Annotated in this window: 58 protein-coding genes and 3 tRNA genes (2 of these 61 cut by a window edge); 18 read left to right on the forward strand and 43 right to left on the reverse strand. The window is 75.2% G+C overall.

The genetic code is table 11. The annotated features are described in order from the left end of the window. From BMY88_RS10925 to BMY88_RS10935, 3 genes are all read right to left on the reverse strand, one after another. Positions 1 to 579, reverse strand: partial view of a [protein-PII] uridylyltransferase gene (locus BMY88_RS10925; RefSeq protein ID WP_091943041.1) — the 5' portion only. It extends 1797 nt beyond the left edge of the window; the window shows 579 of its 2376 coding nt (coding positions 1-579); the start codon lies at positions 577 to 579; the stop codon falls past the left edge of the window. 125 nt (positions 580 to 704) lie between these two features. Continuing rightward, a complete protein-coding gene (locus BMY88_RS10930) occupies positions 705 to 1043 on the reverse strand; it encodes a P-II family nitrogen regulator (protein ID WP_029432903.1) in 339 nt (112 codons plus the stop codon). Next, entirely contained in the window at positions 1040 to 2380 is a 1341-nt protein-coding gene (locus tag BMY88_RS10935; protein ID WP_091943043.1) for an ammonium transporter, read from the reverse strand. Before BMY88_RS10935 ends, BMY88_RS10930 begins: the two co-directional genes overlap by 4 nt. 384 nt (positions 2381 to 2764) lie before the next feature. On the opposite strand from BMY88_RS10935, the gene BMY88_RS23830 reads away from it, so the two are divergent. The 4 genes from BMY88_RS23830 to BMY88_RS10950 are packed head-to-tail and all read left to right on the forward strand — an operon-like array spanning position 2765 to position 5394. Next, entirely contained in the window at positions 2765 to 3472 is a 708-nt protein-coding gene (locus BMY88_RS23830; protein WP_170861067.1) for an energy-coupling factor ABC transporter permease, read from the forward strand. Beyond that, on the forward strand, positions 3469 to 3855 hold the full coding sequence (locus BMY88_RS23835) for a PDGLE domain-containing protein (RefSeq protein WP_170861068.1): 387 nt from the start codon (positions 3469 to 3471) through the stop codon (positions 3853 to 3855). Before BMY88_RS23830 ends, BMY88_RS23835 begins: the two co-directional genes overlap by 4 nt. A 10-nt stretch (positions 3856 to 3865) precedes the next feature. Then, a complete protein-coding gene (gene cbiQ / locus BMY88_RS10945; RefSeq protein WP_091943393.1) occupies positions 3866 to 4648 on the forward strand; it encodes a cobalt ECF transporter T component CbiQ in 783 nt (260 codons plus the stop codon). Next, positions 4645 to 5394 (forward strand): energy-coupling factor ABC transporter ATP-binding protein, encoded by a 750-nt coding sequence (locus BMY88_RS10950; RefSeq protein ID WP_091943045.1) that lies wholly within the window; start codon positions 4645 to 4647, stop codon positions 5392 to 5394. The genes cbiQ and BMY88_RS10950 overlap by 4 nt, the downstream gene beginning before the upstream one ends. A 41-nt stretch (positions 5395 to 5435) precedes the next feature. On the opposite strand, the gene ftsY is transcribed toward BMY88_RS10950, so the two are convergent. Continuing rightward, entirely contained in the window at positions 5436 to 6650 is a 1215-nt protein-coding gene (gene ftsY, locus BMY88_RS10955) for a signal recognition particle-docking protein FtsY (protein WP_091943047.1), read from the reverse strand. A 73-nt stretch (positions 6651 to 6723) separates the two neighbouring features. Between ftsY and BMY88_RS10960 the strand changes: the two genes are divergently transcribed. Continuing rightward, entirely contained in the window at positions 6724 to 8403 is a 1680-nt protein-coding gene (locus BMY88_RS10960; protein WP_091943049.1) for an alkaline phosphatase D family protein, read from the forward strand. A gap of 4 nt (positions 8404 to 8407) precedes the next feature. Further along, positions 8408 to 9229, forward strand: coding sequence for an endonuclease/exonuclease/phosphatase family protein (locus BMY88_RS10965; RefSeq protein WP_091943051.1), 822 nt, complete (start codon positions 8408 to 8410; stop codon positions 9227 to 9229). 104 nt (positions 9230 to 9333) lie between these two features. Here BMY88_RS10965 and smc read toward each other — a convergent pair whose 3' ends face one another. Next, positions 9334 to 12900 (reverse strand): chromosome segregation protein SMC, encoded by a 3567-nt coding sequence (gene smc / locus BMY88_RS10970; protein ID WP_091943052.1) that lies wholly within the window; start codon positions 12898 to 12900, stop codon positions 9334 to 9336. Positions 12901 to 12953: 53 nt separating this feature from the next. Between smc and BMY88_RS10975 the strand changes: the two genes are divergently transcribed. Continuing rightward, the gene (locus BMY88_RS10975) at positions 12954 to 13163 is read left to right on the forward strand and encodes a ferredoxin (protein ID WP_211435598.1); all 210 of its coding nucleotides are present in this window, start codon (positions 12954 to 12956) and stop codon (positions 13161 to 13163) included. Positions 13164 to 13192: 29 nt separating this feature from the next. Here BMY88_RS10975 and BMY88_RS10980 read toward each other — a convergent pair whose 3' ends face one another. The 11 genes from BMY88_RS10980 to BMY88_RS11030 all read right to left on the reverse strand — a co-directional run bounded on the left by BMY88_RS10980 (position 13193) and on the right by BMY88_RS11030 (position 22116). After that, complete coding sequence (locus tag BMY88_RS10980) at positions 13193 to 13396, reverse strand: hypothetical protein (RefSeq protein WP_091943054.1); 204 nt, start codon at positions 13394 to 13396, stop codon at positions 13193 to 13195. A 148-nt stretch (positions 13397 to 13544) separates the two neighbouring features. Further along, on the reverse strand, positions 13545 to 13820 hold the full coding sequence (locus tag BMY88_RS10985) for an acylphosphatase (RefSeq protein WP_091943056.1): 276 nt from the start codon (positions 13818 to 13820) through the stop codon (positions 13545 to 13547). Then, positions 13817 to 14725, reverse strand: coding sequence for a bifunctional DNA-formamidopyrimidine glycosylase/DNA-(apurinic or apyrimidinic site) lyase (mutM, locus tag BMY88_RS10990; protein WP_091943058.1), 909 nt, complete (start codon positions 14723 to 14725; stop codon positions 13817 to 13819). The genes BMY88_RS10985 and mutM overlap by 4 nt, the downstream gene beginning before the upstream one ends. Positions 14726 to 14732: 7 nt before the next feature. Then, positions 14733 to 15503, reverse strand: coding sequence for a ribonuclease III (gene rnc, locus BMY88_RS10995; protein ID WP_211435599.1), 771 nt, complete (start codon positions 15501 to 15503; stop codon positions 14733 to 14735). Positions 15504 to 15514: 11 nt separating this feature from the next. Next, positions 15515 to 15694: a 50S ribosomal protein L32 gene (gene rpmF / locus BMY88_RS11000; RefSeq protein WP_091943059.1), complete on the reverse strand. Its 180-nt coding sequence runs from the start codon at positions 15692 to 15694 to the stop codon at positions 15515 to 15517. A 1-nt stretch (position 15695) separates the two neighbouring features. Next, positions 15696 to 16319: a YceD family protein gene (locus tag BMY88_RS11005; RefSeq protein ID WP_091943061.1), complete on the reverse strand. Its 624-nt coding sequence runs from the start codon at positions 16317 to 16319 to the stop codon at positions 15696 to 15698. A gap of 157 nt (positions 16320 to 16476) precedes the next feature. Further along, complete coding sequence (locus tag BMY88_RS11010) at positions 16477 to 17163, reverse strand: hypothetical protein (protein WP_091943063.1); 687 nt, start codon at positions 17161 to 17163, stop codon at positions 16477 to 16479. Beyond that, positions 17160 to 17642, reverse strand: coding sequence for a pantetheine-phosphate adenylyltransferase (gene coaD / locus BMY88_RS11015; RefSeq protein WP_091943065.1), 483 nt, complete (start codon positions 17640 to 17642; stop codon positions 17160 to 17162). Before coaD ends, BMY88_RS11010 begins: the two co-directional genes overlap by 4 nt. Next, positions 17639 to 18193, reverse strand: coding sequence for a 16S rRNA (guanine(966)-N(2))-methyltransferase RsmD (gene rsmD, locus BMY88_RS11020; protein ID WP_091943066.1), 555 nt, complete (start codon positions 18191 to 18193; stop codon positions 17639 to 17641). The genes coaD and rsmD overlap by 4 nt, the downstream gene beginning before the upstream one ends. 76 nt (positions 18194 to 18269) lie before the next feature. After that, the gene (gene recG, locus BMY88_RS11025) at positions 18270 to 20462 is read right to left on the reverse strand and encodes an ATP-dependent DNA helicase RecG (RefSeq protein WP_091943068.1); all 2193 of its coding nucleotides are present in this window, start codon (positions 20460 to 20462) and stop codon (positions 18270 to 18272) included. 16 nt (positions 20463 to 20478) lie between these two features. Next, the gene (locus BMY88_RS11030; RefSeq protein ID WP_091943070.1) at positions 20479 to 22116 is read right to left on the reverse strand and encodes a DAK2 domain-containing protein; all 1638 of its coding nucleotides are present in this window, start codon (positions 22114 to 22116) and stop codon (positions 20479 to 20481) included. Between the two features lie 150 nt (positions 22117 to 22266). On the opposite strand from BMY88_RS11030, the gene rpmB reads away from it, so the two are divergent. After that, on the forward strand, positions 22267 to 22452 hold the full coding sequence (rpmB, locus tag BMY88_RS11035; protein ID WP_428978315.1) for a 50S ribosomal protein L28: 186 nt from the start codon (positions 22267 to 22269) through the stop codon (positions 22450 to 22452). 64 nt (positions 22453 to 22516) lie between these two features. Here the strand turns inward: rpmB and BMY88_RS11040 are convergent, their stop codons facing one another. Genes BMY88_RS11040 through BMY88_RS11050 form a run of 3 tightly spaced genes read right to left on the reverse strand, consistent with a single transcriptional unit; the run spans position 22517 to position 24715 of the window. Then, complete coding sequence (locus tag BMY88_RS11040; protein ID WP_091943074.1) at positions 22517 to 23146, reverse strand: cytidylate kinase-like family protein; 630 nt, start codon at positions 23144 to 23146, stop codon at positions 22517 to 22519. Further along, positions 23134 to 23682, reverse strand: a complete 549-nt coding sequence (locus tag BMY88_RS11045) for a GNAT family N-acetyltransferase (RefSeq protein ID WP_091943076.1) — start codon at positions 23680 to 23682, stop codon at positions 23134 to 23136. The genes BMY88_RS11040 and BMY88_RS11045 overlap by 13 nt, the downstream gene beginning before the upstream one ends. Continuing rightward, positions 23666 to 24715 carry a thiamine-phosphate kinase gene (locus BMY88_RS11050; RefSeq protein ID WP_091943078.1) on the reverse strand — a complete coding sequence of 350 codons (1050 nt, stop codon included), beginning with the start codon at positions 24713 to 24715 and terminating at the stop codon, positions 23666 to 23668. Before BMY88_RS11050 ends, BMY88_RS11045 begins: the two co-directional genes overlap by 17 nt. Before the next feature lie 92 nt (positions 24716 to 24807). Between BMY88_RS11050 and BMY88_RS11055 the strand changes: the two genes are divergently transcribed. Together BMY88_RS11055 and BMY88_RS11060 are read left to right on the forward strand one after the other, a co-directional pair. Then, positions 24808 to 25041, forward strand: coding sequence for an Lrp/AsnC ligand binding domain-containing protein (locus BMY88_RS11055; RefSeq protein ID WP_091943080.1), 234 nt, complete (start codon positions 24808 to 24810; stop codon positions 25039 to 25041). A 145-nt stretch (positions 25042 to 25186) separates the two neighbouring features. Continuing rightward, positions 25187 to 25711, forward strand: a complete 525-nt coding sequence (locus BMY88_RS11060; RefSeq protein WP_244524600.1) for a DUF3515 domain-containing protein — start codon at positions 25187 to 25189, stop codon at positions 25709 to 25711. Here BMY88_RS11060 and BMY88_RS11065 read toward each other — a convergent pair whose 3' ends face one another. After that, a complete protein-coding gene (locus tag BMY88_RS11065; protein WP_091943082.1) occupies positions 25712 to 26371 on the reverse strand; it encodes a hypothetical protein in 660 nt (219 codons plus the stop codon). Then, on the reverse strand, positions 26368 to 27522 hold the full coding sequence (locus tag BMY88_RS11070) for a D-alanine--D-alanine ligase family protein (protein WP_091943084.1): 1155 nt from the start codon (positions 27520 to 27522) through the stop codon (positions 26368 to 26370). The genes BMY88_RS11065 and BMY88_RS11070 overlap by 4 nt, the downstream gene beginning before the upstream one ends. 76 nt (positions 27523 to 27598) lie before the next feature. Between BMY88_RS11070 and BMY88_RS11075 the strand changes: the two genes are divergently transcribed. After that, a complete protein-coding gene (locus BMY88_RS11075) occupies positions 27599 to 28429 on the forward strand; it encodes a CDP-alcohol phosphatidyltransferase family protein (protein ID WP_244524601.1) in 831 nt (276 codons plus the stop codon). Here the strand turns inward: BMY88_RS11075 and BMY88_RS11080 are convergent. The 5 genes from BMY88_RS11080 to BMY88_RS11100 are packed head-to-tail and all read right to left on the reverse strand — an operon-like array spanning position 28417 to position 34315. Then, positions 28417 to 29580 carry an amidohydrolase family protein gene (locus BMY88_RS11080; protein ID WP_091943086.1) on the reverse strand — a complete coding sequence of 388 codons (1164 nt, stop codon included), beginning with the start codon at positions 29578 to 29580 and terminating at the stop codon, positions 28417 to 28419. The genes BMY88_RS11075 and BMY88_RS11080 overlap by 13 nt on opposite strands. Positions 29581 to 29632: 52 nt before the next feature. Then, positions 29633 to 31288, reverse strand: coding sequence for a TIGR03767 family metallophosphoesterase (locus tag BMY88_RS11085; protein ID WP_170861069.1), 1656 nt, complete (start codon positions 31286 to 31288; stop codon positions 29633 to 29635). Between the two features lie 20 nt (positions 31289 to 31308). After that, on the reverse strand, positions 31309 to 32490 hold the full coding sequence (locus BMY88_RS11090) for a cystathionine gamma-lyase (RefSeq protein ID WP_091943090.1): 1182 nt from the start codon (positions 32488 to 32490) through the stop codon (positions 31309 to 31311). Next, the gene (locus BMY88_RS11095) at positions 32487 to 33491 is read right to left on the reverse strand and encodes an NAD(P)H-dependent glycerol-3-phosphate dehydrogenase (RefSeq protein WP_091943092.1); all 1005 of its coding nucleotides are present in this window, start codon (positions 33489 to 33491) and stop codon (positions 32487 to 32489) included. The genes BMY88_RS11090 and BMY88_RS11095 overlap by 4 nt, the downstream gene beginning before the upstream one ends. Continuing rightward, entirely contained in the window at positions 33488 to 34315 is an 828-nt protein-coding gene (locus tag BMY88_RS11100; RefSeq protein WP_244524602.1) for a lysophospholipid acyltransferase family protein, read from the reverse strand. The genes BMY88_RS11095 and BMY88_RS11100 overlap by 4 nt, the downstream gene beginning before the upstream one ends. 117 nt (positions 34316 to 34432) lie before the next feature. Between BMY88_RS11100 and cofC the strand changes: the two genes are divergently transcribed. From cofC to BMY88_RS11115, 3 genes are read left to right on the forward strand one after another with little or no spacing between them, the layout of a single operon-like run. Beyond that, positions 34433 to 35077 (forward strand): 2-phospho-L-lactate guanylyltransferase, encoded by a 645-nt coding sequence (gene cofC, locus BMY88_RS11105; protein ID WP_244524603.1) that lies wholly within the window; start codon positions 34433 to 34435, stop codon positions 35075 to 35077. Between the two features lie 57 nt (positions 35078 to 35134). Then, positions 35135 to 37219: an RNA degradosome polyphosphate kinase gene (locus tag BMY88_RS11110; RefSeq protein WP_244524604.1), complete on the forward strand. Its 2085-nt coding sequence runs from the start codon at positions 35135 to 35137 to the stop codon at positions 37217 to 37219. Positions 37220 to 37241: 22 nt separating this feature from the next. Then, positions 37242 to 38150 carry an NUDIX hydrolase gene (locus tag BMY88_RS11115; RefSeq protein ID WP_091943407.1) on the forward strand — a complete coding sequence of 303 codons (909 nt, stop codon included), beginning with the start codon at positions 37242 to 37244 and terminating at the stop codon, positions 38148 to 38150. A gap of 73 nt (positions 38151 to 38223) precedes the next feature. On the opposite strand, the gene leuD is transcribed toward BMY88_RS11115, so the two are convergent. After that, positions 38224 to 38844 (reverse strand): 3-isopropylmalate dehydratase small subunit, encoded by a 621-nt coding sequence (gene leuD, locus BMY88_RS11120; RefSeq protein ID WP_091943096.1) that lies wholly within the window; start codon positions 38842 to 38844, stop codon positions 38224 to 38226. Positions 38845 to 38862: 18 nt separating this feature from the next. After that, the gene (gene leuC, locus BMY88_RS11125) at positions 38863 to 40275 is read right to left on the reverse strand and encodes a 3-isopropylmalate dehydratase large subunit (protein ID WP_091943098.1); all 1413 of its coding nucleotides are present in this window, start codon (positions 40273 to 40275) and stop codon (positions 38863 to 38865) included. Positions 40276 to 40364: 89 nt separating this feature from the next. On the opposite strand from leuC, the gene BMY88_RS11130 reads away from it, so the two are divergent. Together BMY88_RS11130 and BMY88_RS11135 are read left to right on the forward strand one after the other, a co-directional pair. Further along, positions 40365 to 41042 carry an IclR family transcriptional regulator gene (locus tag BMY88_RS11130; protein ID WP_487410553.1) on the forward strand — a complete coding sequence of 226 codons (678 nt, stop codon included), beginning with the start codon at positions 40365 to 40367 and terminating at the stop codon, positions 41040 to 41042. A gap of 54 nt (positions 41043 to 41096) precedes the next feature. Beyond that, a complete protein-coding gene (locus BMY88_RS11135; protein WP_091943101.1) occupies positions 41097 to 42200 on the forward strand; it encodes a sulfite oxidase in 1104 nt (367 codons plus the stop codon). Here BMY88_RS11135 and BMY88_RS11140 read toward each other — a convergent pair. From BMY88_RS11140 to BMY88_RS11185, 10 genes are all read right to left on the reverse strand, one after another. Continuing rightward, positions 42197 to 42532, reverse strand: coding sequence for a hypothetical protein (locus BMY88_RS11140; RefSeq protein ID WP_091943103.1), 336 nt, complete (start codon positions 42530 to 42532; stop codon positions 42197 to 42199). The genes BMY88_RS11135 and BMY88_RS11140 overlap by 4 nt on opposite strands. 17 nt (positions 42533 to 42549) lie before the next feature. Beyond that, positions 42550 to 44229 (reverse strand): sodium:solute symporter family protein, encoded by a 1680-nt coding sequence (locus BMY88_RS11145; RefSeq protein ID WP_244524606.1) that lies wholly within the window; start codon positions 44227 to 44229, stop codon positions 42550 to 42552. A 31-nt stretch (positions 44230 to 44260) separates the two neighbouring features. Continuing rightward, the gene (galK, locus tag BMY88_RS11150) at positions 44261 to 45430 is read right to left on the reverse strand and encodes a galactokinase (RefSeq protein WP_211435600.1); all 1170 of its coding nucleotides are present in this window, start codon (positions 45428 to 45430) and stop codon (positions 44261 to 44263) included. Beyond that, the gene (gene galT, locus BMY88_RS11155) at positions 45427 to 46521 is read right to left on the reverse strand and encodes a galactose-1-phosphate uridylyltransferase (protein WP_091943106.1); all 1095 of its coding nucleotides are present in this window, start codon (positions 46519 to 46521) and stop codon (positions 45427 to 45429) included. The genes galK and galT overlap by 4 nt, the downstream gene beginning before the upstream one ends. 108 nt (positions 46522 to 46629) lie before the next feature. Further along, positions 46630 to 46702, reverse strand: a tRNA-Glu gene (locus BMY88_RS11160). Between the two features lie 102 nt (positions 46703 to 46804). Further along, a tRNA-Glu gene (locus BMY88_RS11165) sits at positions 46805 to 46877 on the reverse strand. A gap of 45 nt (positions 46878 to 46922) precedes the next feature. Continuing rightward, positions 46923 to 46994 (reverse strand) — tRNA-Gln (locus BMY88_RS11170). 74 nt (positions 46995 to 47068) lie between these two features. Continuing rightward, positions 47069 to 48301 (reverse strand): CPBP family intramembrane glutamic endopeptidase, encoded by a 1233-nt coding sequence (locus BMY88_RS11175; protein ID WP_139220458.1) that lies wholly within the window; start codon positions 48299 to 48301, stop codon positions 47069 to 47071. Beyond that, positions 48298 to 49767 (reverse strand): glutamate--tRNA ligase, encoded by a 1470-nt coding sequence (gltX, locus tag BMY88_RS11180; RefSeq protein ID WP_091943111.1) that lies wholly within the window; start codon positions 49765 to 49767, stop codon positions 48298 to 48300. The genes BMY88_RS11175 and gltX overlap by 4 nt, the downstream gene beginning before the upstream one ends. Continuing rightward, positions 49764 to 50576: a fumarylacetoacetate hydrolase family protein gene (locus tag BMY88_RS11185; RefSeq protein WP_091943113.1), complete on the reverse strand. Its 813-nt coding sequence runs from the start codon at positions 50574 to 50576 to the stop codon at positions 49764 to 49766. Before BMY88_RS11185 ends, gltX begins: the two co-directional genes overlap by 4 nt. A gap of 65 nt (positions 50577 to 50641) precedes the next feature. Between BMY88_RS11185 and BMY88_RS11190 the strand changes: the two genes are divergently transcribed. Both BMY88_RS11190 and BMY88_RS11195 read left to right on the forward strand, forming a co-directional pair. Next, complete coding sequence (locus BMY88_RS11190) at positions 50642 to 51022, forward strand: VOC family protein (RefSeq protein WP_091943115.1); 381 nt, start codon at positions 50642 to 50644, stop codon at positions 51020 to 51022. After that, entirely contained in the window at positions 51023 to 51352 is a 330-nt protein-coding gene (locus BMY88_RS11195) for a putative quinol monooxygenase (protein ID WP_091943117.1), read from the forward strand. A gap of 12 nt (positions 51353 to 51364) precedes the next feature. Here the strand turns inward: BMY88_RS11195 and BMY88_RS11200 are convergent, their stop codons facing one another. The 5 genes from BMY88_RS11200 to serA form a co-directional block, all read right to left on the reverse strand. Beyond that, the gene (locus tag BMY88_RS11200) at positions 51365 to 52648 is read right to left on the reverse strand and encodes a DUF427 domain-containing protein (RefSeq protein WP_091943119.1); all 1284 of its coding nucleotides are present in this window, start codon (positions 52646 to 52648) and stop codon (positions 51365 to 51367) included. 56 nt (positions 52649 to 52704) lie between these two features. After that, positions 52705 to 52980, reverse strand: a complete 276-nt coding sequence (locus tag BMY88_RS11205) for a NifU family protein (protein WP_091943121.1) — start codon at positions 52978 to 52980, stop codon at positions 52705 to 52707. Between the two features lie 11 nt (positions 52981 to 52991). Then, on the reverse strand, positions 52992 to 54581 hold the full coding sequence (gene cimA, locus BMY88_RS11210; RefSeq protein ID WP_091943123.1) for a citramalate synthase: 1590 nt from the start codon (positions 54579 to 54581) through the stop codon (positions 52992 to 52994). 197 nt (positions 54582 to 54778) lie between these two features. Next, a complete protein-coding gene (locus BMY88_RS11215; RefSeq protein ID WP_091943126.1) occupies positions 54779 to 55801 on the reverse strand; it encodes a 3-isopropylmalate dehydrogenase in 1023 nt (340 codons plus the stop codon). Between the two features lie 52 nt (positions 55802 to 55853). After that, positions 55854 to 56276 carry the 3' portion of a phosphoglycerate dehydrogenase gene (gene serA / locus BMY88_RS11220; RefSeq protein WP_244524607.1) on the reverse strand. It continues 1179 nt past the right edge of the window, so 423 of the gene's 1602 nt are visible here — the last part of the coding sequence; the start codon falls outside the window, past its right edge — the gene reads right to left on this strand; it ends in the stop codon at positions 55854 to 55856.

Here is a 56276-nt window from a genome sequence, read left to right on the forward strand (position 1 = left end):
CCCCTCGCGCAGGCCGCCGTAGGCCTCCTTGAGATCCGGCTCGAGGAGGAAGGCCAGCTCGCCGACTTTGCGGGCCCGCTCCCGGCGCAGGTCGCGCAGCTGGGGCAGCAACCGGGAGGCCGACTGCCGCCAGCTGCCGAGGCTGGCGGTCCGCAGCCGGGCGGCCAGGTCGGCGTCGCCGGCCACGAGCCGGACGTCGAGCAGCCCGAGCCCGGCCTTGACGTCGATCGACGCCACCGCGACGGCCTCGGCGATCGAGCGCACCGAGTGGTCCAGGCGCAGCCCGGCGTCCCACACCGGGTACCAGACGGCGTCGGCGAGGGCGGCGATCTCCGGCCGGCCGTCGTGCACCAGCACCAGGTCCAGGTCGCCGTGCGGCGGCGGTTCCCGCCGGCCGAGGCTGCCGACCGCGACCAGTGCCAGCCCCTCGGTGCCGCTGCGGGGCGGGGCGGCACCGCGCCGCGTGGCCGGCGGCGGCGTGCCGGCGACCGCGGCGTCGAGCAGCCCGGCGAGCCAGGCGTCGAGGGTCTGCACCCGCTGGGCCCGCGACAGTGCGGGAAGCGAGTCGATGTCCAGCACGTCTCCCCCATGGATGACGTCGGCGCCCGCGAGGGGCGGCGTGGAGCGCCGGGAGGCGCCGGGAACGCGTCGGCCGGGGTGGGGGGTCGCCCCCTCCACCCCGGCCGACGTCCGTGCGGAGTGCCTCAGAGGGCGTCGGCGCCGCGCTCTCCGGTGCGGACCCGCACGATCTCGTCGATCGTGGTGACCCACACCTTGCCGTCGCCGATCTGGCCGGTGGAGGCCGACTCGACGATGGCGTCGACCACGCGGGCGGCGTCGATCTCGCCGACCACGATCTCGATGCGGACCTTGGGCACGAAGTCCACCTGGTACTCCGCACCGCGGTAGACCTCGGTGTGGCCGCGCTGGCGGCCGAAGCCCTGGACCTCGCTGACGGTCAGCCCCGCGATCCCGATCAGCTCGAGCGCGTTCTTGACGTCGTCGAGCTTGAACGGCTTGACGATGGCGGTGACGAGCTTCATGCCCGGCTCCCTTCGATGTTGCGGGCCTCGGCCCGGGCCTGACCACCGAGCGGCGCGGTGGCTCCACTGCTTCCCAGCGAGGCGAAGTCGTACCCCGACTCGGCGTGCACCACCTGGTCGATGCCGGTCACCTCGTCCTCCTCGGCGATGCGGAAGCCCATGGTCTTCTGGATGATCGTGCCGATGATGTAGGTCGCGACGAACGAGACCACGAGGACCGCCAGGGCCCCCACGACCTGCCGCCACAGCTGGTCGACGCTGCCGCCGAAGAAGAGGCTCTCCACGCCGGCCGGGGCGTCGGGGTCGGCGAGGAAGCCGATGGCGATGGTGCCCCAGAGACCGCCGACCAGGTGCACGCCGACCACGTCGAGCGAGTCGTCGTAGCCGAGCTTGTACTTCAGGCCCACGGCGAGGGCGCAGAGGACGCCGGCGAGCAGCCCGATGATGATCGCGCCGATCGGCGAGACCGCCGAGCACGACGGGGTGATGGCCACGAGGCCGGCGACGACGCCCGAGGCGGCGCCCAGCGAGGTCGAGTGACCGTCGCGCAGCTTCTCCAGGAGCAGCCAGCCGAGCGTCGCCGCGGCGGTGGCGACCAGCGTGTTGACCCAGACGACCGAGGCGGTGTTGTTGGCCGCCAGCGCCGAGCCGGCGTTGAAGCCGAACCACCCGAACCACAGCAGGCCCGCGCCGATCATGACCAGCGTCAGGTTGTGCGGACGCATCGCGTCGCGGCCGAAACCGCGCCGGGTGCCGAGCACCAGGGCCAGGGCCAGGGCGGCCGCACCGGCGTTGATGTGCACCGCGGTGCCACCGGCGAAGTCGATCGCCTTCAGGTTGTTGGCGATCCAGCCGCCGGTGTGGGTGACCACGCCGTCCTCACCGGTGAGCGTGAAGTCGAAGACCCAGTGCGCGATCGGGAAGTAGACGATCGTCGCCCAGAGGCCGGCGAAGACCATCCAGGAGCCGAACTTGGCCCGGTCGGCGATGGCACCGGAGATCAGGGCGACGGTGATGATCGCGAACACCGCCTGGAAGCCGACGAACGCCATGGCCGGGAGTGCGGCCTCGGGGTCGTCGGTCATGAGGCCCTTGAGGCCGAAGAACTCGGTCGGGTCGCCGAGCAGGCCGCCGCCCACGTCGTCGCCGAAGGCGATGGAGTAGCCGTAGAGCACCCACAGCACGGGGATGAGCGCCAGCGCCCCGAAGCTCATCATCATCATGTTGAGCACGCTCTTCGCGCGGACCATGCCGCCGTAGAAGAGCGCGAGGCCCGGGGTCATCAACAGCACGAGCGACGCGCTGGTGAGGATCCAGGCGGTGTTGCCGGTGTCCACGGCAATCCTCCTGTCGTGGTGGGCGGCGCGGGGCCGCGGACCCGCCAGCGGCGGGGTACTCGGACGCCGGGAGCGGGCGCTGCCCGGCGGTGGACGGTGGAGCGGGTGGGGGCGGCGCCGCCCATCCGTGGCAGCGACCGTGGCGGTTACCGTGCCGGGCTCCTGTTTCCACTGGCGGCACCCGACTGTTTCCGGGTCGTGAACTCCGGTCCGCGTGTCCGGGAATCGTGTTTCGCGCGCATTGCCGGGCCCGCGTGGCGTGACCGGCAGCACATCGCCGGGCCGGTCGCCCGCACAGTCGCGACCGCTTCGCAGTTGCGAACTGTGTGCAATAAGCTCGCGGCGGGCCGACCGGTCCACCCGGCCGACCCCTGCGGAGGCAGCGTGCACGTCCCCGACGGCTTCCTGGACGCCCCGACCTCGGTGGCCACCGGCCTCGTGGCAGCCGGCACCGTCGCGGTCGCCCTGCGCGGCGCCCGCCGCGAGCTGGACGAGCGCACCGCCCCCCTCGCCGGCCTCACCGCGGCCTTCGTGTTCGCGGTGCAGATGATGAACTTCCCGGTCGGCGCCGGCACCAGCGGGCATCTGATCGGCGGTGCGCTGACGGCGATCCTCGTCGGGCCCTGGACGGCGGTGCTGTGCATGACCGTCGTCCTGGTCGTCCAGGCCGTCCTCTTCGCCGACGGGGGGCTCACCGCCCTCGGCACGAACGTCACGCTCATGGGGCTGGTCGCGGTGGTGCTGGGCTACGGCGTCTTCCGGCTGCTCGTCCGGCTGCTGCCGCCGACCCGCACCGCCGTCCTGGCCGGGGCGGCCGCGGGGGCGCTGATCTCGGTCCCGGCGTCGGCGCTGGCGTTCGTCGGGCTGTTCGCCGTCGGCGGGGTCGCCGACGTCTCGCTCGGTGCCGTCGCCGCGACGATGGGCGGCATCCACCTGTTCATCGGGGCGGGCGAGGCCGCCATCACCGTCGCCGTCCTCGGCGCCGTGCTGACGGTCCGGCCCGACCTGGTGCACGGGGCGGCGCACCTGCGCCGGCCCACCGACCTGGCCCCGCGGCCGCAGGTGGCGCCGGCCGCCGGGGCTGCCCGGTGAGCCGCCGCACCCTCGGGTTCCTCGCGGTGGGCCTGCTGCTGGCGCTGCTCGTCGCGGGCGTGGGCAGCTACTACGCCTCCTCCTCCCCCGACGGGCTGGAGTGGTCGGCCGAGGAGGAGGGCTTCGGGGACACCGCGCGCGACAGCGCCACCGCCGACTCCCCGCTGGCCGACTACGCCGTCAGCGGGGTCGACGACGGCCGGCTGTCCGGCGGGGTCGCCGGCGTGATCGGCGTCCTGGTCACGCTGGCCCTCGCGGGCGGCCTCACCCTGGTGCTCCGCCGCCGCTCGGGCGCCGCCTCGGCGGCCGGGCAGGACGCGGGTGGGCAGGACGCGGGCCAGCAGGACGCGGGCGAGCCGGTCGCCGCCGACCGGGCCGGCTGAGGGCGGTCCGATGGGCAGGGGGCACGGCGGGGCCCTGGGCGCCGTCTACGTCCCCGGCTCCAGCGTGGTCCACCGGCTGGCGCCGCACGTGAAGCTGGTCGCGGTCGTGGCCTTCGCCCTCGTCGTCGTCGCGACGCCGGTGCACGCCGGCTGGGCGTGGGCGGCCTACGCCGCCTTCGGGGTGCTGGTGCTCGCCGTCGCCGCCGTGGCCGGGCTGACCGCGGGCCGGCTGGCCCGGGGGCTGGCGGTCGAGCTGCCGTTCGTCGTCTTCGCCCTGCTGCTGCCGTTCGTCTCCCGCGGTCCGCGGGTCGAGGTCGCCGGGCTGTCGCTGTCGGAGAGCGGGCTGACCGCCGGTGGGGGGCTGCTGGCCAAGGCCACGCTGTCGGTGCTCGCCGCCACCGTGCTCGCCGCCACCACCGAGGCCCGGGAGCTGCTGCGCGGGCTGGAGCGGCTGCGGCTGCCGGCCGCGCTCGTCCAGATCCTGTCGTTCATGATCCGCTACGCCGACGTCGTCTCCGGGGAGCTGCGGCGGATGCGGGTGGCCCGGGAGTCACGCGGCTTCCGCGCCCGCCACCTCGGCGCGCTGCGGGTGCTGGGCCCGGCGGCGGCGTCGCTGTTCGTCCGCTCCTACGAGCGCGGCGAGCGGGTGCACCTGGCGATGCTGTCCCGCGGGTACACCGGCCGGCTGGCCGCCGCCCCGGCCGCCGCCGTCCGCCCGGGCTCCTGGGCGCTCGGCCTGAGCCTGCCCCTGGCCGCCGCCGCCGTGCTCGGGACGGGGATGCTGGTCGGGTGACCGCCGCACCGCCCTCGCTCCTGGTCGAGGACGTCGCGTACGCCTATCCGGACGGGCACCAGGCGCTCTTCGGGGTGGACCTGCGCATCGACCCCGGCGAGCGGGTGGCGCTGCTCGGCCCCAACGGCGCCGGGAAGACGACGCTCGTGCTGCACCTGAACGGGGTGCTGCGGGGCGGCCGGGGCCGGGTCGCCGTCGCCGGCCTGCCGGTGGAGAAGCGCACCCTGCAGGAGGTGCGGCGCCGGGTGGGCGTGGTCTTCCAGGACCCCGACGACCAGCTGTTCATGCCGACCGTCGGGGAGGACGTCGCCTTCGGGCCGCGCAACCTCGGCCTGCCCGAGGTCGAGGTGGCCGCGCGAGTCGCCGCCGCCCTGGCCCAGGTGGGCATGGCCGGGGTGGCCGACCGCCCGCCGCACCACCTGTCGTTCGGCCAGCGCCGCCGCGTCGCCGTCGCCACCGTGCTGTCGATGCACCCCGAGGTGCTGGTGCTCGACGAGCCGTCGTCCAATCTCGACCCGGCCGGCCGGCGGGAGCTGGCCGAGGTCCTCACGGGCCTGCCGGTGACGATGCTGATGGTCACCCACGACCTGCCCTACGCCCTGCAGCTGTGCCCGCGCTCGGTGGTGCTCGACGGCGGCGTCGTCGTCGCCGACGGCCCGACCCGCGAGCTGCTCGCCGATGCCGACCTGCTGGGCCGGCACCGGCTCGAGCTGCCCTACGGCTTCGACCCCACCCGCGTGCCCTAACGGAGTGCGGGAGCGCAGGAAACCTGCGCTCCCGCACTCCGCTACTCGCCGCCGACGAGGGCCTCGGCGAAGGCCTCCGGCTCGAACGGCGCGAGGTCGTCGGCGCCCTCCCCCAGCCCGACGAGCTTCACCGGGATGCCGAGCTCGCGCTGCACCGAGACGACGATGCCGCCCTTGGCGGTGCCGTCGAGCTTGGTGAGGACGACGCCGGTGACCTCGACCGCCTCGGTGAACACCCGCGCCTGGACGACGCCGTTCTGCCCGGTCGTCGCGTCGAGCACCAGCAGCACCTCGGTGACCGGCGACTGCTTCTCCACGACCCGCTTGATCTTGCCGAGCTCGTCCATGAGGCCGGACTTGGTGTGCAGCCGCCCGGCGGTGTCGACGACGACGGTGTCCACCTCGGCCTCGACGCCGGTGCGCACCGCCTCGAACGCCACCGAGGCGGGGTCCGCGCCCTCCTTGCCGCGCACGGTGAGCACCCCGACCCGCTCGCCCCACGTCTCCAGCTGGTCGGCGGCGGCGGCGCGGAAGGTGTCCGCGGCGCCGAGGACGACGCTGCGGCCGTCGCCGACGAGCACGCGGGCGATCTTGCCGACCGTCGTCGTCTTGCCGGCGCCGTTCACGCCGACCACCAGGACGACGCCCGGGCGCCCCTCGTGCCGCTGCACGCCCAGGGTGCGGTCGAGGTCCGGGCCGAGGACGGCGGTCAGCTCGCGCACCAGCAGCGCGCGCAGGTCGCTGCCGGAGGCGGTCGCCAGCACCATCGACTGGGTGCGCAGCCGGTCGACGATCTGCGTGGTCGCGCCGATCCCCACGTCGGCGGCCAGGAGGGTCTCCTCGATCTCCTCCCAGTCGTCCTCGGTGAGCTTCTCCCGGGCGAGCACGGTGAGCAGGCCGCGGCCGAGCGAGGACTGGGAGCGCGCCAGCCGCGCGCGCAGCCGCACCAGCCGGCCGGCCGAGGGCGGCGGGGTCTCGAAGACCAGCCCGGGCTCCGGCTCGGCCGGCGGCAGCTCGACGGGGACGTCGGGGCGCGTGTCCTCCGCGGCCGTCGTGCCCTGCCCGCTGGCGGTGGCCCCGGCCTGGGCGGCGGGGTCGGTCGTCGGGGCCTGTGGCGGGCGCGGCCGGGTGAGCGTGGTGCCCGCGGACGTGTCGTCGTCCAGCCGGGTGGTCCGCCGGCCGCGGTTCACCAGCAGGCTTGCGCCGACCAGCAGGGCGACGACGAGGATCGCGACCGCGATCAGCACGAACTCCATGCCGTCAGTCTCCCAGGAGATCCCCCGCCCGCATCGAGGGCGACACCAGGTCCGGAGTGGGAGGCTGGCCCGCATGCCGACGACCGCCGCGACGCCCCCGGCCCTCCTGATCGGCCCCCTCCTGCGGCACGTCGACCCGGTGTCGGCGACCGTGTGGGTGGAGACCGACCGCGCCTGCGAGGTGGCGGTGCTGGGGCGCCGCGCCCGCACCTTCGACGTCGGGGGCCACCACTACGCGCTGGTCGTCGTCGAGGGGCTGGAGCCGGGGAGCAGCACGCCGTACGAGGTGCACCTGGACGGCGCGCGGGTCTGGCCGGACGCGGCGTCCGCGCTCCCGCCCAGCCGCATCCGCACCGCCGGGCGACCGGGCCCGTTCACCCTCGCGTTCGGCTCCTGCCGCTACGCCACTCCCAGCACCGTCGCTCTCTCCGAGGGCATTCCGCCCGACGCGCTGGACGCCTACGCCAGCCGCGTGGCCGCCCTGCCCGAGGACGAGTGGCCCGACGCGCTGGTGCTGCTCGGCGACCAGGTCTACGCCGACGAGCTGACGAAGGCGACGCGCACCTGGCTGGGCCTCCGGCGGGGCGAGCCGGCGCCCGACGGCACGCAGGTCGCGGACTTCGAGGAGTACACCCGGCTCTACGCCGAGTCCTGGACCGACCCCCAGGTGCGCTGGCTGCTGTCGACCATCCCGTCGTCGATGATCTTCGACGACCACGAGATGATCGACGACTGGAACACCTCCGCCGCCTGGCGCCGCGAGGTCACCACCGGGGACTGGTGGGCCGACCGCATCGCCGGCGGGCTGGCGAGCTACTGGATCTACCAGCACCTGGGCAACCTGAGCCCCGCGGAGCTGGCCGCCAACGAGGTCTGGCAGCGGGTGCAGGACTTCCCCGGCGACGCCGAGCCGCTGCTGCGGGAGATGGCCGTCGCCGCCGACGGCGATCCCCGGTCGATCCGCTGGAGCTACGTCCGGCACTGGGGCGACGTGCGACTGGTCATGATCGACAGCCGCGCCGGCCGGGTGCTCGACGAGCAGGCGCGGCAGATGCTGGACGACGCCGAGTTCGACTGGGTCGAGGCGGAGATGGCCCGCGCGGTCGCCGACGGCGTGGACCACGTCGTCCTCGGGACGTCGTTGCCCTGGCTGCTGCCGCACGCGATCCACGAGATCGAGCGCTGGAACGAGACGCTCAACGTGCGGCACGAGGGCCGGCCGCTCGGCCGGCTGGCCGAGAAGCTGCGCCAGGCCGCCGACCTGGAGCACTGGGCCGCGTTCGGGCACTCGTTCGAGCGGCTGGGCCGGGCGGTCACCTCCCTGGCCCGCGGCGAGGCCGGGCCCGCGCCCGCGTCGGTGCTCGTGCTGTCCGGCGACGTGCACCACGCCTACGCCGCCGAGCTGACCGAGCCCGGCGGCCTCGACTCGCGGGTGCACCAGCTGACCGTCTCGCCGCTGCACAACTCCGCCCCGCACCCCATCGAGGTCGGCTTCCGGCTCGGCTGGAGCCGCTGGGCACGCCGGTTCACCACGCGGATCGCCCGGCTCGCCCGCGTCCGGCCCTCGCCGCTGGGCTGGACGAAGGCCGCCGGCCCGTTCTTCGGCAACCAGATCGGCGAGCTCGTGCTCGACGGGCCGGACGCACGGTTCCGCCTGCTGGTCACCGACCGCGAGGACCACCGCCGCGAGGGCCTCGACCAGGTGCTCGACCTGCCGCTGACCGGCTCCGTGGCCGCGGGGGTGCCAGGCTGAGCGCGTGAGCGACGCAGCGACCGACTCCCCCCGGCCGGCTCCCGGCCCGGACCAGCCGCCGATCCCCGTCCGCCTCGTCACCTTCAACACCCACCACGGCGTGGGCACCGACGAGCGACACGACCTGGCCCGGCTCGCCACGGTGCTGGCCGCAGCCGACGCCGACCTGATCTGCCTGCAGGAGGTCGACCGCCGCTTCGGCCCGCGCAGCGAGGACGTCGACCAGGCCCTGCTGCTCTCCCGCGCCCTGGACATGCACCTGGCGTGGGGGCCGGCCATCGACGAGCCGCGCCGCGACGGGGGTGACCGTCGTCAGTACGGCAACGCGCTGCTCTCCCGCCTGCCGGTGCTCGTCAGCGACGTCCACCGGCTCCCCGGCGGGGGCGAGCCGCGCAGCGCCCTGCAGACGATGGTCGAGCTCGACGGCGGCGCTTTGTGGGTCACTGCCACGCACCTGACCACGAGCTCGGCGGCCGAGCGGGCCGAGCAGGTGGCCGCCCTGGCCGCGCTGCACACCGGGGCGATGGCCACCGGCGTGCTCGTCGGGGACTTCAACGCCTCGCCCGACGCGCCGGAGCTGGAGCCCCTGCACGCCCGCTTCACCGACGCGTGGGAGCTCGCCGGGGAGAAGGAGGACCGGGCCGGCTGGCGGTTCTGGACCAGCGGCCAGGGGCTCACCCACCCGGCGGGCGCCCCGCGGCGGCGGATCGACCAGGTATGGGTATCCGAGGGCGTCGGCGTCGCCTCGGCGCGGGTGCTCGACGCCGAGGGCGCGTCGGACCACCTGCCGCTCGTGGTCGATCTGCTGGTCCCCTCGGGGGTGTAGCGCCCCCAGTGCAATTGCGCAGAATTGCCCCGGGCAGAAGCGCGAAATTGCCCCGGGGCAGGAGCGCGGAATTGCCCCGGGCAGAAGCGCGGAATTGCCCGGGTCTAGGCGGGCTCGGCGTCGCGGAGGCGCTGGCTGATGACGCCGGTGATCCCGTCGCCGCGCATGCTGACGCCGTAGAGGGCGTCGGCGATCTCCATCGTCCGCTTCTGGTGGGTGATGACGATCAGCTGGGACGTCGCCCGCAGCTGCTCGACGAGGGTGAGCAGCCGGCCGAGGTTGACGTCGTCCAGGGCTGCCTCGACCTCGTCGAGCACGTAGAACGGCGACGGCCGGGCCCGGAAGATCGCCACGAGCAGGGCGACCGCCGTCAGCGAGCGCTCGCCGCCGGAGAGCAGCGACAGCCGCTTGACCTTCTTGCCCGGCGGCCGGGCCTCGATCTCGACGCCCGTGGTCAGCATGTCCTCGGGGTCGGTGAGCGTCAGCCGCCCCTGGCCGCCGGGGAACAGCACCGCGAAGACCTGTTCGAACTCACGCTGCACGTCGGCGAAGGCGGCGGCGAACACGTCGTGGATCCGGCCGTCGACCTCGCGGACGACGGTGAGCAGGTCCCGGCGGGTGGCCTTGAGGTCCTCCAGCTGCGTGGCCAGGAAGGTGTGCCGCTCCTCCAGCGCCGCGAACTCCTCCAGCGCCAGGGGGTTGACCTTGCCCAGCGTGGCGAGGTCGCGCTCGGCGCGGGCGGCGCGGCGCTCCTGGGCGGGCCGGTCGTAGGGCACCGGCTCCGGCTCGGGCTCCCCCGCCGCCTGCGCGGCGGCGAGCTCCGCCGGGGACGGCGGCACCGGCGCCGCGGGCCCGTACTCGGCGACCAGGGTGGGCAGGTCGACGCCGTACTCCTCGGCCGCCCGGGCCTCCAGTGCCTCGATCCGGTACCGCTGCTCGGCGCGGGCGACCTCGTCCCGGTGCACCTCGTCGGTGAGCCGCTCCAGCTCGCCGGTCGCCGTCCGCACCCGGCTGCGCACCTCGAGCAGCTCCGCCTCCGCGGCGCTACGCCGGCGGGCCAGCTCGTCCCGCTCGGCGGCGGCGCGCGACAGCGACCCGGCCAGCGCGGTGAGCGCTCCCTCGGCGTCGGCGCGCACCCGGCCGGCGACGACGGCGCCGCGCTCCCGGGCGGCGCGGGCGGCGGCCGCACGTTCCCGGGCGGCCCGCTCCTGCCGGGCCTGACGACGCAGGGAGTCCGCGCGGCCGGTCAGCGCCCGGGCGCGCTCCTCGGCGGTGCGCACCGCGAGCCGGGCCTCGGTCTCGGCACGGCCCGCCGCGGCGACCTCCAGCCGCAGCCGGTCGCGGTCCTCGGTCGACGGCTCGTCCTCCAGCGGCACCGCCTCCGCGGCGGCGAGCCGGTCCGCCAGCTCGCCGAGCGTCGACTCCGCCTGCTCCAGCGCCTGCTCGGCCCGGACCCGCGCGGCGGACGACCGCTCGGCCTCCGCGGCCGCCGACCGCGCGGCGGCACCGAGCTCGGCCAGTTCCGTGGCGACGGCGGAGCGGCTGCGGTCGGCGGCCTGGCGGGCGGCCAGCGCCGTCTCCACCTCCGCGGAGCGCGCCCGGGCCGCCTCCCGGGCCGCCGCGAGCTGCTCGGCGAGGGCCGCGGCGCGCGCCGCCGCGCCCTCCAGTTCCCGGCCGGCCTCCTCCACCCGCGCCCGGACCTCGAGGCCGGTGGGCGCGTTCGCCTGGCCGCCGGCGGCCCAGTCGGCGCCGACCAGGTCGCCGGCGGCGGTGACGGCGCGCAGCCGCGGATGGGTGCCGACCAGCACGGTCGCGGCGTCGAGAGTGGGGACGACGGCGACCCGGTCCAGGGCCCGCGCCAGGGCCGGACCGAGCTCGGCCGGCGCATCCACCAGGTCGAGCGCCCACCGCGCGCCCTCGGGCAGCCCGGGCTCACCGTCGCGGGGCAGCGGCGGCAGGCCGGCGGTCACCAGCAGCGCGGCCCGGCCGCCGGCGACGTCCTTGAGGTGGGCCAGCGCCGCGGCCGCCTCGGCCACCCCGGTGACGACGACGGCGTCGGCCATCCCCGCCAGCGCGGCGGCCAGGGCGGTCTCGGCGCCCGGGACGACGGCGATCCGGTCGGCCAGCGGGCCCAGCACCCCGGGCAGCCCGGCGGCGAGCACGGCGGCGGCCCCGTCGGCGGGGGCCAGGCCGGAGGCCAGCGCCTCGCGGCGGGCGGCGGCGCCGGCACGGTCGCGCTCGGCGGCCCGCTCGGCCGCGGTCAGCTCGGTGACGAGCCGGGCGGCCTCGGCGTGCGCCGCGACGGCGTCGGAGTGCGCCGTGACCAGCGCACTGTCGGACTCCTCCTGCTCGGTGAGCGCGCCGCGGCGCCCGGCCAGCCGGTCCGCGGCCTCCTCGGCGCGGCCGGCGGCCTCGGTGGCCGCGGTGAGCAGCCGGTCGATCTCGGCCTGCCCGGCGCCGACCCGGGACCGGGCGGCCGCGACCTGGCCGGACAGCCGCGCCAGGCCCTCGCGGCGGTCGGCGAGCGCCCGGCTGGCGGCGACCCACGCCTGCTCCGCGGCGGCGAGGGCCTGCTCCAGCTCGGCGCGGGCGGCGACGGCCGTGGCCAGCCGGCCCCGCTCGGCGGCGAGGCCCTCGGCGAGCTCGGCCTCGGCCGCGGCGATCCGGTCGGCCTCGGCCTCGAGCTGGTCGGGGTCGCGGCCGCCGGACGCCGCCGCCTGCGGCGCGGACAGGTGGCGGTGCCGCTCGCCGGCGAGCGCAGCGACGGCGCGGAACCGCTCGCCCAGCGCCGACAACCGGTACCAGGTGTCCTGGGCACCGCCCAGCAGCGGGGCGTTGGCCGCCAGCCCGCGCTCCAGCGCGGATTCCCGACCGGCGACCGCGGCCAGCTCCGCCTCGACGACGGCGCGGCGCTCCCGGGCGGCGGTCTCGTCGGCGACGTCCCTGTCCAGGGCGTCGCGCAGGTGCACGAGGTCGTCGGCGAGCAGGCGCAGCCGGGCGTCGCGCAGGTCGGCCTGGACGCCGGCCGCGCGGCGGGCGACCTCGGCCTGGCGGCCCAGCGGCTTGAGCTGGCGGCGCAGCTCCGCGGTCAGGTCCCCGAGACGGTCGAGGTTGGCCTGCATCGCGTCGAGCTTGCGCAGCGCCTTCTCCTTGCGCCGGCGGTGCTTCAGCACGCCGGCGGCCTCCTCGACGAAGGCGCGCCGGTCCTCGGGCCGGCCGGAGAGCACGGCGTCGAGCTGCCCCTGGCCGACGATCACGTGCTGCTCGCGGCCGATGCCGGAGTCGCTGAGCAGCTCCTGGACGTCGAGCAGGCGCACCTTGTCGCCGTTGATCTCGTACTCGCTCTCGCCGGAGCGGTACATCCGGCGGGTGATCGAGACCTCGGTGTAGTCGATCGGCAGCGCGCCGTCGGCGTTGTCGATGGTCAGGGTCACCTCGGCCCGGCCCAGCGGCGGGCGGCCGGCGGTGCCGGCGAAGATGACGTCCTCCATCTTGCCGCCGCGCAGGCTCTTGGCCCCCTGCTCGCCGAGGACCCAGGCGATGGCGTCGACGACGTTGGACTTGCCCGACCCGTTGGGGCCGACGACGGCGGTGATCCCCGGCTCGAGACGCAGGGTCGTCGGGGACGCGAAGGACTTGAAGCCCTTGAGCGTCAGGCTCGACAGGTGCACGGGAGCCAGAGGCTAGTGCAGCCGACCGCCCCGGCGCTGCGTACGCTCCGGGCGTGGCTGGTTACACGGTGAGCGCCGACTTCGACCTCTGCGAGTCCAACGCGGTCTGCATGGGCATCGCGCCCGAGGTCTTCGAGGTCCGCGAGGACAACTTCCTGTACGTGCTCCAGGAGCACCCGCCCGAGGCGCTGCTCGACCGGGTCCGCGAGGCCGTGGACAGCTGCCCGAAGCGCGCCCTCAGCCTCCGGCCGACCGCGGAATAGCTCGCGGGCCCCGCTGCGGGGGCCCTCGTTCAGGCCAGCGCCGGCTCGGCGCTGTCGCCGGCCATGCTCAGCAGCTCGGAGGCGATCGCCGCGTCGCGGGCGGCGTCGCGCTGCGTGCGCAGCTCCGCCAGCTCGGCCTCCAGCCGGCGTACTCGCGCTCGCAGGGCGGCGTTCTCCTCGACGACCCGGAGCTCAGCCGGGCTGACGACGTGACCGAACAGTGCCTTGGCCATGGCTGTGGTGGCCTTCCTGACAGCGAGAGGTGTGCCCAGCGCCCCGGATCGCGGTCGGCGCGGGCTGGATACCACAAGGGTGACAGGGAGGGACACGCAGGTCAACGCCACACTGCCGAGTGCCCGTGTCCAGGGGATGTCGTCTTCGTCACGCCGTCGTGAAGCCCTGTACCCCCTGCACCACGCCGTCCCGGGTGTCCACCGAGCCCACGGCCCCGGGCGCGTCCGGGCCGGCGAGGGCGGCCACGGTGGCCCGGACGGCGTCCGCCGGGCCCTCGAGGACCACCTCGACCCGGCCGTCCGGGAGGTTGGTCGCCGTCCCGGCCAGGCCGGCGCCGCGGGCCAGGCCCCGGACGAACCAGCGGTAGCCCACGCCCTGCACCCGGCCGGACACGAGCGCGACGACCCGCACCGGCTCGGTCACGTGCGCGCCCGCCTCGCCCGCGGCTCTGCCGACTGCCGCCGGGTCCGCGGGCGGGGCTGGCAGACCGGGCAGCTGTAGCTGGACCGGTTCATGAACGACTCCCGGCGGATCGGCGTGCCGCACCGCGGGCAGGGCCGGTCGGCCTGTCCGTAGACCGCCAGGAACCGGGAGAAGTAGCCGCTCTGGCCGTTGACGTCGACGTAGAGCGAGTCGAAGGAGGTCCCGCCCTGCGCCAGGGCCTCCCCCAGCACGTCGCGCACGCCCTGCAGGAGCGCCGCCACCTGGGGGCGGGTCAGCGCGTCGGTCGGCCGGGCACCGTGCAGCCGTGCCCGCCACAGCGCCTCGTCGGCGTAGATGTTGCCGACCCCGCCGATCAGGGTCTGGTCCAGCAGGGCCCGCTTGACCTCGGTGTGCCGGCGGCGCAGCGCTGCGCTGAACGCCGTCTCGTCGAAGGCGGGGTCCAGCGGGTCGATGGCGATGTGCGCCAGCCGCGCCGGCAGCCCCTCCCCGGCAGACTCCTCGACCGCCAGCCCCCCGAACGTGCGCTGGTCGACGAAGCGCAGTTCGCGCCCGCCGTCGGTGAAGGTGAACCGGGCGCGCAGGTGCACCTCGTCGGGCTGGCTGCGCTTCTCCACGAGCAGCTGCCCGCTCATGCCCAGATGGGCGACGAGCGCGTGACCCGACGGCGCGCCACCCGGCTCGGCGACGGGCAGCCAGAGGTACTTGCCGCGGCGGTGGGCGGCCGTCAGCGTGCGGCCGGTCAGGGCCGCGACGAAGTGGTCGGTGCCCTCCAGGTGGCGGCGCACCGCGCGGGGGTGGTGCACCTCCACCGCGGCGATGGTCCGGCCGGCGACCCACTGCTCCAGGCCGCGGCGCACCACCTCGACCTCGGGCAGCTCGGGCACGGGCGGCTCAGTCCTCGGCCGCGGCGACGGTCAGGGCCCGCCAGGCGGCCTCGGCGGCCTCCTGCTCGGCGGCCTTCTTGGTGCGTCCCCCGCCCCGTCCGTACTCGGTGCCCGACAGCAGCACGGCGGCGGTGAAGCTCTTCGCGTGGTCGGGGCCGGTGTCCTCGACCACGTAGGTCGGCGCACCGAGCCCCCGCGCCGCGCCCAGCTCCTGGAGGCTGGTCTTCCAGTCCAGGCCGGCGCCGCGGGTGGCCGACTCGGCCAGGAGCGGGTCGAACAGCCGGTGCACGATCGCGGCGGCGACGTCCAGCCCCAGCCCGAGGTGGACGGCGCCGATGAGCGCCTCCATGGCGTCGGCCAGGATCGAGTCCTTCTCCCGGCCGCCGGTGGTCTCCTCGCCGCGGCCCAGCAGCAGGTGCGGGCCGATGCCGCCCTCGCCCAGCCGGCGGGCGACCCCGGCCAGCGAGGTCATGTTCACCACCGAGGCGCGCAGCTTCGCCAGCTGCCCCTCGGGCAGGTCGGGGTGGCTGCGGTAGAGCTCGTCGGTGACGACCAGGCCGAGCACCGAGTCGCCGAGGAACTCCAGGCGCTCGTTGGTCGGCAGGCCGCCGTTCTCGTAGGCGTACGAGCGGTGGGTGAGCGCCAACCCCAGCAGGCCGCCGGGCAGCTCGACCCCGAGGGCGTCGAGCAGCCAGGCGGCCGCGGCTCCGGCGTGGGCCGGCCCCGCCGGAGACGGCGCCGAGCCGGCGGCCGGTGCGGCCGCGGCGGGACTCCCCACGATCGGTCGGATCAGACCGAGAGGACCTGACGGCCCTCGTACTGACCACAGGTCGGGCAGGCCTGGTGCGGGGGCTTGAGCTCGCCGCAGGCCCGGTTCGAGCACGGCGACAGGGTGGGGGCGGTCGCCTTCCACTGCGAGCGGCGCGCGCGGGTGTTGCTGCGGGACATCTTCCGCTTCGGGACGGCCACGTCAGTTCTCCTTCGGGTTGGTACCGCCAGGAGCGCCCGGCGGAGGTGTGAGCTTGCCGGCGAGGCCGGCCCAGCGGGGGTCGACCACGTCGTGCGAGTGGTCGGCGGGGAGGTCGTCGAGACGTTCGCCGCAGTCGACGCACAGACCCGAGCAGTCCTCGGTGCACGTCGGGGACAGGGGAAGGGCGAGGACGACGGCGTCGCGCACCATCGGCTCGAGGTCGATGCGCTCGCCCTCGACGAAGCGGACCTCGTCCTCCTCGGTGGTGGCCTCGGTGGTGCTGCCCTCGTACGCGTACAGCTCCTGCACCGGCAGGGAGAGGGTGTCCTCGAGGTCCTCGAGGCAGCGCGCGCACTGTCCGGTCAGCGGCGCCTCGACCGTCCCGGAGACGAGCACGCCCTCCATCACCGCCTCCAGCCGCAGGTGCAGCCGGACGGGCGCGCCCACGGGCACGCCGATGAGCTCGACCCGGAAGCCCTCCGGGGCCGGCAGGGTGCGGTCCAGCTCCGTCATCGATCCGGCCCGGCGGCCCAGCTCGCGCAGGTCCACGCGCCAGGGGTCGGCGGCGGGACGCCGGGCGTCCGTGGACGCGGCGCCGGAGCGGGGCTGCGATGCGGCAGGCATGTCGATACTCACGGGTCGGGAGGAGGGAGGGGGTCCGGCGGGGCTGACGCCGCCACGCGGAGCAGCTGCCAAGACTACCCGATCCCGCGCGGCCGCCACGGCCCCCTCGCGGGGGCCCGCCCTGAGCGGAGCGCGGGGTGGGGGGCGAGGGGGTCCCTCATTCGCGGAGGTTGAGCCGGGCCTTCTCCACCGAGCGCAGCATGCGCTCCAGCGTGGTGCCGAAGTCGGCCAGCCGGCTGTCGACGTACTCGTCGACCTCGGCCCGCATCCGCGCCACCTCGGTCGCGGTCTGCGCGCCCAGGTCGTCGGCCCGGGCGACGGCGCCGCGGTAGACCTCGGTCTCGGTCACCAGGCGCTCGTGCTCCCGGGCGGCCACGGCCAGCAGCTCGGCCTGCTGCGCCTGCGCGTCGGCCAGCACGGCCTCGTGGTGCCGGCGGGCCTCCTCGACCAGCCGGGCGGCCTCCGCCTCGGCCTCGGCGAGCACGTCCTCGGCGTCGGCCTGCGCCTGCGCCAGCAACTCGTCGTGCTGCCGGCGGGCGACGCCGAGGATCTCCTCGCGCTGCCGCCGCGCCGAGGAGACCAGCTGCTCGCTCTCGCCGCGGGTCCGGCCGGTCAGCCGCTCGGCCTCGGCCTGCGCCTGCTCGAGGATCTCGGTGCGCTGCTCGACGATCCGCCCGGCCTGCTGCACCTCCTCGGGAAGGTTCTCCCGGAGCTCGTCCAGCAGGTCGAGGAGGTGGTCGCGCGGCACCATGCAGGAGCCCGACATGGGCACGCTGCGGGCGTGCTCGATGACCTGGCTCAGCTCGTCGACGACGTCGTAGAGCCGGTAGACGACCTCTGTCACGATCCCTGCTCCCGCATGGCCAGCAGCCGGTCGAGCACGCCCTTGGGCACCAGGCTCGACACGTCCCCGCCGAAGGTGGCGATCTGCTTGACCAGGCTCGAGGAGAGGTGGCCGACCTGCGGGGCGGTCGGCACGAAGAGGGTCTCGATCCCGGCCAGCTCCCGGTTCATCTGGGCCATCTGCAGCTCGTACTCGAAGTCGCCGACGGCGCGCAGGCCCTTCACGATCACCGGGACGTCGTGCTCCCGGCAGTAGTCGACGAGCAGGCCGTGGAAGCTGTCGACGCGGACGTTGGGCAGGTCCGCGCAGGCCTCGCGCAGCAGCTCCATGCGCTCCTCGACGGTGAGCAGCCCCGCCTTACCCGGGTTGACCAGCACCGCCACGACCAGCTCGTCGTAGAGCGCCGCGGCCCGGGCGATGACGTCGACGTGCCCGTTGGTGACCGGGTCGAACGAACCGGGACACACGGCACGTCTCACGATGCGCGACCGTACCGGAGCAGAGCCTCCCCGTAGCGGCGATCGCGGATCCCGGTCCAGGGTGTCGGCCACTCCCACGGCTCCTCGCGGCTGGACCGCTCGACCACGACGACGGCGTCCTCGGCGAGCCAGCCGCCCCCGGCCAGCGCGGACAGCACACCGAGCACCTCGGCGGCGGGCGTGGCGTACGGCGGGTCGGCGAGGACGAGGTCGAAGCGCGCCGCCGGCCGGCCGGCGACCACGGTCGGCACGGAGCCCGCGACCACGCGCGCGCCCGGCAGCCCGACCGCGGCCACGTTCGCCCGCAGCACGGGCAGCACCCGCGGCCCGGACTCGACGAGGACGACCGACGCCGCACCGCGCGACAGCGCCTCCAGCCCCAGGGCGCCGGACCCGGCGTAGAGGTCCAGCACGGCGGCGCCCTCGAGGTCGAGCAGGCCGCCGAGGCTGTTGAACAGCGCCTGGCGGGCCTTGTCCCCCGTCGGCCGGACCCCCGAGGCCGGCACCGCGAGCCGCCGTCCCCCGGCGAGACCGGCGATGATCCGGGTCACCGGATCATCGCCGTCGGTCCGCCCCCTCGCAGGGGCCCGCCGCGAGCGTGCGAGCGGTGGGGGGCGAGGGGGTCCTTCATGCCTTCTCCAGGTACTCGGCGCGCTCGTCGGTGGCCAGCGCCGCGACCTCCATCGCCAGCCCCGGGTGGTCTGCCAGCCCCCGCTCGGTGGCCAGCAGCGCCGTCGCCTCGGTACGGGCCCGGGCGATGAGCTCCTCGTCCTCCAGCAGCGACAGCAGCCGGATGCCGGACCGGCGGCCGGACTGGGCCGCGCCGAGCACGTCGCCCTCGCGGCGGGTCTCCAGGTCCAGCCGGGCCAGCTCGAAGCCGTCGGAGGTCGCCGCCACCGCGGCCAGCCGCTGCCCGGTGGGGGACGACGTCGACGCCTCCGACACGAGCAGGCACAGCCCCGGGTGCTTCCCCCGGGCCACCCGTCCGCGCAGCTGGTGCAGCTGGCTGACGCCGAACCGGTCGGCGTCCATCACGACCATCACCGTCGCGTTGGGGACGTCGACGCCGACCTCGACGACGGTGGTGGCGACCAGGACGTCGACCTCGGCGGCGGCGAAGGCCCGCATCCGGGCGTCCTTCTCCTCCGGGGTGAGCCGCCCGTGCAGGACCTCCAGCCGCAGCCCCGCGAGGGGGCCGGTGCGCAGGTCCTCGGCGACGTCGAGCACGGCCAGCGGCGCCCGGCGGTCGCCGCCGTCGTCGGCCGGGGCGCCGTCGTCGTCGCCGGGTTCCTCCTCGGCGCCGCCCTTCTCGCCCTCGAGCTCGCCGATCCGCGGGCAGACGACGTAGGCCTGGCGGCCGGCGGCGACCTCCTCGCGCACCCGCTCCCAGGCGCGCCCGAGCCAGGCCGGCTTCTCGGCCACCGGCACCACCGAACTGCTCACGCCGCCCCGACCGCTGGGCAGCTGGCGCAGGGTGGAGATCTCCAGGTCCCCGTAGACGGTCATCGCGACGGTGCGCGGGATCGGGGTGGCCGTCATCACGAGCACGTGCGGCGGCCGGGCACCCTTGGCGCGCAGGGCGTCGCGCTGCTCGACCCCGAAGCGGTGCTGCTCGTCGACGACGACCAGGCCGAGGTCGGCGAACTCCACGCCCTCCTGGAGCAGCGCGTGCGTGCCGATCACGATGCCCGCGCTGCCGTCGGCGACCGCGGCGCGCGCCTCCCGGCGAGCGGCGGCCCGCTGGGAGCCGGTGAGCAGGACCACCCGCGTTCCGGCCGGGTCGCCGTCCAGCTCGCCGGCCCGGCCGAGCGGTCCCAGCAGCGCCGCGATGCCGCGGGCGTGCTGGGCGGCCAGCACCTCGGTGGGCGCCAGCAGCGCGGCCTGCCCGCCGGCGTCCACCACCTGCGCCATGGCCCTCAGCGCGACGACGGTCTTGCCCGATCCGACCTCGCCCTGCAGCAGCCGGTGCATGGGGGCGTCGCGGTCCAGCTCCGCGGCGAGCTCCTCGCCGACCGCGTGCTGGCCCTCGGTCAGCGCGAACGGCAGCGCGGCGTCGACGGCGTCGAGCAGCCCGCCGCTGCGCCGCGGGCGGGCGGTGCCGGGCTCCAGCGCCGCGGCCCGGCGGCGGGCGGCGAGGGTGAGCTGCAGGACGAGCGCCTCGTCCCACTTCAGCCGCTGCTCCGCGCGCTCGACGTCCTCGGAGCCGGTGGGCCGGTGGATGTCCAGCAGCGCCGCCGGGAGGCTCTGCAGGCCGTGCCGGGCGCGGATCTCCTCGGGCAGCGGGTCGGTCACGAAGCCGAAGCCGCCGCCGGAGTCCAGCAGCAGCTTGACCGAGCGCTGGATCACCCAGCTGCTGACCTCCTTGCTCGCCGGGTAGATCGGGATGAGCGCCCGGGCCCACTCCTCGTCGTCGTCGCCGGTGATGAGGTGGAAGTCCGGGTGGGCGAACTGCTTGCTGGCCCGGTACTCGCCGACGGTCCCGGCGAACAGCCCCCAGGACCCCTCGCGGAGCTGGCCGTGCCGGTGGTTGAAGAAGACCAGCTGCATCGTCCCCGCGCCGTCGCCCACGGTCACCTCGGTGAGCGAGCCCTTGCGCTGGCGCATCGGCCGGGTGGTCACCCGGCGGACCTGGGCCAGCACCGTGACGCGGTCGCCGACCTGGAGGTCGTCGAGGCGGGTCATCTCCCCGCGCTTGGCGTACCGCCGCGGGTAGTGCCGCAGCAGGTCCCGCACCGTGTGCAGGCCCAGCGAGGTGGCCATGGCCTTGGCCGTCTTGGGCCCGAGCACCTTGTGCAGCTCGGTGGTCAGGTCGACCGCCATGCCACCTCGCCTCCCGTCACTCCACGCCCACCAGCAGCGGCACCCCCGCGGCGCCGCCCTCGTACCGCACCACCTCCACCGTCGGGTGCGCCGAGGACAGGTGCGCGCAGGCGGCGTCGCCCAGCCCGGCCTCGGGGCCGACCACGAGGGTCGCCAGCTCCCCGCCGGCCGACAGCAGCCGGTCCAGCAGCTCGCGGGCCACCGTGACCGCGTCGGACCCGATGACGACGACGTCGCCCTCCGCCGAGCCCAGGACGTCGCCGGGCCGGCAGCGCCCCGCGCTGGTCAGCGCCTCTTGCTCGGCCACGGTGATCTCCGCCCAGCGGGTCGCGGCGGCGGCCTCGGCCATCGACACCACGTCGTCGCCGAAGTGCCGGGAGGGGTCGGCCACGGCGATCGCGGCCAGTCCCTGCACCGGGGAGCGGGTCGGCACGACGGCGACCTCGCGGCCCAACTCCCGGGCGCGGACGGCGGCGCGGGAGGCCACCGGGGTGAGCGCCGGGTCGTTGGGCAGGACGACGACCGCGGCGGCCGTCGAGCCGAGCACCTCGTCCAGCACGTCGTCCTCGCCGACCCCGTCGGGGCCGCAGGTGACGACGAACACGCCCTCCCCGGAGAACAGCTCGGCCAGCCCCTCGCTCGGGACGATGGCGACCACCGCCCGGGTGCCCTGCACCGGCGCGGCCGGCGGAACGGGCGCCAGGGGGGTCACCGAGATGCGGTACGGCCGGCCCGCCTCGATGCCGGCCTCGATCGCCGCGCCGACGTCGGCCACGTGCACGTGCACGTTCCACTCCCGGCCCGACGGGGTGTCCACGCCGACGACGACGAGGCTGTCGCCGAGGGCGGCCAGCCGGGTCTGCAGGTGCGCGACGTCGGCCTCGTCGGCGTCGGCCAGCAGGTACTGCACCTCGCTGCCCGGGCCCGCGGGCGGCTGGTGCGGCACGTCGCGATCGCCGTGGTGGTGGTGTCGGTGCGCCGCCGCGGCGCCGCCGGTCCCGGCGGAGGGATCGCGGCGCTCCAGCGGCGGCCGGGCCGGCTCGACGCCGGTGACCGTGGTGACCAGGGCGTCGAGGACCAGGCACAGCCCCGCGCCGCCTGCATCGACCACCCCGGCGTCGCGCAGGACGGCCAGCTGGCCGGGGGTCGCCTCCAGCGCGACCCGGGCGCCGTCGGCGGCCGCCCGCACCACCTCCGCGAGGTCGGTGTTCCCCTCGGCCACCGCGGCGACCGCCGCCTCCCCGCCCGCGCGGGCGACGGTGAGGAAGGTCCCCTCCGCGGGGTCGGCGACCGCGGCGTAGGCGGTCACCGCGGCCCCCTGGAGCGCCGCCGCGAACGCGGGCCCGTCGGCCGGTGCGGCGCCGGCCAGGGCGTCGGCGAGGCCGCGCAGCACCTGGGCGAGGATCGTGCCGGAGTTCCCGCGCGCGCCCAGCACCGCGCCGCGGGCCAGCACGGTCCACGCCGGCTCGCCGTCGCCGGCCGCGTCGAGGGCCTCGACGGCGGCCTCGGCCGTGAGCAGCAGGTTGGTGCCCGTGTCGCCGTCGGGCACCGGGAAGACGTTGAGGTCGTCGAGGCGGCCCCGGGCCTCGGACAGCGCGGCGACCGCGGCCCGGCACCAGCGGCCGGCCGCGGCGTCGTCCAGCGCCGGTAACACGGCCGGAGAGTACCCACGCGCACCGACGCTCCCGGGGCGCGCGACGCCGCCGGCGAGGTACGGCTAGACTGGTCGACGGTCTGTACGCGGTTGCCATCCGAGCGCCGCCTGAAGTGAACGAATCCCTGGGAGTGATCCACCGTGGCTGCCGTGTGCGATGTGTGTAACAAGGGGCCCGGTTTCGGTATGTCGGTGTCGCACTCGCACCGCCGCACGCCGCGCCGCTGGAACCCGAACATCCAGTCCGTGAAGGCCCTCGTGGCTCCGGGCAACCGTCGCCGGATCAACGCGTGCACCTCGTGCATCCGCGCCGGCAAGGTCGTCCGCGCCAAGTAGCGCCGCACCGACACGAAGGACCCCGCAGGTCGCTGACCTGCGGGGTCCTTCGTCGTGCCCGGGGTCAGTGCGCGCCGATGCCCCGGGCCCGCGCGGCCAGCACGACGAGGTCGACGACGGACTCCATCGGCAGCGCCGTCCCGTCGACCACCAGGTGGTAGTGCCGGCAGGAGCGGGGATCGACCCGGTAGAAGTGCCGGACGTAGGCCTCCCGTGCGCGGTCGTTGGCCTCCAGTTCCCGGCGCACGTCCTCGCGCGGGCGCCCGGTGCGCGCGACGACCATCGCCACGCGGCGCTCCGGCGGCCCGTCCAGGCGCACGTGCAGCGCGTCGGAGCGGTCGTGCAGCACCAGCCCGGCCGCCCGCCCGAGGACCACTCCCCCGACGCCCGCGGCGATCTCGCCGAGCACCCGCTCGGTCTGCTCCCGGAAGGCCCGCTCGTCGGGGATCCCGGTCAGCGGCACGACGCCGCCCACCGGGTCCGGCACGCTGCCGAGGGAGGCGACCAGCCGCCACAGCCCGCGGGCCACGCGCTCGTCGTTCTCCTCCGCCTCGGCCACCGGCACGCCCAGCCGCCCGGCCACCTGGAACGGGATGGCGCGGTCGTGGAAGGGCAGGCCCAGCCGCTCGGCCACCGCCGGGCCCACGTCCACCCCGCCGGCGCCGTAGGACGCCGAGATCGTCACGACGCCCACGACTGCGCCTCCGTCCGTCCGGTCAGGTGCTTGCCGAGGAAGACGGCATCCGGCGCGTCGGCGTAGATGCCGTAACCGGGGACCGGACCGTAGCCGCGCCGGGCGTACAGGGCCAGGGCCTCGGGCTGGCGCTCGCCGGTGTTGAGCACGACGGACCGGTGCCCGGCCGCCGCGGCGCTCGCCTCGACGGCGTCCATCAGCAGGCCGGCGAGACCGAGCCGCCGCACGTGCGGGGCCACGTACACCCGCTTCACCTCCACCACACCCGGAGTGTGCACCCGCCAGGCCGCGCAGCCCGCTGCCTCGCCGTCGACCTCGGCGACCAGGAACAGCCCGGCGGGCGGCTCGAACTGCGCGGGGTCGACGACCGCGTCGTCGGGGCCGCCGTAGCGCACGACGTACTCCTGCTGCACCGCCGCGACCAGGGCCCGGCCGGCCGGGGAGTCGTATCCGGCCGGGTACAGCCGCACCACCCGCCCGTCGGGCAGCGCGCGCTCGACCCCACCCGACCTGACCCCGTCATGAGAAGTGGACATGTCCCGTTCCTCCCGCCCCCAGCGCCTCGGCGACCGCGGCCGCCGGCCGGCCGTCGACCCGGACGCCCGCCCCGAGGTCGCCCGTTGCCGCCGCGACGGCGCCGATCACCGCCCAGCCCGCGGGCAGCCTCGCATCCGCGGGGAAGGTCGCCAGGAGCGCGTGGTCCTCCCCACCGGTGAGCACCCACGCCATCGGGTCGACCCCGAGCGCCGCGCCGACCTGGTGCAGCGGGCCCGGCGGGTCCAGCGCGACGGCCGCGAGCGCCGCCCCGTCGATCTCCACCACCACCCCGCTCGCGACCGCCAGGTGGCCGGCGTCGGCGAGCAGGCCGTCGCTGACGTCGCACATGGCGGTGGCGCCGGCGGTGGCGGCGGCGGGCCCGGCCGCGTAGGGCGGCTCGGGCCGCCGGTGTGCCCGCACGGCCGCGATGGCCTCCCCGCCCACCCCGCTGCACCCCCGGCGCAGCACCGCCAGCCCGCACGCCGACCAGCCGAGCCGCCCGGCCAGCGCCAGGACCTCCCCGGGCGCGGCCCCGGAGCGCAGCACCGGCCGCCGGCCGCCGAGGTCGCCCAGCGCGGTGACCGACAGGACGACGGCGCCGCTGTCGGGGGCGGCGGCGACGGTGTCGCCCCCCACCACCGCAGCGCCCAGCGGCCCGGCCTCGGCGGCCAGCCCGTCGGCGACCTCCTCCAGCCAGCCGACCGGGGTGTCGGGCGGGCAGGCCAGCCCGACCAGCAGGGCCGTGGGGACGGCGCCCATCGCGGCGACGTCGGCGAGGTTGGCGGCGGCGGCCTTGTGCCCGACATCGGTGCCCGAGGACCAGTCGCGGCGGAAGTGCCGCCCCTCGACCAGCACGTCGGTGGTGGCGACCACCCGGCCGTCGGGCGTCCGGACCACCGCGGCGTCGTCGCCGGGGCCGACCTCCGCGGCGCGCGCGACGCCCGCCCGGGCGACGACGCGGTCGATGAGCGCGAACTCGCCGAGGCCCGCGACGGTGCCGCCGGGACGGTCGGGGGCGGCTGGCCGCGTCACGGGGTGCTTCCGGTCACTGGGGTAGGTTGCCAGCCGACCCGCCGACCGGCGGCGACGACCCGGCGGCAGCGCTGCCCGAGGAAGGTTCTCCCGTGGTCCACGCCTACATCCTGATCCAGACCGAGGTCGGCAAGGCCGCACAGGTGGCCACGACGATCGCCGAGATCGCGGGCGTCACCAGGGCCGAGGACGTCACGGGCCCCTACGACGTCATCGTCCGCGCCGAGGCCGAGACCGTCGACGAGCTCGGTCGCCTCGTCGTCGCCCGGGTGCAGTCGGTCGACGGCATCACGCGCACGCTGACCTGCCCCGTCGTCAACCTCTGAGCCCCTGAGCGAGCACCCCCGCCCGGAGGACGGCGACACCGCCGAGCCCGCCGTCCCCGCGGACGACGAGACCCCGGACACCGGCGCCCCGGAGACCGGCGCCCCGGACCCGGCCGCCCCGGACCCGCTGCGGCGGGCCGCCCTGGTGGTGACCGCGGTCGTCGTGCCGCTGCTGGTGGCCCTGCTGGTACTGGTCAACCTCCGCGGCGACGACGCCGGCGACGACCCGCCGGCACAGGTCAGCGGCCCGGCGAGCACCGCCCGGGCGGACCTGCCCGTGCTCGAGGTGCCGGTCCCCCCGGTCACGCCCGAGGCCGACGCCGCGTGCCCGGCGTTCATGACCGAGCTGCCGATCGAGCTGGCCGGCCAGGCGTCCCGGCGGGTGCTGTCGGACACCCCCTACGCCTACGCGTGGGGCGAGCCGCCGATCGTGCTGCGCTGCGGGGTCGAGCGCCCGGCCGGCTTCGTCCTGGGCGCGGAGCAGTTCAACCTGAACCAGGTGCGGTGGTTCCTCGACGACTCCGACCCCGACGTGACGGTCTGGACGGCCATCGACCGCCCGGTGTACGTCGAGATCGCCGTGCCCGCCAGCATCGACAGCGAGCCGGTGGTCACCCTCGGCGGGCTGATCGCCGCGACGATGCCCGCCCAGGAGCCGCTGCCGGGCTGATCAGCCCGGCAGCCGGTCCAGCTGCGTGGCGACGACGGCGACGACCTCGTCGGTCGCCGCGCCCACCGTCGCGCTCACCGCGCTCACCGCGACGCTGAACACCCCGTGCGCGCACCAGGCGAAGGCGGCCGGGCCGGTCACCCGGGACTCGGGGTCGGGATGGGAGACGGTGAGCAGCCGGCACCCGTCGGGCAGCGCCACGGGGTCGTGCACGAGCATGCCGGCGTAGTGGTCCGCGCCGTCGCCGGCGAGGTCCTCGGCGTAGGCCGCCGCCCCCTCGACGGCGTCGAACTGGTCCACGAACACGCTGGTCACGGTGCCGCCCGGCGTCCCCCAGAACCGCTCCCAGCCGTACCGGTAGCCGTAGTCCTCGAGCACCGCCCGCTCGTAGGCCGGGTCGTCGGCGTAGCCGGCGACGTCCGCGAGGGACTTCTCCCCCGCAGGCGGGTCGACGTCGGCGTCGGCGACGCGTGCCAGCCCGGACGGCACCTCGGTCACCAGCAGCGCCGACAGCTCCCCCGCCGACCCCGGGGTGCGCGCGGCGGCGGCCTGCACCGGGTCGGCCGACCCGTCGTCGTCCCCGCTCCCGGTGCCGCACGCGGCGGCGGCGAGGACGGCGACGAACGCGGCGACCGGGCGGGCGCACCGCCGCCGGCTCACCGACCGGTCCGGGAACCGCCGGCCGACCCGGCGAGCGCGGCGGCGACGAGCCGGTCCACGAGCTCGGGATAGGTGACCCCGCTGGCCGCCCACATCCGCGGGAACATCGAGATGGGGGTGAACCCCGGCATGGTGTTGACCTCGTTGATGACCAGGCGGTCCTCGCCGCCGGGCCCCGTGCCGAGGAAGAAGTCGACCCGGGCGAGGCCCTGGCAGTCCATCGCCAGGTAGGCGCGGGTGGCCGTCTCCTGCACGAGGCGCAACTGCCCGGGCGTGAGGTCGGCCGGCACGTCGAACTCGACGGCGTCCTCGAGGTACTTGGCGTCGAAGTCGTACCAGTCGGTGCCCGGCTTGAGCCGGATCTCCGCGGGCAGGCTGGCCTCCGGCGGCCCACCATCGGGACCGGCGAGCACGCCGCACTCGATCTCCCGGCCGGGGACGGCGGCCTCGACGACCACCTTGCCGTCGACCGCCGCCGCCGTGGCCACCGCCTCGGGGAACTGCGCCCAGTCGGTGACCTTGGTGATGCCGATGCTGGACCCGGCGCGGGAGGGCTTGACGAACACCGGCAGCCCCAGCCGCTCCCGGGCGGCCTCGTCGAGCACCGCGGGGTCGGCGCACAGCGCGCCGGTGGCGTCGCGCAGCACCACGTGGTCGCCCTGGGGCAGGCCCGCGGCGGCCAGGAGCTTCTTGGTGAACTCCTTGTCCATCGACGCGGCGCTGGCGAAGACGCCGGACCCCACGTAGGGCAGGCCGCTCATCTCCAGCAGGCCCTGCATCGTGCCGTCCTCGCCGTAGGCGCCGTGCAGCACGGGGAAGACGACGTCGATCCCGACGAGCCCGCCCTCGACGGCGGCGAGGGCTCCTCCGGCGCCGAGCACCCCCAGGCCACGCCCGCCGGGATCGCCGACCAGGGTGACCGGCGTGCCGCCGATGACCTCCGGGAGCTCGCCGCCGGCGATCGCCAGGCGCTGGCCGGCATCGGCGAGGACCCACCCGCCCTCGCGGGTGATGCCCACCGGGACGACGTCGTAGCGGTCGGGGTCCAGCGCCGCGAGGACGCTCCCGGCCGAGACGCAGGAGATGGCGTGCTCGGCGCTGCGACCGCCGAACACGACCGCGACGCGCAGCTTCCGTGCCTGTCCGCTCATCGGCAGGGACCCTAGTCGAGCAGTGCAGGCTCGCCCGGACGGCCGCGGCGGGGCCGGTGTGGGAACCTCGTGGCCGATGTCCGAGGACCCCGGCGCCGCCGCGACCGCCGCCCCCGCCGGAGCCCCGGGACGCGGGGCCGCTCCGGACGGGCCCGTCGGCGCGCCCTTCCCGCTGGGCCTGCGGCTGGCCGGCGCCGCGGTGCACGCCTACACGGCGCTGGGCACCGTGCTCGCGTTCCTCGTCGTGATCGCCGCCATCGACGGCGACGTGGAGGCCGCCCTCTGGCTGGGCCTCGCGGCGCTCTTCGTCGACGGCACCGACGGCATGCTGGCCCGCCGCGCCCGGGTCAAGCAGACGATCCCCTGGTTCGACGGGGCGCTGCTGGACAACATCGTCGACTACCTGACCTACGTGTTCGCCCCGGTCGTGCTGCTGTGGACCGCCGGCTACCTCCCCGAGGGGCTGCCGGGCTGGCTGCTCGCCGCGCTGCCGCTGCTGGCCTCGAGCTACCAGTTCTGCCGGGTCGACGCGAAGACCGACGACCACACGTTCCTCGGCTTCCCGAGCTACTGGAACATCGTCGCCTTCTACGCGATCGTGCTCGACGCGAGCGAGCCGGTGCTGGCCGTGTTCCTGGTCGTGCTCGCGGTGCTGGTGTTCGTGCCGATCCGCTTCCTCTACCCCTCGCGCAGCGGGGCGCTGCGGACGCTGAGCCTGGCCCTGTCGGCCGTCTGGGCGGTCACCTACGCCGTCCTGCTGCTGCAGTACCCCGACCCGCACCCGCTCGTGGCCGTGGCCTCGCTGGCCTACGTCGCCTACTACTGGGGCGTGAGCCTCTGGCTCACGGCACTGGCGGCCCGGAGCCGCCGGGCCGCCAGTGGCGCGTCAGCGGCTCAGAGCCGGTAGAGCCTGCGGGCGTTCTCCCCGTAGATCTTGGCCTGCGTGCCCGACCCGAGGGTCTCCATCTTGTCCTTCACGCTCGCCAGCGGGCTCGGGTAGAGGCACGTCGGGTGCGGGAAGTCGGTCTCGAACAGGATCCGGTCCTCGCCCACGGACTCGATGAGCGACGGCAGGTTGTTCCGGTTGTTCTCGAACCAGAAGGTCGCGTACATGTTGGACTTGAAGTACTCCGACGGCGGCTTCTTCAGCGCCGCGAGGTCGGCCTTGGCGTTCTCGTTCATCTCGTAGTCCAGCGCCTCGAGGATGAACGGGATCCAGCCCACGCCGCTCTCCACCGACACGGTCTGCAGGTCGGGGTGCCGGTCGAAGATGCCGGACAGGATCAGGTTGGTGACGACGCGGGCGTTGCCGATGAACAGCAGCGTCCCGCCGATGGCCAGCTTGGTGCTCTCCTTCTGCGAGGCCCAGGCGTAGTTGCCGTAGAAGGTCATCGCCGTGACGCTGGCGCCGATGTGGAAGTGCACCGGCATCTCCAGCTCGGAGCAGACCTCCCAGAACGGGTCCCAGTCGTGGCTGGCGAGGTCGGGGGCCCCGAGGTCCTGCGGGTCGGAGGTCATGTTGACCCCGCGCAGGCCCAGCTCGGCGCAGCGCCTGGCCTCGCGCACGCACTCGGCGACGCTGTAGGCCGGCATGAGCGGCATCGGCAGCAGCCGGTTGCCCGACTCCGCCTGGATCTCGGCCATCGCGTCGTTGTAGATCTCGATGGTCAACCGCTGGAGGACGGGGTCGCCGGCCTGGCTCAGCCCCTGCCCGCCGAGGCCGATCGTGCTGGGGAAGATCACCTGGTGGTCGATGCCGCACTCGTCGAGGACCTCGAGGCGCACCTTGGGGTCGTAGGCGCCGACGTGCACGTCCTCCGTCGTCCAGGTGGTCAGCACCTGGGCGTCCTCGGACTTGGTGCCGTCCTTGGCGATCACGGCGCCCGCGGCGAACATGCCGACCGTGGTGCCGTTGAAGACCCAGGAGGGCTGCCCGTCGACCACCTCCACGTGCGGGACCTGGTCCTTGTACTTCGCGGGAGCCCGAGAGGTGAACATGTCCGCGGGCTCCGACCAGTGCGAGTCCGCGTCTACGACGAGCATGTCTCCGATAGCCATGGGGCCGGAGCCTAGGGGCGAGGTGTGATCCGGACAACACCTCTCGTGTCCCTTACGGGAGAGCGTCCGAGAAGGACCCGGCGTGCCGGCGCGGGTCGCGCACCACGAGCTCGACGTTGCGGTCCTGGGGGCCGCCCGCCAGCCCGGAGCGCAGGCCCGCCCACGGCACGTTGGCCGACAGCTCGCGGTGCAGCGAGGCCAGCGCCCGCGGGTCGCGCGCGGCCGGGTCCAGCGCCGCGGGCGGCTGGGCGGGGCTGTCGTGGTCGACCATCGTGCACACCAGCGACAGGGTCCCGTCGCCGTTGTCCAGGAACTCCACGAGCCGGGCCTGGCCCGGCCAGTCGACCACCGCGCACGTGGTCACCTCCCAGAAGCCGCGGCCGGGTTCTCCCGGGGAGAGCCAGGGCCGCACCTCGCTGACGTGGGTGTGGCCGTTGAGCCACAGCACCACGTTGTCGAAGCGGTGCAGCAGGTCGACCAGGTCCGGGCCGCCGAGCACGCCCTCCTCGCCGGGCGGGCGGGCGCGGAAGGCCTCCGAGCGGGTCAGCGTCGTGGACCCGTGGTGGGAGAGCAGGACGACCAGCCGGTCGGCGTTGCCGGTGTCGACGCGGGTGCCGTCGGGCTCCAGGTGGGTCGAGGAGACCTCCCGCAGCCGCTCGACCAGCCACCGGGCCTGGACCGCGTCGACCGACCCGGCGCTGCCGCCGGTCACCCGGGTGGTGTCCAGGCACAGGACGCGGACGCCGGGCAGGCCGTCCCACGCGTAGTACGCCGTGCCGTCCCGGTAGTTGTCGGCCGTGAAGCCGTGCCCTTCGGGCGTGCCCGGGTCCGACAGGTGCGCGGCGACGAACGAGCGACGGTCGACGATCCGGCGGTCGGCCAGCGGGGTGACCGTCCGCGAGGGCGCGGTGGTGAACACCTCCGACGAGTGCGTGAACAGCCGGACGGCGTCCTCCAGCGGCAGGTCCGGGGAGATCTCCACGGGCTTGCGGTCGGCCAGCAGGTACTGCTGCAGCGCCGGGGTGGGCACGCCGACGCCCTGGATGAGCGCCTCGTGGTTGCCGTGGCAGCCCAGCCAGGGCAGCCGCAGCCCCTCGGCGGAGAAGCCGGCGAAGGCCGCGTCCAGGAGCCCGGGGCGGTGCGGGAACCCGTGCCGGTCGCGGAACAGGTCGGGCTCGCCGTCGACCTCCGGGCGCCAGAACAGGTCGTGCGGCCAGCCGGCGGCCTGCACGCCGTCGTACGCGGTCAGCCCCGCCCCGGGGTACACGACGCCGCCGGCGAGCAGGTCCAGCCACAGCGACAGCTCGTTCCACTGGGCGTTGTCGATCGCGTCGCCGGTGGTGACGACCACCTGCAGCGGGTGCCCGGTGCGCGGCCCGCCGCGGACGGCGTTGAGCGTGCGCACGAGCGCGTCGATGGCGTGCGCGGTGAGCGCCTCCTGCGGCCGCTGCATCGGGACCAGCGCGGCCATCCGGGGATCGGCGGCGAACCGGTTGAAGAACTCGAACCGGGCCGGGGAGCAGACGTCGGCCAGCTGCATGTCGGTGACGTGGGCGAGGCAGGCGATCGCCCGGGCGCCCGTCCGCGGCGGCTCCCACGAGGCGCCCACCAGCTCGCGGCGCACCCGGTGCGGTTCGCCGGGCTGCCAGGCCAGTGCGTGGTACGGGGTGTCGCGGCCCAGGCGCAGCACCTCGCCCGCGCCGAGCACCCGCTCGAGGGTCGTGCGGCTCAGCGGGGACCCCCTCCGGTGCCGTTCCCGAGGGCCGGGTCCAGGGCGGCCGCCAGCGCCGCGGCCAGGTCGGCCACGACGTCGGCGGTGTCCTCGATGCCGCAGGAGAACCGCACGAACCCCGGCGGGACGTCGTCCCCACCCCACTGGGCGCGCCGGTCCACCGTGCTGTGCAGCCCGCCGAAGCTGGTCGCCGCGGCCCACAGCCGGCTCGCGGCCACCAGGCGGGCGACGGCGTCCTCGCCGGGCAGCACCGCGGACACGACCCCGTTGGGCCGCAGCATCTGGCGGGCGGCCAGCTCGGCCGACGGGTCGCCGGCGAGCCACGGCCAGCGGACGCCGCTCACGCCCGGGGTGGCGGACAGCAGCTCCGCGACGGCCCGGGCGTTGTCGGCCTGCCGACCCAGGCGCAGGTCCAGCGTCGCCATCGAGCGGTGACCGAGCCACGCCTCGAAGGGGCCGGGCGTGCCCCCGGTGCGGTCGCGCCAGCCCTTGAGCCGGTCGTACACGGCGTCGTCGGCCGTGCTGACGTGGCCGAGCAGCAGGTCGCTGTGCCCGGTGAGCGCCTTGGTGTCCGAGCCGACGGTGAGGTCGGCACCGAGCGCGAGGGGGCGCTGCCCCAGCGGCGTCGCGGTGGTGTTGTCGACGACGAGCAGCGCGCCGGCCGCCCGGGTGGCGCGCGCGACCGCCGCGATGTCGCAGACGTCGAGGGTCGGGTTGCTCGGCGTCTCCAGGAGCACCAGCCGGGCACCGTCGAGGCCGCCGCGCGCCGCGACCGCCCCGATCTCGAGGGTCGGCACGTACTCCACCCGCAGCCCGAGGCGGTCGAGGTCCTCGCGGCCGAGCACCCGGGTGGCGTAGTAGCCGTCCGCGGGCAGGACGACGCGGTCGCCGGCGGCGGCCAGGGCCAGGACGGCGGCGCTGACGGCGGCCATGCCGGTGGCGAAGGACAGGCACCGGCCGCCGTCGAGCTCGCCGAGCGCGGCCTCCAGCACCCGCAGCGTCGGGTGCTCGGTGCGGGCGTAGGCGTCGGCACCGCCGGCGCGCGGGGGGTGGTCGCCCAGGTGGAACGGCGCGGCGAAGACCGGCGAGGGGCGCAGCGGCGCGCCGGGGACGACGGGCTCCTCCCCCGCGCGCACCGACCGGGTGCCGTCCCCCCACCGGGGAGCGGGTGCGCTCACTCGGCCTTGGCCTCTCGCGACATGATCTCCTTGACCATCTGCGCGGCGGTCACGCCCTCGTGGCAGACCCGGACGACGGCCTCGGTGATGGGCATCTCCACGCCGTGGGCCAGGCCGAGCTCCAGGACCGGCCGGCAGCTCTTGACCCCCTCGGCGGTCTGGCGAGTGCTGCGCTGCACCTCCTCCAGGGACATCCCGCGGCCGAGCTTCTCGCCGAAGGTGCGGTTGCGCGACAGCGGCGAGCTGCACGTGGCCACGAGGTCGCCCAGGCCCGCCAGCCCCGCGAAGGTGGTGAGCTCCGCGCCCAGGGCGGAGCCCAGCCGCGCGGTCTCGGCCAGGCCCCGGGTGATGAGGGAGGCGCGGGTGTTGTCCCCGAAGCCCATGCCCTCGGCCACGCCGCAGGCCAGCGCGATGACGTTCTTGACGGCCCCGCCGAGCTCGCAGCCCACCATGTCGGTATTGGTGTAGGGCCGGAAGTAGGCGGTCAGGCACGCCGCCTGGATCGCCGCGGCCCGCTGGTGGTCGGGGCAGGCGATCACGGTGGCCGCGGGCTGCTCCTCGGCGATCTCGCGGGCGAGGTTCGGCCCCGACAGCACGGCCACCCGGTCCGCCCCGGCCCCGGTCACCTCGCAGATCACCTCGCTCATCCGCTTCGTCGTGCCCAGCTCGATGCCCTTCATCAGCGACAGCAGGCTGGCGTCGGGCGGGAGCAGCGGGGTCCAGGCGGTGAGGTTCTCCCGCAGCGACTGCGAGGGCACCGCGAGGACCACGACGGAGGCGCCGTCGAGGGCCTCGGCGGCGTCGGTCGTGGCCCGCAGCGACTCCGGCAGCCGCACCCCCGGCAGGTAGTCGGCGTTCTCCCGGTCGGCCGTGATCGCGGCGGCCAGTTCGGGCCGGCGGGCGTGCAGGGTCACCGCGCAGCCGGCGTCGGCCAGCACCTTGGCGAACGTCGTCCCCCACGAGCCGGCGCCCAGGACGGCCGCCCGGACGGCGCCGGTCACGCGGCGTTCCCCGGCAGGTCGCCCGGCAGCGAGCGGCGGGGACGCGGGGAGAAGCCGGCCGGGGCCGGCTCTCCGCGGAGCTCGGCGAGTTGGTCGCGCACCCGGCCCATGATGAGGTCGGTGGTCTCGCGCAGCAGGTCGGGCGACAGGGCGCGGCCCGCGCGCACCTGCGCGCGCAGGACGTCGAGGTCGACCGGATGGCCGACCAGGTAGTCCGCCGGCTGCCGCGGACGCAGCCGCAGCTTCTTGGCGTGGTAGTCGTGCACCCGCTGGGGCCCCCACTGCGCGACCGGGACGACGGCCGCGTCGGTGGTCAGCGCCAGGCGCGCGACCCCCGTCCGCGCCTGCATCGGCCACCAGTCCGGATCCCGGGTGACCGAGCCCTCGGGGTAGATCACCACCAGGTTGCCCGCCTGCAGGTCCGCCCGGGCCGTGGCCAGGGAGCCGGCGGCGTCGGTGGAGTCGCGGGCGACGGGGATCTGCCCGGCGTGCCGCAGGATCGTCCCTGCCAGGCCCTTGAAGACCGACTGCTTGGCGAGGAAGTGCGGCACGCGGCCGGCGTCCCAGACCAGCCGGGCGCACGACAGGGGGTCCATCACCGAGACGTGGTTGGCGACGAGCAGCACCGGCCCCGTGGCCGGCACCCGCTCCGGGTGCCGGTACCGCAGCTTGAACAGCAGGGACGCCGTGGGGTAGATGACGACGACCGCCAGCCGCAGCGACCACGGGATGCGGCCGCGGGTCTGCCGCTTCGGCGGCCGGCGCGCGGCGCTCGTCGCGACGGCCCGCTGCCCCGCCGTCTCCGGGGACGACTCCTGCGTCACCGGCACCCCTCTCCCTCGTGTGATCCGCACCATGATCGACCCTGCCGCGCGCCCGGCGGGCCACCGGGTCCTCCCGCGCGCCGCCGTCCGCCCGGCCGGTGTGCTCACATTGTGGCCGTGGAGTGGTCCGTCGTCGTCCCCGCCAAGCGGCTGGCGGTGGCCAAGACGCGCCTGTCCCCGCTGACCGCGCCCGACGGCGCGCTGCACGCCGAACTGGTGCTCGCGCTGCTCGCCGACACCGTGAGCGCCGCCCTGGCCGCGGCCGCGGAGGACGCGGTGGTGGCCGACGTCGTCGTCGTCACCGACGATCCGCGGGCCGCGGAACTGGTCGCGCGCCTGGGCGCGCGCACGGTGCCCGACGAGCCCGACCGCGGCCTGAACGCCGCCCTCGCCCACGGCGCCCGGGCCGCGCGGACGGCGGCGGTCGCCGCCCTCTCCTCGGACCTGCCCGCGCTGCGCCCGGCCGAGCTCGGCGAGGCCCTGCGGGCAGCGACCGGGCACGCCCGCTGCCTGGTGGCCGACGCCGTGGGCACCGGCACCACCCTGCTGACCGCGCGCGACGGCGACCTCGCCCCCCGGTTCGGGCCGGGGTCGGCGGCCGTCCACGCCGCGGAGGGCGCCCGCCCGCTGCCCGGTGACCGGCCGGGGCTGCGCCGCGACGTCGACACCCCCGACGACCTCGCCGCGGCGGTGCGGCTGGGTGTCGGACGCCACACCGCCGCCCTGCTGGGCCGCCTGTCGCTGCCGGCGCCCCCTCGCTGACCAGCGGGGACGCCGTCCCGTCGCTCGCCGTTCACCTTCCTGCGGCACGATGACGCCGTGGCCGAGACGACGACGACCGAGCCCTCCGCCGCGCGCGCCGAGCTGCCTCCCGACCGCTTCCTCAACCGGGAGCTGTCGTGGCTGGACTTCAACGCGCGGGTGCTCGAGCTCGCGGAGGACGACACGCAGCCGCTGCTGGAGCGGATGAAGTTCCTGGCCATCTTCGCCAGCAACCTCGACGAGTTCTACATGGTCCGGATCGCCGGGCTGAAGCGGCGGCAGAGCACCGGTCTGACCGTCCGCTCCCCCGACGGGCTGACCGTGCGCGAGCAGCTGGCACGGGTCACCACGCGCACGCAGCAGCTCGTGCACCGGCACGCCGACTGCTTCGCCGGTGACGTCCGGCCGCTGCTGGAGGAGGCCGGGATCCGCATCGTGCACTGGGACGCCCTGTCCGACGCCGACGCGCTGCGGCTGCGCGAGTACTTCCGCGACCAGATCTTCCCGGTGCTGACCCCGCTCGCGGTCGACCCGGCGCACCCCTTCCCCTACATCAGCGGCCTGTCGCTGAACCTCGCCGTGTCGGTCCGCGATCCGGACACCGGTGCCCCGCGGTTCGCCCGGCTGAAGGTGCCCAACAACGTGCCGCGCTTCGTCCAGGTCTCCCTGGCCGAGTCCCTGGCCACGTTCCTCCCGCTGGAGGACCTGATCGCCGCGCACCTGCCGGCCCTGTTCCCCGGGCTGGACGTGCTGGACCACCACCTGTTCCGGGTGACCCGCAACGCCGACCTGGAGGTCGAGGAGGACCGCGACGAGGACCTGCTGCAGGCGCTTGAGCGCGAGCTGGCCCGCCGCCGGTTCGGCCCGGCGGTGCGGCTGGAGGTCCACGAGACGATGGACCCGCGCATCCTCGACGTGCTCGTGTCGGAGCTGGAGGTCAGCCGCACCGACGTCGTCACCGTGCCGGGGCTGCTCGACCTGGCCGCGCTGATGGCGCTCTACGAGCTCGACCGCCCCGAGCTCAAGGACGAGCCGTTCGTCCCGGCCACCCATCCCCGCCTGTCCGAGGGCGAGACGCCCAAGAGCGTGTTCGCGACGCTGCGCGAGGGCGACGTGCTGGTCCACCACCCCTACCACTCGTTCGCGACCAGCGTGCAGCGCTTCATCGAGCAGGCGGCGGCCGATCCGGACGTGCTGGCGATCAAGCAGACGCTGTACCGCACGTCCGGCGACTCCCCCATCGTCAACGCGCTGATCGACGCGGCCGAGGCGGGCAAGCAGGTCGTCGTCCTCGTCGAGATCAAGGCGCGCTTCGACGAGGAGGCCAACATCTCCTGGGCCCGCGAGCTGGAGCGGGCCGGCTGCCACGTCGTCTACGGCCTGGTGGGGCTCAAGACGCACTGCAAGACCGCGCTCGTGGTGCGCCGCGAGGGCGGCGTGATCCGCCGCTACTGCCACATCGGCACGGGCAACTACAACCCGAAGACGGCGCGCCTGTACGAGGACCTCGGCATCCTCACCGCCGACCCGCGGGTGGGCGCGGACCTGACCGACCTGTTCAACACGCTCACCGGCTACTCCCGCCAGACGGCGTACCGGCAGCTCATGGTCGCCCCGCACGGCGTCCGGACCGGGCTGGTGGAGAAGATCCGGCGCGAGGCGCGGCTGGCCACGGAGGGCCGCCCCGCCGGCATCCGCTTCAAGGTGAACTCGCTGGTCGACGAGAAGGTCATCGACGCCCTCTACGACGCCTCCTGCGCCGGGGTCCCGGTGGAGCTGTTCATCCGCGGCATCTGCACGCTGCGCCCCGGGGTTCCCGGCCTGTCGGAGAACGTGCGGGTGCGATCGATCGTGGGCCGCTTCCTGGAGCACTCGCGGGTGTTCTCCTTCGGCAACGCCGGCGAGGGCGACTGGTGGATCGGGAGCGCCGACCTCATGCACCGCAACCTCGACCGCCGCGTGGAGGTGCTGCTGCGGGTCTCCGACGAGGGCGCCCAGCGGCAGCTGCAAGCAATGTTCGACTCCGCCATGGCCCCTGACGTGCGCTGCTGGGAGCTCGGCCCCGACGCGCAGTGGACCCGCCGGGAGGGCCGCGACCACCAGGCGGAGCTGGTCGCCTCCGTCGCCGAGCAGGTCGGCTGAGGTGGCCCCCGGGGAGGGCGGCATGCTCGTCGCGGCCGCGGGGGGCGCGGTCTGGCGGACGACGGCGGACGGCGGGATCGAGACCGCGGTGGTGCACCGCCCGCGCTACGACGACTGGTCGCTGCCGAAGGGCAAGCACGACGAGGGTGAGGCGCTGGTCGAGACCGCCGTCCGCGAGGTGGGCGAGGAGACCGGCCTGTCCGTCGTCGTCGGCCGGCGCAGCGTGCAGACGGAGTACGCCGTCGAGGCGGGCACGAAGCGGGTCGACTACTGGCTGATGGAGGCCGTCGGCGGCCGGTTCGAGCCCGGCGCGGAGACCGACGAGCTGCGCTGGCTGCCGGTCGACGACGCCGCCGCGCTGATGACCCACGACCACGACCGCGCGGTGCTGGCCGACCTGGCGCGGACCGACGTCCCACGGGCCCCGACGCTGCTGCTGGTGCGGCACAGCCGCGCCGGCAGCCGGTCGGACTGGGACGGCGACGACGACCTGCGCCCGCTCGACGGCAAGGGGCGCCGCCAGGCCCGCCGGCTGGCCGAGGTGCTGCCGCTGTTCGCGCCGACGGCGGTGCTCTCGGCGGAGCGGACCCGGTGCCGGGAGACCGTCGAGCCGCTGGCCGCGGCGCTCGGGCTGCCGGTGCAGGCGCTGCCCGAGGTCGGCGAGGAGGAGTTCGCCGCCGATCCGCAGGCGGGGCTGGCCGCCGTCGAGCGCTTCCTGGAACCCCGCCCGGCGCCCGGGGTCACCGTGGTGTGCAGCCAGGGCGGGGCGATCCCCTCGATCCTGATGAGCCTGGGGGTCCGCTGGGCCGGCGTCGCCGGGGCCCTGTGGCCGCCTGCGGCCAAGGGCAGCACCTGGGTCCTGGGCGGGCACGCGGGCGGGCTGCTCGCCGACTACTACCGCAACTTCGACCCCGAGACCGTCGAGGAGTAGGAGGCGATCCCCACGTCCGGGGCGCGGACGTGGGGATCGCCTCCTGGGCCGCGCAGCGGCGGCCCGGCTACAGCTAGCCGCCGAGGACCGGCAGCGCCCGCGGCGTCCACGCCGGGCGCGCGGTCTCGTAGGCCTCGATGTCGTCGAGGTGGCGCTCGGTGAGGCCGACGTCGTCCAGCCCCTCGAGCAGCCGCCAGCGGGTGTAGTCGTCGATCTGGAACTCGACGACGCGCTGCTCTCCCCCGGTGCCGCGCCAGCGGACCTCCTTGGCCCGCAGGTCGACGGTGACCTCGGTGGTGGGGTCGGCCTCGCTCGCCTCCCACAGCGCCTCGACGTCGGCCTGCGGGAGCAGCACGGTGAGCAGCCCGGACTTGGTCGAGTTGTTGCGGAAGATGTCGGCGAACCGCGAGCTGATGACCGCGCGGAAGCCGCCGTCCATCAGCGCCCAGACGGCGTGCTCGCGGGAGGAGCCGGTGCCGAAGTCCGGGCCGGCCACGAGCACCGAGGCGCCGGAGTACTGCGGCCGGTTGAGCACGAAGTCCGGCTCGTTGGTGCGCCAGGCCTCGAACAGCCCGTCCTCGAAGCCGGTGCGGGTGACCCGCTTGAGGTAGACGGCCGGGATGATCTGGTCGGTGTCGACGTTGCTGCGGCGCAGCGGGGCGGCGGTGCCGGTGTGGGTGGTGAAGGCGTCCATGTCTTCGAACTCCAGCGATCAGGCGTCGGCGGGGACGAGGTCGGCGGGCGCGGCCAGGTGGCCGGTGAGCGCGGTCGCGGCGGCGACGGCCGGCGACACCAGGTGGGTGCGCCCGCCCTTGCCCTGCCGGCCCTGGAAGTTGCGGTTGCTGGTGGACGCCGACCGCTCGCCCGGAGCCAGCTGGTCGGGGTTCATGCCCAGGCACATCGAGCAGCCCGCGCTGCGCCACTCGGCGCCCGCCTCGACGAAGACCCGGTCCAGGCCCTCCGCCTCGGCCTGCGCCTTGACGCCGACCGACCCGGGGACGACGAGCATCCGGGTGCTCGCGTCGATCCGCTTCCCGCGCAGCAGCTCGGCCGCGACCCGCAGGTCCTCGATCCGGCCGTTGGTGCAGGAGCCGAGGAAGACCGTGTCGACGGCGATCTCGCGCAGGGGCGTGCCCGGGGTCAGGCCCATGTAGGCCAGCGCGCCCTCGATGTCGCGGCGCTCGTTCTCGTCGGCGACGTCGGCCGGGTCGGGCACGCGCCCGGCGATCGGCAGGCCCTGCCCGGGGTTGGTGCCCCAGGTGACGAAGGGCGTCAGCGTCGTCGCGTCGATCACGACCTCGCGGTCGAACACGGCGCCCTCGTCGGTGCGCAGCGTCTCCCAGTAGGCCACCGCGGCGTCCCAGTCGGCGCCCTGCGGGGCGTGCGGCTTGCCCTGGAGGAAGTCGAACGTGGTCGCGTCCGGGGCGATCAGCCCCGCCTTGGCGCCGGCTTCGATGGACATGTTGCAGATCGTCATCCGGGCCTCCATCGACAGCTTCTCGATGGCGCTCCCCCGGTACTCGATCACGTGCCCCTGGCCGCCGCCGGTGCCGATCTCGGCGATGACGGCGAGGATGACGTCCTTGGCGCTCACGCCGGCGGGCAGCTCGCCGTCGACGGTGACCGCCATCTGCTTGGGCCGGTACTGCGGCAGCGTCTGCGTGGCGAGCACGTGCTCGACCTCGCTGGTGCCGATGCCGAAGGCCAGCGCGCCGAACGCGCCGTGGGTGGAGGTGTGGCTGTCGCCGCAGACGATCGTCATGCCGGGCTGGGTCAGGCCCAGCTGCGGGCCGATGACGTGCACGATGCCCTGGTCGCGGTCGCCCATGGGGGCCAGCCGGATGCCGAACTCGGCGGCGTTGCGGCGCAGCGCGTCGACCTGCGCACGGCTCACCGGGTCGGCGATGGGGGCGAGGATGTCGAGGGTGGGGACGTTGTGGTCCTCGGTCGCCATGGTGAGGTCGGGACGGCGCACCCGGCGCCCGGCGGCCCGCAGACCGTCGAAGGCCTGGGGGCTGGTGACCTCGTGCACGAGGTGCAGGTCGATGTAGAGCAGGTCGGGCTCGCCCGCGGTGCTGCGCACGACGTGGGCGTCGTAGACCTTCTCGGCCAGGGTCTTGGGCACTGCTCGGTCCCTCCGGGGAGCGGGTCCCACTGGCTTCTCACACAGTGGGATGTAAGTATTGCTGTGTGGGACAGCCTAACCCCGTTGCCGTGCTGGACAAAGCAGTGGCGATTCTCCGCGCCGTGGCCGACGAACCGGCCACGCTCGCCGAGCTCGTCGCGCGCACCGGGCTGCCCCGGGCCACCGCCCACCGCCTGGCGGTCGCGCTGGAGGGCCACCGCCTGGTCCGGCGCACGTCCGCGGGTGCGTGGGCGCCGGGCCCCGGCCTGGCCGAGCTCGGGCGCAGTGGCGCCGACCTGGGCGAGGTGGCCGGCCGGCACCTGGCGGCGCTGCGCGACGCCAGCGGCGAGAGCGCGCAGTTCTACGTGCGCGACGGCGCGGCCCGGGTGTGCCTCGCCGCCGCCGAGCGCGCCTCGGGGCTCCGCGACACCGTCCCGGTGGGCGCGCGCCTGCCCATGACGGCCGGCTCCGCGGCGCACGCGCTGCTGGCCTTCGCCCCTGCCGAGGAGGTGACGCCGCTGCTGTCGGCGGCCAGCTTCACCGCGCGCACGCTGCTCGACGTCCGCCGGCGCGGCTGGGCGCACAGCATCGCCGAGCGCGAGCCGGGGGTGGCCTCGCTGTCCGCGCCGGTCCGCGACGCCACGGGCGGCGTCCTCGGCGCGGTGTCGATCAGCGGGCCGGTCGAGCGTCTGGGCCGCCGCCCCGCGCCCGAGGTGGTGAGCGCCGTGCTCGAGGCCGCCGGCGCGATCGGCCGCGCCGCCCGGTAACGCCTGCCCTCCGACTCTTCCGCGACGCGGCCCCGGGCGCGTACACACCCCGGCATGACCGAGACCGCGACCCGCGGCCGGGCCCGGCTGGCCGACCCCGGCGAGGGCATCGGCCTGGACGAACTGGCCCTGGCCACCCGCAACCACGGGATGCCGCTGGAGGCGCTGCGCCACGACGTCACCCCGCCGGGCCTGCACTACGTGCTCACCCACTACGACATCCCCGCCGTCGACCCCGAGCGCTGGCGGCTCGAGGTCACCGGGGCCGTGGACCGGCCGCTCGAGCTCGACCTCACCGCCCTGACGGCGCGGCCGGCACTCAGCGCCCGCGTCACCATCGAGTGCGCCGGCAACGGCCGCGCCCGGCTGCAGCCGCGGCCGGTCAGCCAGCCGTGGCTGCTGGAGGCGGTGGGCACGGCCGCCTGGACCGGCGTCCCCCTGGCGGCGGTGCTGGCCGAGGCCGGAATCACCGCGGGCGCGGTCGACGTCGTGTTCACCGGCGCCGACCACGGCGTGGAGCGGGGGGTCGAGCAGGACTACGCCCGGGCGCTGCCGCTCGCCGAGGCCCTGCGCCCCGACGTCCTGCTCGCCTGGGAGATGAACGGGGCCGCCCTGCCGCCGCAGCACGGCGCGCCGCTGCGCCTGGTCGTGCCCGGCTGGTACGGCATGGCGCACGTGAAGTGGCTGACCCGCATCGAGGTGCTCGACCGGCCGTTCGAGGGCTTCCAGAACGCGAAGGCCTACCGGCTCAAGGCCGACCTCGACGATCCGGGGACGCCGGTCGACCGGATCCGCCCGCGCGCGCTGATGGCCCCGCCCGGGTGGCCGGACTTCATGACCCGCGAGCGCTTCCTGCGCCCGGGACCGGCGACGCTGAGCGGCCGGGCGTGGTCCGGCAGGGCGCCGCTGCGCGCCGTCGAGGTCAGCACCGACGGCGGCGCGACATGGGGCGCCGCCGACCTGGCCGCCGCCGATCCGGCCGCGCCCTGGGCCTGGCGCGCGTGGACCGCCCCCTGGACGCCGGAACCCGGCCGCCACGAGCTCGTCGTCCGCGCGGTCGACGAGCTCGGCGCCCAGCCGCTGGAGCAGGAGTGGAACCGCCAGGGCATGGCCAACAACGCGGTGCAGCGCGTGCCGGTCACCGTCCTGCCGGACTAGTGCGGCGCGGCGCCGGAACCGTCGTCGGTGCCCTCGCCCGAGGCCTGCGCGTGCACCTCGGCCGGATCGACGACGATCGGCCGCAGCCACGACCACAGCGCGAACGCCCCGGCGAAGACCAGCATGGCGAGCCCGGTCCACAGGTTGGCGTTCACGCCGCCGGTCGCGGCTTCGCCGTTGTCGGAGTCGACCACGCCGTAGACGGTCAGCACGACGCCGTAGAAGCCGATGAGCGCGGCGATGATGTTGCGGACGTCGAAGGCGCCGGCGGAGTGCTTGCGCGCCGACTCCCCGCTCGGGCCGGGGCCGGCCGCGCTGGCGGAACTGCTCATCGGGGGCTCCTGGGTGCTCATCGGAAGATCACGTTGAGGGCGACGACCATGACCAGGGAGATGCTGGCCAGCGGCACCGGCGACTGGTACCAGGGCAGGCGGTCCGCGTCGGGGTCGGTGCGCACCTCCTTCGGGGTCTCGCTGTAGACCAGCCCGGCCAGCTCGTGCACGGGCTTGGGCCGGGTCACCGTCGTCACCGCGATGCTGACCACGAGGTCGACGACGAACGCGGCGCTGGCGGCGACGAAGCTCGCCCCCTGGCCGCCCAGCGAGATGATGCCCAGCGAGGCCTCCCCGAACGCGTCCTCGCTGAGCAGCGCGACCGTGACGGCGGCGAGCGTGCCGGAGACCAGGCCCATCCAGCCCGCGGTCGGCGTCATCCGCTTCCAGAACATGCCGAGGATGAAGGTCGCGAACAGCGGGGCGTTGAAGAACCCGAACAGCGTCTGCAGGTAGTCCATCAGGTTCTGGTAGCCCGAGGCGATGATCGCCGTCCCGATGGCGGTGACCGTGGCGCCGACCGTGGCCCACCGGCCGACCTTCAGGTAGTAGCCGTCGGGCCGGTCCTTCTTCACGTACTGCTGCCACAGGTCGTAGCTGAACACCGTGTTGAAGGCCGAGATGTTGGCCGCCATGCCGGCCATGAACGCCGCCAGCAGACCCGCGATGGCGACGCCGAGCAGGCCGTTGGGGAGCACCTCGCCCATGAGCGCGAGGATCGAGTTGTTGTACTCGAACTCGGGGTCCTGGGCGGCCTTCGCCTCCGCCACGTCCCCGATGAGGACCCCGGCGATCATGCCCGGCACGACGACGATGAACGGCACGAACATCTTGGGGAACGAGCCGATGATCGGGGTGCTGCGGGCCGCGGACATCGACTTGGTCGCCATCGCCCGCTGCACCTCGACGAAGTTCGTCGTCCAGTAGCCGAACGAGAGCACGAACCCGAGGCCGAACACGATCCCGACGACCGACCAGAACGGGTCGTCGAAGGTGGACAGCTGCGTGCCCGGCCAGGAGCGCAGCTGCTCGGCGTCGGCGTCGCGCACCTTGTCCAGCAGCCCGTCGACCCCGCCGACCCGGTGCAGGCCGAGCAGGGTCAGCGGCAGCAGCGCGGCCACGATGACGAAGAACTGCAGGACCTCGTTGTAGATGGCGGCCGAGAGCCCGCCGAAGGTGATGTAGCTCAGGACGACGGCGGCGGCGACGATCAGCGCCAGCCACAGCGGCCAGCCGAGCAGCAGCTCGACGATCTTGGCCAGCAGGAACAGGTTGATCCCGGCGATGAGGACCTGCGCCAGCGCGAAGCTCAGCGCGTTGACCAGGTGGGCGCCCGTGCCGAACCGGCGGCGCATGAACTCCGGGACGCTGCGGACCTTCGACCCGTAGTAGAAGGGCATCATCACGATGCCGAGGAACAGCATCGCGGGGACGGCGCCGATCCAGAAGTAGTGCATGGTCGGCATGCCGTACTGGGCGCCGTTGGCGGACATGCCGACGATCTCGACCGCGCCGAGGTTCGCCGAGACGAACGCCAGGCCGGTGACCCAGGCCGGCAGCGACCGGCCCGAGAGGAAGAAGTCCAGGCTGTCGGAGACCCGCCGGCGGGCGGCGGCCCCGATCATCAGGACGACGGCGAAGTAGGCGACGACCAGCATGTAGTCGACCCAGTTCGCGTCCAGGCGCAGGTCGTCCACGCGGACCTCCGTGTGTCTCAGGGTGGGTGGATCAGGTGAGCCGGCGGGCCCCCGGCGACGGCACGGCGAGGGAGGTCCGGGGCGCGCTGTACCCCTCCTCCCGGAATCGACGCGTGATCACGTCGGTCACCCGGTCGACGGACCCCGCCTCGACCAGCACGATCGCGCTGCCGCCGAAGCCGCCGCCGACCATGCGGGCCCCGGCCGCGCCGGCGTCGGCCGCCGCGGCGACGCAGGCGTCCAGCTCCGGCGTCGAGATCTGGAAGTCGTCGCGCAGCGAGGCGTGACCGGCGGTGAGCACGGGCCCGATCGCGCGCGGGTCGCCGGTGCCGCGCAGCAGCGCCACCACCTCCAGCACCCGGGCGTCCTCGGTCACCACGTGGCGGGCCCGGCGCAGCAGCAGCGCGCCCGCGTCGGTGCCGTCGTCGAGGCGGGCCAGAGCGGGGACGTCGGGCACGTCGCGCAGCGCCGGCACCCCCAGGCGTTCCGCGGCACGGGCGCACTCGCGGCGCCGGTCGCCGTAGCCGCCGGTGGCGTGGTCGTGCGTCGTTCCGGTGTCGACGACCAGCAGCACGAGCCCCGCGGCGGCCAGGTCCAGCGGCACCTGCTCGCTGCTGCGGTCGCGGGTGTCGAGGAACAGCGCGTGCCCGGCCGTGCACAGCAGCGCGGCCGACTGGTCGAGGATGCCGGTGGGGGCGCCGACGAAGTCGTTCTCGGCGGAGCGGGCGACGTCGACCAGGTCGCCCACGGCCAGCTCGGGGGCGGCGAGGTCGCGCAGCGCCAGCGCCACCGAGCACGACAGCGCGGCCGACGAGGACAGTCCCATGCCGGCCGGCACGTCGCCGTCGACCAGCACGCTCACCCCGCCCGGCAGCCGCTCGCGCAGCGCGTGCACGACGCCCGCCGGGTAGCCGGCCCAGCCGCCGGGGGTGCCGGGGGCGAGGTCGGCCAGGGCGAGCTCCACCCGCGAGTCCGCGTGCTGCGCGGAGACCAGCGCCACCCGCCCGTCGTCGCGGCGGGCCACCGCCGCCCGGGTCGTCTGCTCCAGCGCGACGGGGAGCACGAACCCCTCGTTGTAGTCGGTGTGCTCGCCGATGACGTTGACCCGGCCGGGCGCGGCCCAGACGCCCTCGGGCGCGGCGCCGAAGGCGGTGCCGAACGCGGCGGCCGCCGCGGCCCCCAGCTCGGCGTCCGCGGTCACGGGAGCTCCACCTCGCGCAACCGGGCCGCGACGTCCTCGGGGCTGGTGTCGCTGATGAACACGCCCATCCCGGACTCGGAGCCGGCCAGGTACTTCAGCTTTCCGGGTGCCCTCCGCAGGCTGAACAGCTGCAGGTGCAGCCACCAGTCGTCACGGCCGCGCCGCACGGGGGCCTGGTTCCAGGCGGCGATGTAGTTCATCGGCTCGTCGAAGCGGTGCGCGAACCGGCCGAGGCAGTCCTTGAGGACCTCGGCCAGGGAGTCGCGCTCGGCGTCGGCCAGCGCCGGTAGGTCCGGCACCCGCCGGTGCGGGAACAGCTGGAGCTCGTAGGGCCACCGCGCCGCGGCCGGCACGAACGCCGTCCAGTGCTCGCCGACCGTGACCACGCGGGGCCCGCCGCGCTCGGCGGCGACCACCTCCGCGAACAGGTCTCCGCCGGTGGCTTCCCGGTGCTTCCGGACCGAGGCCAGCACCCGCTCGGCCCGCGGCGGCAGCGAGGAGTAGCCGTAGACCTGGCCGTGCGGATGGGAGAGTGTCACCCCGATCTCCTCGCCGTGGTTCTCGAACGGGAAGACGTACTCCACCCCCTCGATCGCGGACAGCTCCGCGGTGCGGTCGGCCCAGACGTCGACCAGCAGCCGCAGCCGCGCCACGTCCAGGTCCGCGGGCGCGCGGTCGTGCTCGCTGGTGAACACGACGACCTCGCACCGGCCGAAGCCCGGCCGCAGCTGCGCGTACGGGGCGCCCGGGGCCGCGGGCGGCACGTCGGGCTCGACGGCCGTGGCCAGCGACGGGAAGCGGTTCTCGAAGACGACGACCTGGTAGTCGGACTCGGGCACCTCGGTGGGCGGGCGCCCCGGCCGGGTGGGGCACAGCGGGCACTCGTCGGCGGGCGGCAGGAAGGTCCGCGTCTGCCGGTGCGCGGCGTAGACCACCCACTCCCCCAGCAGCGCGTCCCAGCGCAGCTGCGACTGCGTGCTGACCGGCGGGAGGTCGCGCGGGTCGACCGCATCGCGGGACGCCGTCGACCCGTCGGCGTCGTAGTAGACGATCTCCCGGCCGTCGGCCAGCCGCCGACTCGTGCGGATCACGGGGACCGACGCTAGTGCCGCGCCTGGTCAGGCGCCTGTCCGCCGGAGGACACCGCCCCCCCGGGACGGCGAGAGCCCCCGGTCGGGGACCGGGGGCTCTCGAACGCGTAGCCCCGAAGGGATTCGAACCCTCGCTACCGCCGTGAGAGGGCGGCGTCCTGGGCCGCTAGACGACGGGGCCGTGCACTGCCATCGTGCCACGGCCCCGATCCGCACCCGCAGGCGGGGCCGGGCCCGGGAACGGCGAGAGCCCCCGGTCGATGACCGGGGGCTCTCGTGCGCGTAGCCCCGAAGGGATTCGAACCCTCGCTACCGCCGTGAGAGGGCGGCGTCCTGGGCCGCTAGACGACGGGGCCGTGCGGTGGTGCGTGAGGACGCTGATCCGGAGAACAACGCTCTCGCTGGGGTACCAGGACTCGAACCTAGACTAACGGAACCAGAAACCGTCGGGCTGCCAATTACCCCATACCCCAAGGGTCGTGCACGCCTCGCGGCGCGGTGACAACCATACCCGACGCCGTCGGCGGCCTGCCGCACCCCCCTCTCCTCAGCGGGCCGCGGCGACCTGCCCCGGCGGCCGGAGGTCCTGCGCCGGGGTCCGCGTCGCGGGGGGACGGCGGGCCACCGAGCGCCGCACCAGCAGCACGTAGGCGGCCATCGCCAGCACGTCGAGCGCGACGACCAGCAGCCCTGCCCCGCCGCCGAGCTCCTCGCCGGCGTCCACGCCCTCGCCGAGCGCGCCGGCCAGCAGGAGCACCAGCACGTTGTTGACCGCGTGCAGCACGATCGCGGCCTCCAGACCGCCGGTCAGCCACACCACCGCCGAGGCCGCCAGCCCGAAGGCGAAACGGTCGAGGAACAGCAGCAGGTCCCCCGGCAGGTGGGCCAGCGAGAACAGCGTCGCGGTCAGCACCGCGGCGGCCAGGGCACCCGCGCGTTCCCGCCCGACCCAGGCCGCGACCGCCTGACCGAGGTAGCCGCGGAACACGTACTCCTCCGCCGCCGACTGCAGCGGTGTGGTGAGCAGGACCAGGACCGCCAGCAGGACGAACGAGCGGACGGGGCCGGAGGCATCCACGCCGTCGTCCAGGCCGTACCCGACGGCCAGCTGCACCGCGATCCCGGCCCCCAGGGCCAGCAGCGCGAGCGGCACGTAGCGGGCGAGCAGCTCCCAGCGCAACCGGGCCAGCACCGACGACGACGAGCCGATCGGCATCTGGTGGGCGGCGACCCAGCACAGCCAGACGACGGGGATCGCCACCGCGAGGGAGGCGTTGGTGACCAGGAGCACCCACGGGTCGGTGAGGTCGTCGAAGTCGAGGTCGACCGGGCCGCGCGCGACGACGGCCAGCGCCCCGGCCACCACCACCACGACGACCGCGATCGTGTACACGCCCACGAACTCCAGGAGCCCGAGCAGCGGCCGCCACCAGCGCCAGGTGCGCGACCGCATGGCCAGCAGGAACGGCGTGGGCACGTCGTGCGGCAGCGGCGCCGGCACCGCCCACGGCGGCGGCCCCGGGGGCGGACCCCAGGGCACGGCGCCGGCCGGCGGACCCGGGAGGCCGCCGAGCGGCGACCCCGGGAGGTGCGTGTGCGGCCCCGGAGCCATCGGCACCGGCCCCAGCGGCCACGGCACCGGCCCGTGGTCCCCGCCCCCGGGCAGCGGCGGGTGCAGGCCCGGGAGCGCGCCCGGCACCCGCGGCGGTGCGGCGTAGCGGGCCGTGGGCGGAGGCCCCGTGTAGGGCTCCTCCACCTCCGGCCGGCCCGCCCCCGTCATCCCCCGTGCGCCCGGGCGGCGGCGAGCCGGGCGAGCGTGCGCTCGCGACCGAGCAGCTCGATGGACTCGTACAGGGGCGGCGAGACGGTGCGGCCGCTGACGGCGACCCGCACCGGCCCGAACGCCTGCCGGGGCTTGCGCCCCAGGCCGTCGACCAGGGCCTCCTTGAGCGCGGTCTCGATCGCGGCGGTGGACCACTCGCCCAGCCCGGTCAGCGCCGCGGTGGCGGCGTCGAGCACCTCCGCGGCGTCGTCCCCGGCGAGCTGCTTCGCGGCGGCCGCCGGGTCGATCTCGACCTCGTCGACGAAGAGGAAGCCGAGCAGCCCGACGGCGTCGGAGAGCACGATCATCCGCTCCTGGGCCAGGGGCGCGATGGCCCGCAGGACCCGGTCCTGGTCCGCGGTGGGCGGATCGGCGATCAGCCCGGCACCGGCGAGGAAGGGCCGCACGTGCGCCAGGAACTCCTCCGCGGGCAGCGCGCGCAGGTGCGTGGCGTTGATCGCCTCGGCCTTCTTCAGGTCGAAGCGCGCCGGGTTGGCGCTGACCCGGGTGACGTCGAAGGCCTCGACCAGCTCCGCGGTGGAGAAGACGTCCCGGTCGTCGGCGATCGCCCAGCCGAGCAGGGAGAGGTAGTTGACCAGGCCCTCCGGCAGGAAGCCCCGGTCGCGGTAGACGTCGAAGTTCGACTGCGGGTCGCGCTTGGAGAGCTTCTTGTTGCCCTCGCCGAAGACCAGGGGCAGGTGGCCGAACCGCGGGGTCCCCGACGCGACGCCGATGTCGGTGAGCGCCCGGTAGAGGGCGATCTGCCGGGGGGTGGAGGGCAGCAGGTCCTCGCCGCGCAGGACGTCGGTGATGCCCATCAGGGCGTCGTCCACCGGGTTGGTGAACGGGTACAGCGGAGCGCCGTTGCCGCGCATCAGCACGAAGTCCGGCACGGACCCGGCGGCGAAGCTGATGTCACCGCGGACCAGGTCGGTCCAGGCCATGTCCTCCTCCGGCATCCGCAGCCGGAGCACGGGCGAGCGGCCCTCGTCGCGGAACGCGGACCTCTGCGCGTCGGTGAGGAACCGGTCGGCGTTGTCGTAGCCGAGCTTGGGGTCCTGTCCCGCCGCCCGCCGGCGCGCGTCGACCTCCTCGTTGGTGGAGAACGACTCGTACGCGTGGCCGGACGCCAGCAGCTTCGCCGCCACCTCGCGGTAGACGTCGGAGCGCTCCGACTGCCGGTAGGGGCCGTTCGGGCCGCCGACCTCGGGGCCCTCGTCCCAGTCCAGCCCCAGCCACCGCATGCAGTCCAGCAGGTGCCGGTAGGAGTCCTCGGTGTCGCGGGCGGCGTCGGTGTCCTCGATGCGGAACACGAACGTGCCCCCGGTGTGCCGGGCGTGCGCCCAGTTGAACAGCGCCGTGCGCATCGCCCCGACGTGCACCAGCCCGGTGGGCGACGGGCAGAAGCGGGTCCTGGTGGTCACCGGGCGCCGCCCGCGGTGGACACGGTGTCGGCGCCGGTGACGCTGTTGGTCAGCGTGCCCAGCCCCTCGATCGAGGCCTCCACCCGCTGCCCGGGGGCGATCGGGCCGACCCCGGCAGGGGTGCCGGTGAGGACGACGTCGCCGGGCAGCAGGGTCATCACCCGAGAGATGTAGGAGATCAGCGTGGGCACGTCGAACAGCAGCTGGCTGGTGCGGCCGTCCTGCCGCAGCTCGCCGTCGACCGAGCACCGGACGGCGAGGTCGGCGGGGTCCTTGCCGATGCCCGGGAGGTCGGTCTCGATCCACGGCCCGAGGGGGCAGAACGAGTCGAAGCCCTTGGCCCGGGTCCACTGGCCGTCGCTGCGCTGCAGGTCGCGCTCGGTGACGTCGTTGCCGATCGTGTAGCCGAAGACGCTGGCCGGGACCTGCTCCGGGGTGACGTTGCGGGCGCCGCGGGCGCCGATGACGACGGCGAGCTCGACCTCGTGGTGCACGTTGGTGCTGCCCGGCGGGATGCGGATGGCGTCGCCGGGCCCGATGACCGAGGTCGAGGGCTTGAGGAAGATCAACGGCTCCGCCGGTGCCTCCCCGGTGGCCATCTCCTTCACGTGGTCGGCGTAGTTCTTCCCGACGCACACGACCTTGCTCGGCAGGATCGGCGAGAGCAGCCGGACGTCGGCCTGCGCGTAGCGCTGGCCGGTGAAGGAGATCGAGCCGAAGGGGTGGCCCTCGATCTGGGCGACCTGGCCGTCGCCGTCGAGGACACCGAAGGACATGCCCGAGGGCGAGGCGAAGCGGACGATGCGCACGGGTCGAGGCTACTGACCCGCCGCCCCGGGCCGCGCCGCCGGCGGTTCCCCCCTACCGTCGGGGCGTGGCCTGCCGCCTGTCCGAGATCGTCGTCGACTCCCGCGACCCCGAGGCGCTCGCCTCCTGGTGGGCGGAGGTGCTCGGCTACCGGGTGCTGTCCCGCGACGACGACGGCGCGGTGGAGATCGGGCCGGAGGCGGGTTTCGGCGGGCCGGCCCCGACGCTGGTCTTCGCGCCGGTCGCCGAGCCGGAGCCGCGGAAGCCGCGCCTGCACCTGGACGTGAGCCCCACCGACCGGGACCAGGAGGCGGAGCTGGCGCGCCTGCTGGCCCTCGGCGCCGTGCCGGCCGACGTCGGCCAGACCGGCGCGGAGACCTGGCACGTGCTGGCCGACCCCGAGGGCAACCCGTTCTGCCTGCTGCGCACCCGCCTGGAGGAGATCTGAGTGATCGTCATCGTCGTGAAGTTCCCCGTCCGACCCGAGCGCACCGAGGAGTGGACGTCGCTGGCCCGCGACTACGCGGCGGCCGTGGACGCCGAGGAGGGCAGCGTGTTCTTCGAGTGGTCGCGGAGCCTGGAGGATCCGGACACCTTCGTCTGCATCGAGGGTTTCCGGGACGCCGCGGCCGGCGGTGCCCATGTCGGCACCGACCACTTCCGGCGGTTCGTGGACGTCGCGCCAGACCTGGTGAGCGCGCAGCCGCAGATCATCTACATCGACGCCCCCGACGTGAGCGGCTTCGGCCCGATGGGCGAGATCCGGCCGCGCGACTGAGCGACCGGCCGGTCACATCGCCGAGGAGGAGTCCAGCCCCAGCTCGGCCGGGCGCACCGCGAAGTCGCGGACCATCGCCTGCACCGCGTAGGTGGCGACCAGCCGCCCGTCCTGCGCGTACACCCGCCCCTCCCCCTGGGCCAGCCCGCGCCCGGCGGCGACGGCGGCGTTCGTGTACAGCAGCCACTGCGTGACGTCGACGTCGTCCAGGAACGAGATCGCCGTCGACAGCACGCCGGTGGAGAGCGTCACGTGCGCCTGCGCCTCGCCGAACCCGGGGTGCGGGCGCATCGCCGCGGCGATGGTCCAGTGCGTGGTGGACTGCGCCAGCAGGGCCTGGTGCAGGTGCTGCGGGCCGGGGTCGTCGCGGAAGCGGCACCACACCGAGATCTCCGGTGGCCCGACGAGGTCCGGGTCGGGTTGGTACGCGCCGTCCACCACCCGCAGGTCGCGGCCGGAGACGCCCATGTCCAGCGGCTCGGACTCCTCCGGCCCCGGGACGTCGGGCATCGGCGCGGCGTGCCGGATCAGGTCCGGCGCGCCCGCGTCGAGCATCAGGGTGCCGCCGCTGCGGAAGGTCCCGCCCTGGTCGATGCGCACCGCCACGGTGGCGAAGCCACGGCCGTCGCGCAGCACGTCGGCGGCGACGTCCACCGGTTCGGTGAACGACGCCGCCCGGGCGAACGTGACGTAGCCGGAGACGACGCGCTTGCCCGGGACGGACTTCGCGGCCGCGACGATCGCCGCCCCGAGCAGCTGGCCGCCCTCCACGACGTCGCGGGGCGTGGGGCCGTACGCCGGGCCCACGAACCGGCCGGGGGCGACCTGCTCGACGTCCATCAGCCGGGTCAGCTCCGCCTGGTCGCCCCACCCGGGGAACCGGCGGGTGCGGTGCCGCCCGGGCGGGTCGGTGGGCCAGCGCTCCTCGACCTCGACCCGGGTGCGCTCCTGGTAGAAGCAGACGTACCCGGCGATCCCGGCGACCTCGGGGAACGGGTCGCGGTAGGCCCAGACGAGGGTCGACTCGACGTCGTCGCCGGCCGTGAGGTCCCAGTAGTCGGCGACGCCCTTGAACGGGCACACGGTGTGCGCGCCCTCGGCGACGGTGAACAGGCTCCAGTCGACGTCGTCCTCGGGCACGTAGATGCGGTCGACGTGCCGCGTCTCCTCCAGCCGGAGGGCCCGGGAGCTCTCCGCCAGCAGCAGGTCCCCGTGCCGGATCGCCACGGTGCCCTCCACGGGCACCAGGTCGATCCGGTAGTCGGGGTACTTCGGCCACGCCGACTCGACGTCCACGCGCGCTCCTCGTCGTCGAGGGGGGGTCCGGACGGCGGTCCGGACGCCAGCGCAGGCTAGTGGGCCGCCGCCGTCCCGGGCGAGCCCTCGCGCGGGTCCTCCACCGTGACCGCGCGCAGCTCCGGCAGGGCCCGGCGCAGCACGTCGGCGGCGACCTGCTCGAGGTAGGGCCGGGGCATCACGCACTCGGCGCACGCGGCGTCCCGCAGCAGCAGCCGCAGCGCGACCGTGCCAGCACCGGCGTCCACCGCGACGAGCTCGACGTCGCCCCCGTCGCCCGCCAGCAGCGTGCGCAGCGGCGCCAGCGCCGAGGCGACCCGGTCGGCGTCCATCGCTGCCGGGCTCAGCGGTGCCGGACGGCGTAGGTCAGCGCGTCGACCAGCGCGTGCCAGCTGGCCTCGACGATGTTGTCGTGGACGCCGACGGTGGTCCACTCCCCCGTGCCGTCGGTGGTGTCGACCAGCACGCGGGTGGTGGCGCCGGTGCCGCCCTTCCAGCCGAGGATGCGGACCTTGAAGTCGGCCAGCGCGACGCCGGCCAGCTGCGGGTACCGGTCGACGAGGGCCTCGCGCAGCGCGTTGTCCAGGGCGTTGACCGGGCCGTTGCCCTCCGCCGTGCGGATGATGCGCTCGCCGTCGACGTGCACCTTGACCGTGGCCTCGCTGACGACCAGGCCGTTGCCCCAGTGCTCGACCGACACGCGGTAGCTCTCCAGCTCGAACAGCGGCGGCGGGGCGTCGGGCAGCTGCGCGCGCAGCAGCAGCTCGAAGCTCGCGTCGGCGGCCTCGAACGACCACCCGTCGGCCTCCAGGACCTTCACCTGGTCGACCACCCGGCCGATCGCGTCGCCCTGCCCGGCGAGGTCGACGCCGAGCTCGCGGCCCTTCAGCTCGACCGAGGCGCGGCCGGCCATCTCGGTGACCAGGATGCGCATGTCGTTGCCGACCACGGCCGGGTCCAGGTGGTTGTACAGCTGCGGGCTGACCTTGATCGCGCTGGCGTGCAGGCCGGCCTTGTGCGCGAAGGCCGAGCCGCCGACGAAGGGCTGGTGGTCGTCGGGGGCGATGTTGGCCAGCTCCGCGATGGCGTGGCTGACCCGCTGGAGCTCCGGCAGGCACTCGGCGGGCACGACGGGCAGCCCCATCTTGGTGACCAGGTTGGCGATCAGCACGAACGTGTCGGCGTTGCCCGCCCGCTCGCCGTAGCCGTTGGCGGTGCCCTGCACGTGGGTGACGCCGGCCTCGACCGCGGCGAGGGTGTTGGCCACCGCGCAGCCGGTGTCGTTCTGGCAGTGGATGCCCAGCTTCCCGCTCGTGCGGGCGCGGACGTCGGCCACGACCCGTCCGACGGTCATCGGCAGCATCCCGCCGTTGGTGTCGCACAGGACGCCGACCTCGGCGCCTGCCCCGAACGCCGCCTCCAGCACCCGCACGCCGTAGTCGGGGTCGGCCGCGTAGCCGTCGAAGAAGTGCTCGCAGTCGACGAACACCCGGCGGCCGTGCGCGACCAGGTGCGCCACGGTGTCGGCGACCATCGCCAGGTTCTCCTCCAGCGTGGTGCGCAGGGCCTCGCGCACGTGCCGGACGTCGGACTTGGCGACCAGGCACACCACCGGCGTCCGCGCCTCCAGCAGCGCGGCCACCTGCGGGTCCTCGGCCACCGCGACGCCGGCCTTGCGGGTGGCCCCGAACGCGACGAGCTGGGCGTGCTTGAGCGGCAGCTCGGTGCGGGCCCGGGCGAAGAACTCGGTGTCCTTGGGCATCGCGCCCGGCCAGCCGCCCTCGATGTAGCCCACGCCGATCTCGTCCAGCAGCCGCGCGACGGCGAGCTTGTCGGCGACGGAGTAGCTCACGCCCTCCCGCTGCGCGCCGTCGCGCAGGGTCGTGTCGAACACGTGGAAGTCCGTGCTGGTCGGGCTGCTGTCGGTGGCCACTACGAGCTCCTGGGACGGGGGGCGACTCGCCGCACATGAAAAAGACCCCCCGGGTACGGGAGGTCTGCGCGCAGTCGAGGGTGGACTGCGCGCTAGCCGATAATCGTGGTGCGGGCGCGGGACATCACCGGCGAGTAAAGCACACGGCGCCCGTCCCCCCGGCCGGGGGAACGGGCGCCGGACGGGGGCCGGGAGGGTCAGCCGGAGGCGAGCGCCGCGAGGCGGTCGCCGACCTCCTGCGTCCGGATCGGCGCCCCGGGGTCGCGGGTCGACAGGTCGAAGGCGACCGCCGCGTTGACCTTCTTGGCCTGCTCGGTGCGGCCGAGGTGCTCGAGCAGCAGGCCGACCGAGAGCACCGCCGCGGTCGGGTCGGCGACGCCGGTGCCGGCGATGTCGGGCGCCGAGCCGTGCACGGGCTCGAACATGCTCGGGTTGGTGCCCGAGGCGTCCAGGTTGCCGCTGGCGGCCAGCCCGATGCCGCCGGTGACGGCGGCCGCGAGGTCGGTGACGATGTCGCCGAAGAGGTTGTCGGTGACGATGACGTCGAAGCGGGTCGGGTCGGTCACGAAGAACATCGTGGCCGCGTCCACGTGCTGGTAGGCCACGGTGACCTCGGGGAACTCGGCCGAGACCTCCTCGACCGTCCGCGACCAGAGCGAGCCGGCGTGGGTGAGGACGTTGGTCTTGTGGATCAGCGTCAGGTGCTTGCGCGGGCGGGCGATCGCGCGCTCGAAGGCGTACCGGACGACGCGCTCGACACCGAACGCGGTGTTGAGGCTGACCTCGGTGGCGATCTCCTGCGGGGTGTCGCGGCGCAGTACCCCGCCGTTGCCCACGTACGGGCCCTCGGTGCCCTCGCGGATGCAGAGCATGTCGATGGCGCCGGGCTCGGCCAGCGGGCTGCGGACGCCGTCGAACAGCTTCGCCGGGCGCAGGTTGACGTGGTGGTCGAGCTCGAAGCGCAGCCGCAGGAGCAGCCCGCGCTCGAGGATGCCCGGCGGCACGCCCGGGTCACCGATCGCGCCGAGCAGGATCGCGTCGTGCCGGCGCAGCTCGTCGAGGACCGAGTCGGGCAGCAGCTCGCCCGTCCGCTGCCAGCGGGCAGCGCCCAGGTCGTAGGGGGTGGTCTCCAGGTCGGGAGCGACCTCGCCGAGGACCTTCAACCCCTCGGCCACGACCTCCGGGCCGATGCCGTCTCCCGCGATCACTGCCAAGCGCATGGGGACCGACCCTAGTCGGGCGCCGGGAGCGGCCTCCGAGCAGGTCGGCGGGTCAGAGGTCGGCGGCGCGTGCCTGGCCCGCGCCGATGCGTCCGGCGATGTCGTCCAGCAGCTCGGCCGGCACGGGACTGTCCACGGTGACCACCATGAGGGCCTCCCCGCCCCGGGTCGTGCGGCTGACCTGCGCACCGGCGATGTTGATGCCGGCCTCGCCCAGGGCCGCGCCGACGGTGCCGACGACGCCGGGCCGGTCGGTGTAGACGAAGAACAACAGGTGGCCGGAGAGGTCCAGGTCGATGTCGAAGCCGTCGATCTCGGTCAGCTTGGGTACCTGGTTCTTGCCGAACAGGGTGCCCGAGACCGTCACCTCGGTGCCGTCGGCCATCGCCCCGTGCACCCGGACGAGGTTGCGGTAGTCGGGGCTCTCCAGGTCGCTGGTCAGCGCCACCTCCAGCCCGCGCTGCCCGGCGAGCAG

The organism is Trujillonella endophytica, assembly GCF_900110555.1.
Classification (GTDB): Bacteria; Actinomycetota; Actinomycetes; order Mycobacteriales; family Geodermatophilaceae; genus Trujillonella; species Trujillonella endophytica.

Coding starts and splice junctions, on each gene's coding strand:
- BMY88_RS11215 (WP_091943126.1), bottom strand. CDS start 55,801: ATGCGCTTGGCAGTGATCGCGGGAGACGGCATCGGCCCGGAGGTCGTG.
- BMY88_RS11175 (WP_139220458.1), bottom strand. CDS start 48,301: ATGACGGGGGCGGGCCGGCCGGAGGTGGAGGAGCCCTACACGGGGCCT.
- BMY88_RS10980 (WP_091943054.1), bottom strand. CDS start 13,396: ATGGCCAAGGCACTGTTCGGTCACGTCGTCAGCCCGGCTGAGCTCCGG.
- BMY88_RS11135 (WP_091943101.1), top strand. CDS start 41,097: ATGACCGAGACCGCGACCCGCGGCCGGGCCCGGCTGGCCGACCCCGGC.
- BMY88_RS11005 (WP_091943061.1), bottom strand. CDS start 16,319: ATGCCTGCCGCATCGCAGCCCCGCTCCGGCGCCGCGTCCACGGACGCC.
- BMY88_RS10930 (WP_029432903.1), bottom strand. CDS start 1,043: ATGAAGCTCGTCACCGCCATCGTCAAGCCGTTCAAGCTCGACGACGTC.
- recG (WP_091943068.1), bottom strand. CDS start 20,462: ATGGCGGTCGACCTGACCACCGAGCTGCACAAGGTGCTCGGGCCCAAG.
- BMY88_RS11205 (WP_091943121.1), bottom strand. CDS start 52,980: ATGGACGCCGACCGGGTCGCCTCGGCGCTGGCGCCGCTGCGCACGCTG.
- BMY88_RS11045 (WP_091943076.1), bottom strand. CDS start 23,682: ATGTCCACTTCTCATGACGGGGTCAGGTCGGGTGGGGTCGAGCGCGCG.
- leuD (WP_091943096.1), bottom strand. CDS start 38,844: ATGGACGCCTTCACCACCCACACCGGCACCGCCGCCCCGCTGCGCCGC.
- BMY88_RS11075 (WP_244524601.1), top strand. CDS start 27,599: ATGTCCGAGGACCCCGGCGCCGCCGCGACCGCCGCCCCCGCCGGAGCC.
- BMY88_RS11080 (WP_091943086.1), bottom strand. CDS start 29,580: ATGGCTATCGGAGACATGCTCGTCGTAGACGCGGACTCGCACTGGTCG.
- BMY88_RS11140 (WP_091943103.1), bottom strand. CDS start 42,532: ATGAGCAGTTCCGCCAGCGCGGCCGGCCCCGGCCCGAGCGGGGAGTCG.
- BMY88_RS11070 (WP_091943084.1), bottom strand. CDS start 27,522: ATGAGCGGACAGGCACGGAAGCTGCGCGTCGCGGTCGTGTTCGGCGGT.
- BMY88_RS11115 (WP_091943407.1), top strand. CDS start 37,242: ATGCTCGTCGCGGCCGCGGGGGGCGCGGTCTGGCGGACGACGGCGGAC.
- cbiQ (WP_091943393.1), top strand. CDS start 3,866: ATGGGCAGGGGGCACGGCGGGGCCCTGGGCGCCGTCTACGTCCCCGGC.
- ftsY (WP_091943047.1), bottom strand. CDS start 6,650: ATGGAGTTCGTGCTGATCGCGGTCGCGATCCTCGTCGTCGCCCTGCTG.
- BMY88_RS10960 (WP_091943049.1), top strand. CDS start 6,724: ATGCCGACGACCGCCGCGACGCCCCCGGCCCTCCTGATCGGCCCCCTC.